Origin of the sequence: Micromonospora sp. AB353, assembly GCF_049538395.1 — a bacterium.
Lineage (GTDB): Bacteria > Actinomycetota > Actinomycetes > Mycobacteriales > Micromonosporaceae > Micromonospora > Micromonospora aurantiaca.
On sequence record NZ_JBMVFV010000007.1, the window covers coordinates 1 to 54,437 of the forward strand.

Genomic DNA, 54,437 nt, shown 5'->3' on the forward strand with positions numbered 1-54,437 from the left:
GGAGCCGTGCCGGTCGGCTCCCCGGGCGATCTCCCGGGCGCGATTCGCGGCCCGGTGGTACGGGGTGGCGAGCAGCGCCTCCCCGTCCACTGTCAGACGGTCGAGCGCGTCTGGCACGCCGACCGACGCGAGGTGGTCGGCCTCGGCGGCCAGCGCCAGCGGGTCCACCACCACGTGCCGCGCCAGGTGTGTCCGTACGCCCGGACGGAACGTCCCGGCACCGAACTGCGCGAACGTGTGGTGCCTCCCGTCGCGCAGGACGACGTTGTGCGCCGCCTGCGCGCCCCCGTTGAACCGGACCACCGTGTGGACCTGCCGGGTGGCGCAGAGCAGGTCCATCACGGTGCCTTTACCGGCGTCGCCGTAGCCGAGGTCGACCACCATCACGTGGTTCACAGCCGGGTGACCCCGCTTCCGCCGTCGGCCGGGCTGAACGGCAGCGTCGCCACCGCGCGCCGGTCGGAGCCGAGCCGGGCCAGCGCCTTCGAGACGGTCCGGGTGGCGGTGGAGCCGGCCCGGTCCAGGTCGCGCAGCCCGGCGTCCAGGTCGATGGCCTGCTCGCCGAGGCCGACGGTGAGCGCGATCGTCTCGCAGACCGCGTCCAGGTCGTCCAGCTCGACCGCGTTCTGCCCGAGCAGGCCGCGCCAGAAGTCCAGCACCTTGCGGTTGCCCGCGTAGTGGCTGCCGGCGGGCAGCAGGTAGTAGGTGTCCCAGCGCGCGGTCACCTCGTCCACGATCTGCCGGACCGGCATGTCCTCGCGCAGGCCGTCGCCGATCAGCCGGCTCACCTCAGCGGTCTTCACCGCCGGGTACGCCAGTTCGTCGCCGATGATGAACAGGTAGCCGCGCCGGCCGCGCTTGTCCCAGCTGTCGGTGGCCGTGTGCCGGGCCATGAAGTAGAGCGCCAGCTCGTACGACTCCATCATCTGGCCGCCACCGCCGCCCTCCAGCACGATCCGGCCGAGGTCGTCGTCCATCCGGTTGTCGGACTCGAACTGCCCGACCTGCAACGGCACCCGGTCGCAGGTGGCGTCGCCGATCGCGCCGAACATGACCTGCGGGTCCGTCGCGTATCCCTGGCGCAGCAGCAGGCCGAGCAGCTGCGGGAGCTTGCTCTGCAGCACCCGGGGCACGTGCCCCATCGAGCCGGTGACGTCGAAGAGCACGGCGATCGGCGTCGACTGCGGGTGCTCGGCGGAGTCGCGGCTCTCCCGCAGCGCGTCGCGCGGGTCGAGCGCCGGGTGCACCTTGCGGGCGCCGCTGTCGCTGTAGGAGAACGCGCTCTTGCCGGTGCGTCGCCGGTAACGGTCGGCGGCGTCGTACACGTCGGTGGACCAGATTCCACTGCCCATGGCAGCCTCCCTACGGGTTGAGGGTGAAGGGTCGGAAGGTGCGCGGTCCGTACAGCCGGTACAGCACCTCGTCCAGTTCGCGCAGCAGCCGCCAGGCGTCGTCGGGCCGGGTGGCGAGCGCGGTGCCCTGGCAGCCGTCGGCGAAGGCGCGCAGCTCGCGCGGCGCGCGGTCGCCCATCAGCCAGGTCATGCAGCGGGCGGCGAGCGCGATGTCGGTGCCCGGCCCGCACTGCCGCTTCGCGGCGACCTCCGGCGGGTACCAATCCTCGTGGCCGGGCACCAGCGCCGGCACGAGCCCGCCGGGCTCGGCCGAGAAGCACCAGTCGACGAGGACCAGGCCGTGCGCGTCCGGCTCGATCAGCACGTGCCGGGGCAGCACCGCGCCGTGCACGACGCCGGCCCGGTGGGCCAGGCCGAGCGCCACGAGCAGCCGCCGCCACATCCAGGCCGCGTCGCGCGGGTCCAGCCCGTCCGGGTACGCGCGGCGCACGTCGTCAAGGCTGCGCAGCCCGGGTACGGTCACCAGCTCGTTCACCTGCCGTTGTACGCCCGTCGACGGGTCGCGCGCCGGGTAGGAGTCGATGAGCCGGGGCACGTACGCGAGGTGCTTGGCGTCGCCGCGCTCGGCGATTCGGCGCAGCGCGCGCGCCTCGCGGGCCATCAGGTCGTTGTCGCCGGGGTGCCGGCACACCTTGGCCAGGTGATAAGAAGGGGCCCCTCCTCTACCGGAGGCGTTAACAGGGGGCCCTTCCTTGCGTTCGTGCAGGGTGGCGACGTCGCCGGTGTACGCGGGGGCGGGGGTGCGCCACCGGGTGGTGACGGTGACCAGCGCTTCGGCGGCGGCGGCGCGTACCCCGGGGTCGGCCGCGCCCAGCCGGTCGGGGTGCAGCGCGCCGACCAGTTCGCGGTAGCGGCGGGCCGGCTCCTGCGTGCCGAACAGGTCGGCGTCGGTACGCGCGGCGGTGACCAGCCGGATCGCCTCCTCGGTCCTCACCGCACCGTCTCCTCCCGGGCGGGGCGCAGCAGCGCCGGGTGCAGCAGCCGGGCGTCTCCGGCGCGGTAGAGCTTGGCCCGGGGGCCGCCGCGTGCGCCGCCGCGTTCGGTGCTGGCGCCGGTGCTCTCCACGAAGCCGGGCACCGAGAGCACCTTGCGGTGGAAGTTGCCGGCGTGCAGCGGGTGGCCCCAGACCGTCTCGTAGACCTCCCGCAGCTCGGTGATCGTGAACTCGGGGGCGAGGAACCGGGTGGCGAGCGGCGTGTACTCCAGCTTGGAGCGGGCGCGCTCCAAGCCGTCGTCGATGATCCGGCCGTGGTCGAAGGCGAGCTGCCGGCTGGTGAGCGCGGTGACCGGCAGCCAGATCGCCTCGTCGGCGTCGGTGTCGGCGACCGGGTCGGGCAGGTCGGGGGCGAACGCCAGGTGCGCGACCGAGACCACCCGCATGCGGGGGTCGCGGTCCGGGGCGCCGTAGCTGCCGAGCTGTTCCAGGTGCACCCGGCGCAGCCGCTCGCCGCCGAGGCCGGTCTCCTCGGCCAGCTCGCGCCGAGCGCCGGCGGTCAGGTCCTCGTCTGGGTGGACGAAGCCGCCGGGCAGCGCCCAGTGCCCCGCGTAGGGCGGCGCGCCGCGGCGGATCAGCAGCAGGTGCAGCGCGCCCTCGCGGATGGTCAGGGCGACCACGTCGACGGTGACCGCGACCGCCGGGTAGTCCCGGGGGTCGTACCCGGCGAGGAAGTCTTGCTCGTTCACGGTCACTCACTCTCTCAGGTTGAGAACAACTCAATCTGAGAACAACTTAGCGCCGAAAAGAGGGGACGGCAAGTCCCCTCTTTCGCTCAGCGCACCGAACCGACCAGATGCGGCCTTCCGTCCCGGGCGCTGTGCAGCGCGAAGTCCCAGCCCGCACCGGTCGCCGAGGCGCTGAACGCCACAGTCGACGGCAGCGGCACCGGCAGCTTGAACGACACGTCCACCGTGTACGCCTCGGGCAGCCGGGGCGCCAGCGCGGCCAGGCAGCGGGCCTTGCTCCACATGCCGTGCGCGATCGGGCGCGGGAAGCCGAACAGCCGCGCGCCCAGCTTCGAGGTGTGGATCGGGTTGTGGTCGCCGGAGACGCGCGCGTAGTCCGTACCGACCCGGGGCGTCACCCGCCACCGTGCCGAGGCGGCCGGCGGCGCCGGGCGGTCACCCCTGTCGCGCCGCGGACCGCCGCCCGCGCTGCGCTCCTTTCCGAGGTACGTGGACACGCCGCGCCACACCTCCTCGCCGCCGATCGACCCGACCAGCACCACGTCGAGCTGGCGGCCCCGCTCGTGCGGGCGCAGGTTCTCCGCGTACGTGTGGAAGTCGACGCTCTCGCCGACCTCGACCGGGCGGTGCACGGTGATCCGGTTGGCCACGTGCACCACGCCGGTGAGCGGGATCGGGAAGCCGGGACTCGTCATCAGCCGCAGCGACAGCGGGAACCCGAGCACGTGCAGGTACGTCGCCGGCAGCCGGTCGGTCAGCCGGAACCCGCACACCCGGTCGTAGTCCGCCAGATGCCGCTGATCCACAGCGACCCCCGAGACGCCCAGTTCGACCGAGGGCACGTCACTCCCGCGCCGCCCCCCGATCCCCGGCACCACTCCCAGCAGCGCCCGCCGATAGAGCGCCCCACTGGCAGGCAGCCCGTCCAGCACGACCCGATCCACCGTGTCACCCCGTCGATCATGAGGTTGGCTGCCTTGTGGATCTCCAGAAGTGCCGTCAACTTCATGATCGTCGGAGGAGGGGCGGGCCTGTGTGCGAGCCAGGGCGGCGGCTCGGGCCGCCGTGAGGTCGCGGGTGGGGCCCTCGATCAGGTCGTGCAGGGTCAGGTCGTCCTCGTCGTGGTCACGGGGTGCCATCACGCCCCCAGCAGGCTCTGGCCGCAGACCCGGACCACGTTGCCGCTCACCGCGCCGCTCGCCGGCCAGGAGAGCCACCCGATCGTCTCGGCCACGTCCACCGGCAGGCCGCCCTGGGCCATGCTGTTCATCCGCCGTCCCGCCTCCCGGATGGTCAGCGGGATGCGCGCGGTCAGCCGCGTCTCGATGAAGCCCGGCGCCACCGCGTTCAGGCTGATTCCGCGCTCGCGCAGCACCGGGGAGAGCGAGTCCACCAGACCGATCACGCCGGCCTTGCTCGTCGCGTAGTTGGTCTGCCCCCGGTTGCCGGCGATCCCGGCGATCGACGAGACCGACACGATCCGGCCACCGGCCGGGATCAGGTCGCGTTCCAGCAGCACGTCGTTGATGCGCTCCTGGCTGGACAGGTTCACGTCGATCACCGAGTCCCACCGGTCGGCGTCCATCCGGCCCAGCGTCTTGTCCCGGGTGATGCCCGCGTTGTGCACCACCACGTCGACCCGGCCGTGCCGGGACGCCAGGTGCTCCGCCAGCCGGGTCGGCGCGTCGGGCGCGGTCAGGTCGAGCTGCACCGCGCTGCCGCCGATCTCGTTCGCGACGGCGGCCAGCTCGTCCCCGGCCGCCGGGATGTCCAGCGCCACCACCTGGGCGCCGTCGCGGGCCAGCACCTTCGCCAGCGCCGCGCCGATGCCCCGCGCCGCGCCGGTCACCAGCACCACCTGCCCGTCGAGCGGCCGGTCCCAGTCGGCCGGGGCGACGGCGGTGCCGGTGCCGACCCGGATCACCTGGCCCGAGACGTACGCGGACCGGCCGGAGAGCAGGAACCGGAGCGTGGACTCCAGACTCACCGGGGTACCGGCGTCACCCTCGCGCGTGACATAGACCAGCTGGGCGGTCACGCCCCGGCCGAACTCCTTGCCGATGCTGCGGGTCAGGCCCTCCAGCGCACGCTGGGCGGTAGCCTCCCGGGGAGAGCCGCACTCGGCCGGCGGGGTGCCCAGCACGATCACCCGGCCGCTGGGCAGCAGCGTGCGGGCCTGCGGGTGGAAGAAGTCGTAGAGCTGGCGCAGCCCGGCGGAGTCGGTGATGCCGCTGGCGTCGTACACCAGGGCCGCGAAGCGGCGGTCGGCGTCGTGGGCGGCGACCGGGTCGGCCAGCTCGACCCCGGCGGCGGTCAGGATCTTGCCGGCCGGCTCGGCGATCCGGCCGCCGGCCGAGGAGCCGAGCAGGACCGGCCCGGGAACGAGCCGGTCACCCGGCGTGTGCCGGCGCAGTCGGGGCGGGTCGGGCAGCCCGAGGCGCTTGACCAGCGCGCGACCGGCCCCCGTCTGGACGAAGCTCGCGTACCTGTCGGTCATAGGCGTAGCCTACTGGCGAGTAGGGTTCGGGCAACAGTTTCGAGGGAGGCCGATCGTGCAGAGTGTCCGGCGGGTCGCGGTCATCGGGGGCAACCGCATCCCCTTCGCCCGGTCCAACTCGCGCTACGCGCACGCGTCGAACGCGGACATGCTCGGTGCGGCGCTCGACGGGCTGGTCGCCCGGTTCGGGCTGGCCGGCGAGCGGGTCGGCGAGGTCGTGGCCGGCGCGGTGCTCAAGCACTCCCGCGACTTCAACCTCACCCGTGAGGTGGTGCTCGGCTCCCGGCTCGACCCGCACACCCCCGCGTACGACATCCAGCAGGCCTGCGGCACCGGGCTGGAAGCGGCCATCCTGGTCGCCAACAAGATCGCTCTCGGGCAGATCGAGGTCGGTATCGCCGGTGGCGTCGACACCACCTCGGACGCGCCGCTCGCCGTCAACGAGGACATGCGGCGCACCCTGCTCCAGCTCAACTCGGCCCGTACGCTCGGCGAACGGCTCAAGATCGCGGCGAAGCTGCGCCCGCACCAGCCGTTCAAGCCGGAGATCCCGCGCAACGCCGAGCCGCGTACCGGACTGTCCATGGGGGAGCACGCGGCCCGCACCGCGCTGCGCTGGAACGTCGACCGGACCGCCCAGGACGAACTCGCGCTGCGCTCGCACCAGCGGCTCGCCGCCGCGTACGACAAGGGGTTCTTCGACGACCTGATGACCCCCTACCTGGGGCTGACCCGCGACCAGAACCTGCGGCCGGACACCAGCCTGGAGAAGCTCGGCTCGCTCAAGCCGGTCTTCGGCGCCTCCGGCGCGGACGCCGAGCGGGCCACCATGACCGCCGGCAACTCCTCGCCGCTCACCGACGGCGCGTCGACGGTGCTGCTCGCGTCCGAGGAGTGGGCCACGGCGCACAACCTGCCGGTGCTGGCCTGGTTCTCCTGGTCCGAGACCGCCGCCGTCGACTTCGTGCACGGTGACGAGGGCCTGCTGATGGCTCCCACGTACGCGGTGCCCCGGATGCTGGCCCGGGCCGGGCTGAGCCTCCAGGACTTCGACTTCTACGAGATCCACGAGGCGTTCGCCTCCCAGGTGCTGGCGACGCTGGCGGCCTGGGAGTCGCCGGAGTTCTGCAAGGAGCGCCTCGGCCTCGACGCCCCGCTCGGCTCGATCGACAGGGAGAAGCTGAACGTCAACGGCTCGTCGCTGGCGGCCGGGCACCCCTTCGCCGCCACCGGCGGCCGGATCGTCGCCACGCTCGCCAAGCTGCTGGATCAGAAGGGGAGCGGGCGCGGCCTGATCTCCATCTGCGCGGCAGGCGGGCAGGGCGTGACAGCGATCCTGGAGCGCTGAGCCGGGCGATCGCCCCTCGGGGTGATGAAAGGGATGAAACCTCACATTAGCCGTGAAGGCCTCTCACGATAGGGACACCTGCGTCCTTATCGGGAGGTCCAACGTGAAAACCCGCCGCTGGCTACTGGCCGCCCTCTCCGGCGCGGCCCTGACCCTGGTGCCCGGGCCGGCCTCGTCGGCCCTCGCCCCGGTCGCCGCCCATGCCCAGGGCGTGACGGTGACCGACGAACGGACGGCCGGCGCCGTGCCGGCCGTCCCGCAACCCGGGCCGGTCACTCGGAGCCTCTGCACGCCCGGAGTGCCCCCGACCGCGCCACAGACCACCCAGTTCTACGACGGCAACCGCCTGCTCGGCCCGCTCAGCCTGCCCACCGCATCGCCGGTCGGCCCGCTGCTCGCCGGCTACCAACGGCTCGGCGCGCAGACCGAGAGCGAATGGCTGAAGAACTACACCAGCGGCCCGAACACCCTGATCTTCCCGCCCGAGGACGGCTTCGTGCTGGACCCGCACGGCGCGCCCGTCAAGACCCGGCAGACCCTGCTGCCCGGCTACCGGCTCGACCGCTTCGGCAACCCCACCGGTGCGTTCCTCGCGCCGCTGGGCACCCCGTTCAGCTCGCGCTCGCTGGCGCCGCAGAGCCTGAACACGCCGCCGACGCCGCCGGCCACCACACCGCTCGCACCGCTGGCCAACTACCACACCTACTGCGTGCTGAAGCCGTTCGAGGTGGACTCCGGCCCGATCGCGCCGTGGTTCGCCCAGCCCGGCATGGGTACGCAGTTCGAGCTCAACCAGGGGTACTTCCCGCAGGCCCAGGATCCGATCACCGTGCAGTGGCTGATCGACCACGGCTTCCTCGTGGAGGAGTATCTGGACGGCACCTGCGCCGACCCGACGGGTTGGGCGCAGCCGTCCCAGTTCTGCTGAACCGATCGGAGGTCGGGCGTGGACCGGTACGAGTTGCGGGACGCGCTGCTCGCGGCGGGGGTGTCACCGGACGCCTTCCAGCTGGCGGACGCGCACGAGCAGCAACCGGTCCCGCCCGACTTCTGGTTCCTGCGCCCCGGCGACGAGGGCTGGGAGATCGGCCCCTACGAGCGGGGGCGGTACAAGCTGTGGCGGCGCTGTCCGACCGAGGCGGAGGCCGTCGACGCGCTCCACCGGATCCTCGTCGGACGTCCCGCGGGGGGAGCAGGCGCGGCCTGATCTCCATCCGCGTGAGGCGCCGGGCGCGGCTGTCCCGCCTGACATGTCGGTACGGCTCGACGCGATCGGGAGGGGGCGGAGTGCGGGTGGGAAAGTCGGCGGCCGTCGGCGGCAACCCGTCCGGTGCTCCGTTCCGTCCCCTGGGCATGAGGCGAACGAGGAGCGGCACCCCGTGACCGGGCGTGACGAGGAGTTCCGCGACTACGTGAGCGCCCGGCTGGAGCCGCTGCGCCGCACGGCGTACCTGCTCTGCCGGGACTGGCACACGGCGGACGACCTGGTGTCGATCACGCTGGGCAAGCTCTACCGCAACTGGCGGCGGGCGCTCGGCGCGAACAACATCGACGCGTACGTCCGGGGGATGCTGACCAACGCGTGGCTGGACGAGCGGCGCCGCCCGTGGCGGCGGGAGCACAGCACCGACGAGGTGCCGGAACGGGCGGACCTGGCGGCCGGGGAGCCGTCGGTCGGTGAGCGGGAGATGCTGCTGGACCTGCTGGGCGGGCTCGCGCCGCGGCGTCGGGCGGTGGTGGTGCTCCGGTTCTACTGCGACCTGTCCGTCGAGGAGACCGCGCAGGTCCTGGGCGTCAGCACCGGCACCGTGAAGAGCCAGTCCGCCCGCGCGCTGGAGACGTTGCGGCTGCTCGCCTCGCACCATTCGGCAGTGGAGAGCGGGAGGCGGCGATGACATACCGGCAGATCTTCGACGCGGCGATCGGCGACGCGCCGCCGACGACGGTGGACGTGGACGCCCTGGTGGCGCGGGAGGGCCGTCGCCGGCGGCGACGCCTGAGCGTGTACGCCTCGGCGACAGCGGTGCTGGCACTGGCGCTCGGCGTCGGCGTGGTCGTGCAGCCGGGGGCGTCCGGCGGCCCGGCGCCCGCTCCCCCGGCTGCGTCGGCCACCGCCACCCGGTCCGAGCCGGAGCGCCTGCGGGCGGCGATGCTCGCCGCGTTGCACCGGGAGGCACCGGATCTGCGGTGGGTGCAGGGCGGGTCGACCGCCGACCGCAAGACCTGGGACGGCCCGGTCACCGACGAGCCGCCGTGGACGGTGAAGCCGTTCCAGTGGGAGTCCATGACCGGCTGGTTCGCGCTGGGTGTCGCCGCTCGGGGCGAGGTGCGGTCGTACCTGAACATCAACGTGGGCAGGATGCGCCCCGGCCACACGAGCCCGGGTGACTGCACTCCCGGCCAGGTCACGTGCCGGTCCTTCACCGGCCCCGCGGGTGAGCTGGTGGTGGCCAACGACGCGGAGGGCAGGCGTCTGGTCGGGTCGGTGACCCAACGGACGGTCATGCGTAGCGTGACCGTCGAACGGGCCGACGGCACCAACGTGTCGGTGCAGACAATCTCGTCCACCGACCGGCATCTGATGACGGTCGAGGAGATGGCCGCGGTCGCGCTGGACCCGGAGATCCGGCTGGGCTGACGGTGTGTCCCGGTCCGGCCCGCCCACCGGCCGGACCGGGTACCGGCGTCGCCGGGCCCCGCCCGGGCCTCATGAAAGACTGAGGTACGTGACGACGATCCCGAACGTGCTCGCCAACCGGTACGCCTCGCCCGAACTGGTCGCCCTCTGGTCGCCGGAGGAGAAGGTCCGGATGGAGCGCCGGCTCTGGCTGGCGGTGCTCAAGGCCCAGCGTGATCTCGGCGTGCCGGTGCCCGACGGGGTGGTCGAGGCGTACGAGCGGGTGGTCGACCAGGTCGACCTGGCCTCGATCGCGGCGCGGGAGCGGGTCACCCGGCACGACGTGAAGGCCCGGATCGAGGAGTTCAGCGCGCTCGCCGGGCACGAGCACGTGCACAAGGGGATGACGTCCCGCGACCTCACCGAGAACGTCGAGCAGCTCCAGATCCGGGCCTCGCTGGAGCTGATCCGGGACCGGGTGGTCGCCACGCTGGCCCGGCTGGGATGGCACGCGGGCGAGTACTCGGCGCTGGTGATGACCGGCCGGTCACACAACGTCGCGGCGCAGGCCACCACGCTGGGCAAGCGCTTCGCGTCGGCGGCGGAGGAACTGCTGATCGCGTACGAGCGGCTGGAGGACCTGATCGGCCGTTACCCGCTGCGCGGGATCAAGGGGCCGGTGGGGACGGCAGCCGACCAGCTCGACCTGTTCGACGGCGACGCCGGCAAGGTGGCCGAGCTGGAGCAGCGGGTGGCCGGGCACCTGGGTTTCCGTCGGGTGCTGGACAGCGTGGGCCAGGTCTACCCGCGCTCGCTGGACTTCGACGTGCTCGCCGCGCTGGCCCAGGTGGCCGCCGCGCCGTCGTCGCTGGCCACCACGATCCGGCTCATGGTGGGCCAGGAGCTGGTCACCGAGGGCTTCAAGCCGGGCCAGGTCGGTTCCAGCGCGATGCCGCACAAGATGAACACGCGCTCGTCGGAGCGGGTGAACGGCTTCGCGGTGATCATCCGGGGTTACCTGTCGATGGTCGGCGAGCTGGCCGGTGACCAGTGGAACGAGGGTGACGTCTCCTGCTCGGTGGTGCGCCGGGTCGCGCTGCCCGACGCGTTCTTCGCCGCCGACGGGCTGTTCCAGACGTTCCTCACCGTGCTGGACGAGTTCGGCCCGTACCCGGCGGTGATCAACCGGGAGCTGGAGCGTTTCCTGCCGTTCCTCGCCACCACGAAGATCCTCGTGGCTGCCGTACGCCGAGGTGTCGGCCGGGAGGTCGCGCACGAGGTGATCAAGGAGCACGCGGTCGCCGTGGCGCTGGCGATGCGGGAGAAGGGCGCGGCCGAGAACGACCTGTTCGACCGCCTGGCCGCCGACGGCCGGCTGGGCCTGACCCGGGCCGAGATCGACACGCTGGTCGCCGACCGCAATGCGTTCGTGGGCGCCGCCACCGACCAGGTCACTCGGGTGACCGCCAGAATCACCAGGGTCGTCGAGTCCCACCCCGAGGCGGCGGCCTACTCCCCGCCCCCCATCCTCTGACCTCTTCTTCCGGTCGATCATGAAGTTGGCGGCACTCAAGGAGATCATCCCTGGCGTCAACTTCATGATCGACCCGGTGAACGGGCCGGTCAGGGGCCGGTGGGGGTTTCGGCCGCCGAACTCAGGTTGGGGGCGGACGCGGGTTCGGCGATGCCGCCGGGAGCGGAGGCGATCTCCGGGTCGTGGGCGGTCTCGGCCGCGATCGCCGGCTGGTCCGGCGGCATGACGTCAGGCATCTTCGGCGCGACGATCACCGCGGTGCCGTACGCGCAGATCTCCATCCACATCTCGCCGCAGTCCCGGCTGTCGAAGCGCATGCCGATCACCGCGTTCGCGCCCAGGCGGCGCGCCTCCTCGCCGAGGCGGGCCACCGAGTCGGTACGCCACCGGGTCAGGTTGTCCGGCGCCATCGGGTCGTAGGCGCCACCACGCAGGTTCTTGACCCCCTCGCGGTACGGGTTCCGGGTCCTCGCCATCGAGGAGACCACTTCGCCGAGGATCTGGCGGATCTCGTAGCCGGGCAGTTGATCCGTCGTCACGACCAGCACACTTCCGATGCTGTCAGCCCCCGGCCGGGTGGTTCGCGAGCCGTGTTCAGCTGATCGGATGCTGAAAAACGGCGCGGCGCGGACGGTCGGGCCGCACCCGACCGATCCGCGCCGCATCGGCATCAACCGTCAGACACCGGCCGTCGAGGTGATCCAGGCCCGGTTGTACGCAACACTGCCGTAGTTCTGGATGCTCTGGCCGTCGGCGGTGGAGGCGACGCCGACCTGCCGGCCGTTGTAGAACTGCGGGCCGCCCGAGTCGCCCCGCCACGCGTTGCCGTTGACCCGGGTGCTCCGGATCGCCTGGCCGCCGTACGCGTCGGTGACGCTGGTGCTGGTCACCCGTACGCTCGCGGTCTTGAGCTGGGGCGACGCGCCGCAACCGCTGTAGCAGGTCATGCCCCAGCCGTAGATCGTGTTCGTCGAGCCGACCGGCGGGTTGCTGCTGGCGAGCGAGACGGCGGAGGTGCTGACCGTGCTGGACAGGCGGAGCAGGGCCAGGTCGTAGCGGGTGTAGGAGGCGCTCACGGTGCGGGTGACGCCGCCCGAGGCGTAGTAGACGCTGCCGACCCGGACGGACATGGTGCCGCTGACGCAGTGCCGGGCGGTGAGCACCCACTGGGGCGCGATCACGCTGCCGGAGCAGGTGAACGAGCCGTTGCTGAAGACGGCGGCGGCCCACGGCGCGGACGAGACGGTGCCGCCGCCGATGATCGGCTGGGGGCCGGCCGGCGCGGCGGTGGCGCCGGAGGCGGTGGCCAGGACGCCGGCCAGCGCGGTGGTCAGCACGGCGAGCAGGGGACGGAGGCGCATGTCGGGGCTCCTTCTGCGCGGACGCCCGGGGTTGCCGGGCAGGGGGTGACACCCGCCGGGTGGGGTGGGCCGGCGAGGGACATCGATCTCACTCATCGACATCTGACGATGCATGCTACGGCCGCGACGCCCTCTGTCACAAGGTGCGGATCGAATCGCGCCGATGGCGTGACGCGCGCCGCGTGCCGCGCGGGGGTGCTGTCGGATACCGGTCCAAGGTGGGGTGTTTCGCGGCAGAATGCCTGCTGGGAGGCGTTGTCGAAGGGCTCCGGCGAGCACACAGCGCAACGAATTCGCATCGACGCCGCAACGAACGGGCAACGGTGCCCGTCCGGTGCCGCCGACGGGGCCGATCAGTGCCGGAACTGCCCCCGGCCGGTGCGGGCCGGGCGGTATCTGCCAGGTAGGCTGGCTGCGCTCGCCCGATTGTTGGGCCGGCACCCAACTGCGTACACAGTCAGGAGTGCCCAGTGCCTCGCGTCGTCGTCGACGTCATGCTCAAGCCCGAGATCCTCGATCCGCAGGGCCAGGCCGTCGCAAACGCGCTGCCCCGCCTCGGCGTCAGTGACGTCGCCTCGGTTCGGATCGGCAGGCGGATCGAGATCGAGTTCACCGGCGAACCGGACCTGGACCGGGCCCGGGAGATCGCCGACAAGCTGCTGGCCAACCCGGTCATCGAGGACTTCACCGTCCGCGTGGTCACCGCCGACGAGACCGCGGGCGCGCAGTCGTGACCGCCCGGGTCGGTGTGGTCACCTTCCCCGGCTCGCTCGACGACGGGGACGCGGCCCGGGCCGTACGGATCGCCGGCGCCGAGGCGGTCCGGCTCTGGCACGGCGACCCGGACCTGCACGGGGTGGACGCCGTCGTCCTGCCCGGCGGCTTCTCCTACGGCGACTACCTGCGCTGCGGCGCCATCGCCCGGTTCGCACCGGTGATGGAGACGATCGTCCAGGCCGCGCGCGGTGGCCTGCCGGTGCTCGGCATCTGCAACGGCTTCCAGATCCTCTGCGAGGCCCATCTGTTGCCCGGGGCGCTCACCCGCAACCAGCACCTGCACTTCCGCAACCGGGACCAGGTCCTGCGGATCGAGAGCACCGGCACCGCCTGGACGAACGCGTTCCAGCCGGGCCAGGAGGTGCTCATCCCGGTCAAGAACGGCGAGGGCTGCTACGTCGCCGACCCCGCGACGCTCGACCGGCTGGAGGGCGAGGGCCGCGTCGTCGCCCGCTACGTCGGCGGCAACCCCAACGGATCGCAGCGCGACATCGCCGCGATCACCAACGAGGCCGGCAACGTCGTCGGCATCATGCCGCACCCCGAACACGCGGTGGAGGCGCTCACCGGCCCCTCCCTGGACGGCCTCGGCTTCTTCACCTCGGTGCTCAAGCACCTGGTGGGAGCGCCGGCGTGATGGTGGCCGGGAACATCGGTCGGCTCACCTGCCGCACCGGCGGCGAGCGCAGCAAGGAGACGTCATGACCACCCATCCGGACCCGGCCCTGCGCGAGGCGCAGGGCGTGGTGCCGCAGGCCGGCCCGAACGACGACTGGGCGCTGGGCGTGGACACCGTTCCCCGGGCCGCCGACTCGCCGGAGGAGCTTCAGCCGTACGCCGAGCTGGGCCTCCGCGACGACGAGTACGACCGGATCCGGCACATCCTCGGCCGCCGGCCCACCCAGGCCGAGCTGGCCATGTACTCGATCATGTGGAGCGAGCACTGCTCCTACAAGTCGAGCAAGGTGCACCTGCGCCAGTTCGGCGAGAAGGCGCCGCCGAGTGATCGGCTGCTCGCCGGCATCGGCGAGAACGCCGGCGTGGTCCGGGTCTCCGACGAGCTGGCGGTGACCTTCAAGGTCGAGTCGCACAACCACCCGAGCTTCGTCGAGCCGTACCAGGGCGCGGCGACCGGCGTCGGCGGCATCGTCCGCGACATCCTCGCCATGGGCGCCCGCCCGGTCGCCGTGATGGACCCGCTGCGCTTCGGCGCGGCCGACCACCCGGACACCGCCCGGGTGCTGCCCGGCGTGGTCGCCGGCGTCGGCGGCTACGGCAACTGCCTGGGCCTGCCCAACATCGGCGGTGAGGTCGTCTTCGACCCCTGCTACCAGGGCAACCCGCTCGTCAACGCGCTCTGCCTGGGCGTTCTGCCGGTCGACCGGCTGCAGAAGAAGGACGCCACCGGCCCCGGCAACATCGTGGTGCTGATGGGCGCCAAGACCGGCCGCGACGGCATCGGCGGCGTGTCCGTGCTGGCGAGCGCCACCTTCGACGAGGGCAGCGAGCAGCGCCGCCCGTCCGTGCAGGTGGGCGACCCCTTCATGGAGAAGCTGCTCATCGAGGCGTGCCTGGAGCTGTACGACGCCGAACTGGTCGTCGGCATCCAGGACCTCGGCGGCGCCGGCCTGACCTGCGCCCTCACCGAGACCGCCGCCTCCGCCGGCACCGGCATGCGGGTCTGGCTGGAGCGCGTGCCGCTGCGCGAGCCGTCGATGGAGCCGCACGAGATCCTGGCCAGCGAGTCCCAGGAGCGGATGCTGCTCGTCGTCTCGCCGGACAAGCTCGACGCGGTGCTCAAGACCGCCGAGAAGTGGGGCGTCTGGGCCACCGCCATCGGCGAGGTCACCGCGCCGTCGGCGGACGGCCAGCCGGGCCGCCTGGTCATCACCTGGCGCGACCAGCTCGTGGTGGACGTGCCGCCGGGCTCGCTCGTCGACGACGGCCCGGTGTACGCCCGGCCGATGCGCGAGCCGGCCGACCTGATCCTGCTCCAGGCCGACCGCGCCGAGACGCTGCCCCGGCCGAGCACCCCGGAGGCGCTCCGGGAGACCGTGCTGCGCATGATCGCGTCGCCGAACCTGGCCGACAAGACCTGGGTGACCGAGCAGTACGACAGGTACGTGCTCGGCAACACCGTGCTCGCCCAGCCGGAGGACTCCGGCGTGATCCGGATCGACGAGCGCAGCGGCCTCGGTGTCGCGCTCTCGGTCGACGGCAACGGCCGGTACGCCCGCCTCGACCCGTACCACGGGACGAAGCTGGCGCTGGCCGAGGCGTACCGGAACGTGGCGGTGACCGGCGCGAAGCCGATCGCCGTGACCAACTGCCTGAACTTCGGCTCGCCGGAGGACCCGGGCGTGATGTGGCAGTTCGCCGAGGCCGTGCGCGGCCTGGCGGACGGCTGCCTGGAGCTGGGCATCCCGGTGACCGGCGGCAACGTCAGCTTCTACAACCAGACCGGTGCCGCGGCCATCCACCCGACCCCGGTGGTCGGCGTGCTGGGCGTGCTCGACGACGTCGCCGACCGCGTACCGATGGGCTTCGTGCCGCGTCCGGCCGGCGACCACGACCAGCTGTTCCTGCTAGGCGAGACGCACGTCGAGCTGTCCGGCTCGGAGTGGGCCTGGGTGACGCACGAGCACCTGGGCGGCATCCCGCCGCAGGTCGACCTGGCCCGTGAGCGGCAGCTCGCCGAGCTGATGGCCGAGGCGGCCCGGGTCGGGCACCTCAGCTCCGCGCACGACCTGTCCGACGGCGGCCTGGCGCAGAGCCTCGTCGAGTCGGCCCTGCGCCGTGGCGTGGGCGCCCGGGTCGTGGTGCCGGAGCACTTCGCCGGTGGCTCGATGCCGTTCGTCTTCCTGTTCAGCGAGTCCGCCGGCCGCGTGCTGGTGTCGGTGCCGCGCGGCCACGAGAAGGCGTTCACCGCCCTGTGCGCCGAGCGCGGCGTGCCGTGGGAGTTCATCGGCGTCACCGACCCGGCCTCCGGTGCGCTGGAGGTGCACGGCCAGTTCCGGATCGGCCTGGACGAGCTGCGCGAGGCGCACACCGGGACGCTCCCGCGCCTGTTCGGCGCCGCCGAGGCGGCCCGGGTGGAGGTGGAGGCGACCCGTACCGGGACCACCACTGTGCTTCCGGCCACCGCCGAGCAGCCGGTCGGCGTGGACCCGGCCGCTGTCGACGCCGAGCCGATCGCCAAGGCCGGCCGGGACACCCCGGCGGCCGACGCCGAGGCGTCCGCACCCGCCGCCGCGACGGAGCCCGAGGCGTCGGCTGCGGCGTCCGACGAGGCCGAGCCGACCGACGGTACGGCGACGCCGGCCGTCGACGGAACCCCGGACCAGGACGAGTCGGCGCCCGCCGCCGGGTCCGACGGTCCGGCTCCCGGTGAGCCGGCGCCGGGTCAGCGCTGAGGCGCTGGCCTTGGCCGTCTTCGCCCAACCCGGCTCCGGTGCCCGGTTCGACTGGGGACTGACCGGGGCGGCGGAACTCGGCCGGGTCTGCGCCGCCCTGGTGGTGGTGGACGTCTTGTCGTTCACCACCGCCGTGGAGGTGGCGGTCAGCCGCGGCATGCGGGTGCACCCGTTCCCGTGGGGTGAGCAGGCCGCCGACTACGCGCGCCGGGTGGGTGCAGTGGCCGCCGTGGGCCGCCGGAAGACGACGGCGGAGCACCAGTGGTCGCTGTCCCCGGCGGCGCTGCGGGCCGCGCCGGTCGTCGCCGACCTGGTGCTGCCGTCACCGAACGGCTCGGCGATCAGCGCCGCCGCCAGCGCCACCGGAGTGCCGGTGGTCGCGGCGTGCCTGCGTAACGCACCCGCCGTCGGGCGCTGGCTCCTGGCCGAGGGGTACGGCTCGAAGGACGCACCCGTGGGCGTGGTGGCGGCCGGGGAGCGCTGGCCCGACGGATCGCTGCGGCCGTGCGTGGAGGACCAGCTCGGTGCGGCCTGCGTACTCGACGCGCTCGCCGGGGTGCCCGGCGGGCTCTCGGTGGAGGCCGCGATGGCGCTCGCCGCGCTGGCGAGCACGCCGGACGTGCCGGCGGCGGTCCGGGGCTGCGTCTCCGGGCGGGAACTCGCCGAGGGCGGCTTCGCCGAGGACGTCACGGTCGCGACCGAGGTGGGCGTCTCCGACGTGGTGCCGGTGCTCCGCCAGGGCTACTTCGCCCCCGCCTGAGCACGCTTCCAACTCCCGTCCTGCGGGGCCCGCTGACGACTGTGGCCGCCCCCTGTTCGCGGGCGGCCACAGTTCTCACGTCCGGTGCCTGTCAGTCGTCCAGCCAGTCGAGGCGTCGTCCGCTCCGGTCCGCCTGACCGTCCGTCCGGGCACGGCCCGCCTGTGCCGGGTCGTTGGGGTAGCCGTTGTCGTAGCCGCCCCCGCGCTGCTGCGGCGGCTCCTGGCCGTAACCACCCTGCTGGCCGTAACCACCCTGCGGGGCCTGACCGTAGCCGTCGCCGTACCCGCCGCCCTGCTGGCCGTAGCCGCCGGACTGGTGACCACCGTCGTAACCGCCACCGGTGTTGCCGTAGCCACCGGCCGGCGCGTCGCCGTATCCGCCCTGCGGGCGGGTGCTGTCGTAGCCACCGGTCGCGCCGCTGTCGTAGCCGCCGGCGCCCTTGTCGTAGCCGCCCTGGGACCGGTTGTCGTAGCCACCGGGGTTGTCGTAGCCGCCCGCGGGCGCGTCGCCGTATCCGCCCTGCTGCCGGGTGCTGTCGTAGCCGCCGGCCGGGGCATCGCCGTAGCCGCCGGCGGGGGCGTTGTCGTACCCGCCGGTCGGCGCGTCGCCGTAGCCGCCGCCCGCCGCGCGACCGCCGCCGTAGCCCGGGGCGTCGCCGTACCCGCCGGTCGGGTTGTCGCCGTAGCCACCACCAGCGGCGTTGCCATAGGCACCAGTCGGCTCGCCGTATCCGCCCTGCGGCCGGGTGCTGTCGTAGCCGCCGGTCGCGCCGTTGTCGTAGCCGCCCGACGCGGCGCCGCCGTAGCCACCGGCCGCACCGTAACCGTCGCCCTGCTCCGCGCCACGGCCGTACGGGGCCGAGCCGGCCTGGTCGTAGCCGCCGCGGTCCTGCTCCGGCTGGTAGGTGCTGGTCGGGTACGGGTCGGCCGCCGGCGCGTACTGCGTGCTGTCACCGGTGTAGCGGCCGGTGGGCTCGTCGAAGCGCTCGTTGCCGTAGCCGCCGCCCTGGGCCGCGTATCCGGCCGCGCCAGCCGCCGCGCCTGCGGCGTAGTCCGGGCTGCTGTAGCCGGCACCGGAGGAGGGGCCGTTGCCGTAGCCGGCACCGGAGGACGGGCCGTTGCCGTAGCCGCCGCCCGAGGAGGGCGCGTTGCCGTATCCGCCCGCGCCGCCGTAACCGCCCTGGCCCGCTGCGTCGTCGCCGTAGCCGTAGCCGCCCTGGCCGCCGCCTGCGCCGTACGCCGGGCCGGGCGGTGCGCCGTACGGGTCCGGCGGGACGTCGTCCACGACCGGCCGCTGGAGCATGGTGGGGGCGTCGCTGATCGAGGGGCCGCCGACCATCGTCGCGGCCGGCCCGGCGCCCATGCCGTTCACCACGCGGGTCTGGTCGTCGGTGCCGTGGTAGGCGCCCCGGGCCGCCGGGATCGCACCGGCCGCGCCGGGCCCACCCGGACCGGACGGGCCACCCGGACCGTCGCCGTCACCGTCGTCGCCCTCGTTCTTGCGGCGCATGTAGAGCAGCACGATGGTGCCCACGCCGACGGCGACGAACAGGCCGCCGAGCAGGATGAGCAGCCAGGAGCCGAAGCCGCCGGAGTCCTCGTTCGCGGTCGGCTGCTGCGCGGCGGGCGCCTCCGCCGACGGGGTGTCGGTCGCCTCTTCGTCGAGCGGCTCCTCCGACGGCGGGGCGGACTCACTCGCCGACGGGGTGGCGCTCGGGCTCGCCGACGCCTTCAGCTGGATGCTGAGCCGGACACCGGTCACCGACTGGCCGGCGTTCGCGTTTATCGACCGGGCGACCGGCGAGGCGCCGTCGGTGGAGGCGCCGAGATCGATCCGGCCGGGCGCGATCGGGTTGGAGTCGGAGCCGCTGAAGCTGAAGTTGCCGTTGCCGCTGGTGTTGGTGCGGCGTTCCTTGCCCGCGCTGTCGCGGAGCATGACGAGGGCGCCCTCGATCGGATCGCCGTCGGCGTTTACCACCTTGCCGGACACCGTCTTGACGGTCTGCGGCTGCTGCGGCGTGGGCGGGGCGGCAGCCCTCACGGTTACCCGGAGCGGACGCTCGCTGCCGCCCACCTTGATCGTCGCCTGCCCGTTACCCGCAGGGGCATCAGGGGTCGCCGACAGAGTGAGCTGGACATCCTTTTCCTGCTCGCCATTGAAGGCGATTGGACCGCAGCCGCCGCAATTGACGCCGTCGGGAAGGTTGACCACGTCAATGTCGGCAGACGTCTCACCGTTACCCAAACGCACCTTGACCGTGACCGGACTGCCTTGACCGGCATTCACCGTCACGGAGTTGGTGGCGGTGACGATCTGTGCCGCGAAGGCGGGAGCTGCGGGGACGGTGAGCAGGGCGCCGAAGACCAGCGCTACGACCACACCGGCCCGCTGCTTCCAGGCACGTCGGTGTGTTGACACGTCCACCGCCTTCCGGGTCTGATCGCCCCGTCGGCCGTTCGGCCGAGGTTGATCACTCACGGTACGAATAACGCCGTCGGCAACTATGCCTTGTCTGACCGGATCATCTCTACCCAGGGCCGCCGTCGGCCGGCCTTCTGCCGGGTCGTATCGTCCCGTCGTGTCCTCTCCGCACGCTTATTCCGAAGCGGTACTCGCCGCCCTGGCGGCGCTGGACGAGGGGCGTACGCCCGAACGGCCGGTGCTCCGGGAGGCGGTCCGGACCCTCTTGGCTGCCCTCGCGGATCGCGCCCCCGGCCGATCGGTGGAGGTGCGCGTCCCACCCTACGGTGCGGTGCAGTGCGTGAGTGGTCCACGACACACCCGTGGTACGCCGTCGAACGTGGTGGAGATGGACCCGCCGACGTGGCTGGCGGTCGCCACCGGACGCCGGGGGTGGGCGGAAACGGTCACTGAGGGTCGCATCCGGGTCTCCGGAAACCGGGCTGACCTCTCCCCGTACCTCCCGATTTGAGCGCCGGCCAGCGGAAACCCTGCTCACTCTGAGCGGAGACTTCGTGACTGTCGGTGTCGACTGCTGGTCGCGTACACTGAGAGCCGACGACGGTCCCGGCCCATGCGTGCGGAGCTGCCCCCCTGACTCCGCCAGGCCAGTCCAGACCCCACTGCGAGGGAGCGGCAGGTGCCCCGAGGCGATGGCCGGCTGAGCCACGACCTTGACCCCCAGCGACCCGGCCCACAGGACGCGTGCGGCGTCTTCGGCGTCTGGGCGCCGGGTGAAGAGGTCGCCAACCTCACCTACTTCGGGCTCTACGCCCTCCAGCACCGCGGTCAGGAGGCCGCGGGCATCGCGGTGAGTGACGGCTCCGGCGTCGTGGTCTACAAGGATCTCGGCCTGGTCGCCCAGGTGTTCGACGAGCCGACGCTGGCGAGCCTGCGCGGGCACGTCGCGATCGGGCACGCGCGCTACTCCACCACCGGCGGCTCGACCTGGGAGAACGCCCAGCCGACCATCCGCGCCACGACCGCCGGCACCACCATCGCGCTGGCGCACAACGGCAACCTGGTCAACACCGCCGAGTTGCAGCGCGAGGCCGCCGTGCGGGGGCTCGACTCCGACGGCTCGACGAACGACACCTCGCTGGTCACCATGCTGCTGGCGAGCCGGCCCGACCTGTCGGTCGAGGCGGCCGCGCTGGAGGTGCTGCCGCAGCTGCGCGGCGCGTTCAGCTTCGTCTTCATGGACGAGTCGACGCTCTACGCGGCGCGCGACGCCCACGGCGTACGCCCGCTGGTGCTCGGCCGGCTCGAACGCGGCTGGGTGGTGGCGAGCGAGACCGCCGCGCTGGACATCGTCGGCGCGAGCGTGGTCCGCGAGGTCGAGCCGGGCGAGCTGATCGCCATCGACGAGAACGGGCTGCGGTCCAGCCGGTTCGCCTCGCCCGAGCCCAAGGGCTGTCTCTTCGAGTACGTGTACATCGCCCGGCCGGACGCCACCATCGCCGGTCGCAACGTGCACGCCGCGCGGGTGCAGATCGGCCGCCAGCTCGCCAAGGAGCACCCGGTCGAGGCCGACCTGGTGATCCCGGTGCCGGAGTCCGGCACGCCGGCCGCGATCGGCTACGCCGAGGAATCCGGCATCACCTACGGCCAGGGCCTGATGAAGAACCCGTACGTCGGGCGCACGTTCATCCAGCCCTCGCAGACGCTGCGCGCGCTCGGCGTCCGGCTGAAGCTGAACCCGCTGCGCCAGAACGTCCGCGGCAAGCGCCTGGTCGTGGTGGACGACTCGATCGTGCGCGGCACCACCCAGCGGGCGATCGTCCGGCTGCTGCGCGAGGCGGGCGCGCTGGAGGTCCACGTCCGGATCTCCTCGCCGCCGGTGAGCTGGCCCTGTTTCTACGGCATCGACTTCGCCACCCGCGCCGAGCTGCTCGCGAACGGGCTCGACAACGACGGCATCCGGCGGTCCATCGGCGCCGACTCGCTCGGTTACGTATCGCTGCCCGGTCTCATCGCCGCGACCGAGCAGCCGAAGAGCCGGCTCTGCCGGGCGTGCTTCGATGGGGAGTACCCGATCGAACTGCCGGCCGGGAACCTGATCGGCAAGCACGTGCTCGAAGGAGTGGGACGCCGGGTCGCCGTCGAGGCGGCCGGGCCGACCGGTCCGCTCGTCGCCACACCGACCCACCACCCGTAGCACCACCGACGCGGGTCCGGCCGCTCCGGGCTCGCGGGAACCACAAAGGGGAGAACCGTGACGCACGTGTCCGAGCGCAGCGGCGCAGGATCCAGCCCGACGGGCGCCGGCGGCGACCGCCAGCCCTGGTCGGCGGGGTCCAGCCGGACGCAGCGCAAACGCTCGGTCTCGTACGCCGACGCCGGGGTGTCGATCGAGGCGGGCGACCGCGCTGTCGAGCTGCTCAAGTCCAAGGTCAAGGAGACCCGGCGCCCCGAGGTCATGGGTGACCTGGGCGGCTTCGCCGGCCTGTTCCGGCTGGACACGAAGAAGTACAAGAACCCGATCCTGGCGTCCTCGACCGATGGCGTGGGCACCAAGCTGGTGATCGCCCAGCAGCTCGACATCCACGACACGGTCGGCATCGACCTGGTCGCGATGGTCGTCGACGACCTGGTGGCCTGCGGCGCCGAGCCGCTGTTCCTGCTCGACTACATCGCCACCGGCGAGGTCGTGCCGGACAAGGTCGCCGAGATCGGCGCCGGCATCGCGGACGGCTGCCGGTACGCCGGCTGCGCGCTGCTGGGCGGCGAGACCGCCGAGCACCCGGGCGTGCTGCGCCCCGACGAGTACGACATCTCGGCCACCGGCGTCGGCGTGGTGGAGGAGAGCGAGATCCTCAGCCCGGACCGGGTCGAGGTGGGCGACGTGGTGATCGCGATGCGCTCGTCCGGCCTGCACTCCAACGGCTACTCCCTGGTCCGGCACGTGCTGCTCGGCGCCGGTCGGATGCGGCTGGACGTGGTGATCGACGACTTCGGCCGCCAGCGGACGCTGGGCGAGGAGCTGCTCACCCCGACCAAGATCTACGCCCAGGACTGCCTCAAGCTGATCGCCGAGGCCGAGGTGCGGGCGCTGGCCCACGTCACCGGCGGCGGCATCCCCGGCAACCTGGTCCGAGTGCTGCCCGAGCACGTCGACGCGGTGGTGAACCGTTCCACCTGGAAGCCTCAGCCGATCTTCGACCTGATCCAGTCCAAGGGCCGGATCGAGGACCCGGAGATGGAGGCGACGTTCAACATGGGCGTCGGCATGTTCGCGATCGTCTCCGCCGAGGACGCCGACCGCGCGCTGGCCACCCTGACCGGCCGGGGCGTGGACGCCTGGCAGGCCGGCGAGATCATCGAGGGGTCCGGCAACGTGCAGATGGTCGGACAGCACACCCGAGGCTGATCACCCTGCGCCGATCGGCCGGGCACTTTATCGGGGGTTCACCCGAGCGGTCGCCGCGGCCTAGCCTGGAGGTTCGGTTTTCAGGCAGGCGGGGGAGGTGCTGATGGCTGCGCGCACGCCCGAAGGGATGCGGGGCATCGCCGCCGTCCCGTCGTACGTGGTGATGCAGCCGACGACGTTGTGCAACCTCGACTGCGCCTACTGCTACCTCCCCTTCCGGGCGGTCGACAGGCGGATGCCGGTGGCCGTCGCCGAGGCGGTGGCGGCGTCGGTGAACCCGTGGGCGGCGGGCGGTCGCTTCTCCGTGGTCTGGCACGGGGGCGAGCCGCTCGCGGCCGGCCGGGAGCACCTGGCCGCGCTGCTGGCGCCGTTCGGGCCGGACGTCGAGCACCACGTGCAGACCAACGCCACGCTGATCGACGACGCGTGGTGCGCGTTCTTCGCCGAGCACCGGGTGCGGGTCAGCGTCAGCGTGGACGGGCCGCGGGCGCGCAACGGTGAGCGGGTCACCCGGGGCGGGCGGCCCGCGTACGACCGGATCGTGGCGGGTGTGGCGGCGCTGCGCCGCCACGGCCTGCCGTTCTCGGCGCTCGCGGTGGTGTCGCGGCCGGAGCCGGGCCTGGCGACCGAGCTGTACGACTACTTCCTCGACCTGGGCTGCGACGTGCTCGGCGTCAACATCGAGGAGACCGAGGGCGTCAACACCCGGACGAACGCGCGCGACGAGGGCGCGGTCACCGGGTTCTGGGCCGAGCTGGTGGCGGCCTGGCGCCGGGATCCCCGGATCCACCTGCGCGAGGTGGAGTGGTCGCTGCGGTACGCGGGCGCGGTGCTGGCCGGTACCGCCGACGACCTGCTGCCGCGCAGCCTCGACCCGATCCCGACGGTCGGGCACGACGGCTCGGTGGTGGTGCTCTCGCCGGAGCTGGCCGGTTTCACCGACCCCCGGTACGGCGACTTCGCCAGCGGGAACGTGCTCACCACGCCGCTGGGGGACATCCTCGCCGGCGCGGCCGGTACGCCGTGGGTGGGCGAGTTCCTCACCGGTGTGGAGGCGTGCCGGGCGTCCTGCGCGTACTTCGGGTTCTGCGGCGGTGGGCACGCCGCCAACCGTTACTTCGAGCTGGGGCGTTTCGACGGTACGGAGACCGAGCACTGCCGCAACAGCAAGATCCGCCTACTGGAGGGAGTGTTGGAGCATGCCCGAGACCATCAGTGACACCGACCGGGAGGCGGTCGCCGACCGGGTGCGGGACGCCGCTGCGGGGCTTACCGCTCTGCTCCACGAGGCGGAGGCGGCGCGGCTGCTGCGGGCGGAGGTGTCGGGCGGTGACGGCGCCGACGCGGTCTGCGCGTGGAACCACTTCGAGAACATCCCGACGTTCTACAACTGGAACAACCGGCCGCGCTGAGGGGACGGTTCCGCGATCAAGGACCTGCCGGCGCGTCGGAGCGGGGCGCCCCGGAGCGCCGGCAGGTCCCTGATCGTCGGTCGTACGCCGGCTCAGCAGAGCACATGCGTGAGCACGCGGGGGTTACCGCGTGCTCAGATGTGACCGGAGGTCAGCGGGTCGGACGAGCCCAGGTGTCCGGGTCGTCGTCCGCGTGGTCCTCGTCATCGTCGTCGACATACTCTTTGTAGTCGTCGTCGAAGTTGTGCTCAGACTTTCCACTACCCGCCAGTTCGCGCTGCAAGGCGGTTAGGTCGGTGTTCGGGGAGTGGTACTTCAACTCCCGGGCCACCTTCGTCTGCTTGGCCTTAGCACGGCCGCGCCCCATGGCTCGACCCCCTCGCACAGAATGCGGGGCAGCCCGAAGGCGGGCCCCGATGACGTCAGGCATCTCTCGTGGCTCTTACGGTACATGGGGATGCCATCGTTCGGCACCTCGGGTCACCGTCGACCGGACCTGCGCGTCGCGGTGGTCCAGCTGTCACAAAGTGTACCGGGTAAGGGGTAACCCCCGGGGCTGGCCGTGACACCGGACATACCGGTACGAACAAGCCCGAGGATCAGCTTAACGCGCACCGCCTCCGGGGGCGGAGCGTCGCCCCGCCCCCGGAGGTGAGCTTCACCGCAGATGGATCGTCCGCAGCCGGCCGACCTCGGCCATCCGCCGCTCGGCGAGCCGGTCCGCGGCGACCGCCGGCGGTACGCCCTCGTCGTCGGCGAGCTGGAGGATCTGCCGGGTCGTGTCGAAGATCCGGGTGGCGCGCAGCTTGGCGCGGTCGAAGTTGAAGCCCTCGATCTCGTCGGCCACCTGGATCACGCCACCGGCGTTCACCACGTAGTCGGGCGTGTAGAGGATGCCCCGGTCGGCGAGCACCTTCTCGATGCCCGGGTGGGCGAGCTGGTTGTTCGCCGCCCCGGTGACCACCTTCGCCCGCAGCACCGGCACGGTGTCGTCGTTCAGCGCGCCGCCGAGCGCGCACGGGGCGTACACGTCGATGTCGGAGGCGACGAGCGCCGCGGTGTCATCCACCAGGGTGACCTGCGGGTGGGTGGTGCGCGCCCACTCCAGGGCGCGCGGGCTGACGTCGGTCGCCACGACCTCGGCGCCGTCGTCGAGCAGGTGGGCGGTCAGGTACTTGCCGACCTTGCCCAGCCCGGCCACGCCGACCCGGCGGCCGGCCAGCGTCGGGCTGCCCCAGACGTGCTCGGCGGCGGCCCGCATGCCCTGGAACACGCCCCAGGCGGTGAGGATCGAGGAGTCGCCCGCGCCGCCGTGCTCCACGCTGCGGCCGGTCACGTAGCGGGTCTCTCGGGCGATCACGTCCATGTCCGCCACGTAGGTGCCCACGTCGCAGGCGGTGTAGTAGCGGCCGTTGAGCGACTCGACGAAGCGGCCGTACGCGCGCAGCAGCGCCTCGCTCTTGATCTGGTCGGGGTCACCCCAGATGACCGCCTTGCCGCCACCGAGGTCGAGGTTCGCCAGGGCGTTCTTGTAGGCCATGCCGCGCGAGAGGTCGAGCACGTCGGCGAGGGCCTCGGCCTCGCTGGCGTACGGGTAGAACCGGGTGCCGCCGAGCGCGGGGCCCAGCGCGGTCGAGTAGATCCCGATGATCGCCTTCAGGCCGGACTGCTTGTCCTGGCAGAACACGACCTGCTCATGCCCCGTGGAGACGGGGTCGTCGGTACTGGCGAATACGCCCATGGCTGACTCCTGTGTCGGTGTGCGCCCTTGTGGGGCGCGGAACCCGGGTGGCACGCCGGCGGGATGCTGCCGGTGTCGTAGAGCCTAATATCGGCCCGAACCGTACTGTCGCGCATGTCACGCCACGGGCCCGAGGGCGGCGACGGGCGGTCCCGTCTCGTGGGAGGATCGCGCCGTGCCGTCGCTCTTCGCTTCATACCTGCGCGTGTACGAGCCGCTGACCGCCTTCGACCGGGACCGGCAGTCGTACTGGCGCCGGTACGTCAGCGAGGGTCGTGCGATCGCTCCGCTGGAGGGGCCGGTGCGGCAGCGGACCACGGTGATCGAGGCGCTCGGCGCCGGCTGGACCCGGTTACCCGACCTGCCTGACGAGGCGTACGTCCTGGAGTCCGACGACGCGCTGCTGGTCTGCCCGTGGAACCTGCGTATCCGGGTCGCCGAGGCGGCGCTGAGCGCCCGCGACGGCGTGCCCTCGGTGCTTGCCGACGCGTTCGTGCCACCGGTGCTCGCCGGGCAGGCCAAGGCCGTGGTGGAGGACTGGCGCAGCGGCGCCCGGGTGCTGGAGCACGGGGTGCCGCGGGTGCACGAGCAGATCGCCACCTGGGGCGTGCCGCTGCGCTGGTTCGTGCTGTTCGAGGCCGGCGAGCGGCACCTGGTCACCGATCCGGGGCGGCGGGCGCTGCGCTACCGCACCGAGATCTCCAAGGCGCGCCGCCGCGCGTCCCGGGCGCTGTCGGTGCTGCGCAAGTCGATCGGCGAGGCGCCGATCACCGAGGCGGTCGAGGAGGCGGCCCGGTGGCTGGAGGAGTTCCACCCGCGTTCGGTGGTCGAACTGGACTACGGCGGCCTGGTGCAGCTGCTGCCGGACGAGACGCTCGAAGCCGACGACTCGACCGATCTGGTGGCCGCCGGACTGTCCGGACTGGGCCGGGGCGAGGCCGAGGAGGCGTCCGCCGCGTACGACAAGCTGGTCGCCCGCTGGCGTGCGGTGCAGCTGCTCGAACGGTGCAACTGACGTCCGGTTTGCCCTGCTAAGTGGCCTTGGACACGAGAGTGTCTCGTAGCTGATGCGTCACGAACCGTGATCATGAGTCCGAATAAGGTACTTTCTGCGGCATAAAAGTCGTAAAAATCGGGCATGGTTCATCCGTCCGTCTAGCGACCTTCAGCCGTTCGGCCCATGTCGGACATCGGGGACTAGCCGGACCATGGGAGACGCGTCGGCCGGCGGGACCCCGGCCGATGTCTATACATGTGGAGGAGTGACCCCGATGGCATCGCGAACGCACGAACCTGAGCCGCTACTCACACCGGCCGAGGTGGCGTCGATGTTCCGTGTCGACCCGAAGACGGTGACCCGGTGGGCCAAGGCTGGCAAGCTCAGCGCCATCCGGACCCTCGGCGGTCACCGCCGCTACCGCGAGTCGGAGGTTCGGGCCCTGCTGCAGGGGCAGATCCCCCAGCAGCGCCAGGGAGACTGACGAACCGGCGTTCTCCGGCGTTCCGATCAAGGGCGGTGCCGTCACGGCGCCGCCCTTAATCGCGTCCGGGCTTGATCGTGTCGGGGGGCCGGCTCAGTCCAGCACGATCCGCAGCCCGACCGTGCCGCGCTCGCCCCGGCGCAGCCGGCTACCGAGCAGGCTCAGCCGCCCGATCAGCCGGTACTTCCGCTTGAGCAGCGTCCGTACCCGGTTCGTGCTCTCCGGGTCGGCGATCGTCGCGTGGCCCGGCACCGCCTCACCGTGCGGCCGGCCGCGCACGTCGCACGGCGCCACGGTGACCCGGCCGTCGCGCCGGATGCGCTTCACCTTGCCGGAGTCGGCCACCGTCCACACCGCGAGCCCGTCGCCGTCGCGTACCGCCCACACCGGAGTCGGCACCGCCCGGCCGTCCTTGCGGAACGTGGTGAGCAGGACGTACTTCTCCGCAGCCAGGCGGTCCAGGTCGGTCACGCCGCCAAGGATACGGCGGTCAGGGTGCCGCCGACCGCCGGATAGCGTGCTCTCATGACCGGGGAACCCGAGATCGGCGACGTGTTCGGCGAGATGATCCGCGACGCGTACGCGGTCGCCACCGGGATCGGCCCGCGCCCGATGGCCGGCGGCCGCCTGCCCCGCCCGGTCATCGAGATCATCGAGCGCGACGACGGGCTGATCAACGGCGCGCCCGCCGGGCACTACCTGGACCCGCCGCAGCGGTGGCAGCCGCACGACCACCGGGCCGTGGACCGGGTACGCGGACACGTGCTCGACGTCGGCGTCGGCGCCGGCCGGATCGCGCTGCACCTCCAGGAGCGCGGCGTGCCGGTCACCGGGCTGGACACGTCGCTCGGCGCGCTGCGGGTCAGCCGGCACCGGGGCGTACGCGACCTGGTGCACGGCACCGTCGACGAGCACGCCGCCGACGGCCACCGGTACGACACGTTCCTGCTGCTCGGCAACAACCTGGGACTGTTCGAGGGGCGGGAACGCGCCCCGGCGATGCTCGCGGCGCTCGCCGCGCTGGCCCGTCCCGGCGCCCGGGTGATCGCCCACGGCACCGACCCGTACGGGACCACCGACCCGGTGCACACCGCCTACCACGAGCGCAACCGGCAGCGGGGCCGGATCGGCGGGCAACTGCGGCTGCGGCTGCGCTACCGGCTGCTCGGCACCGACTGGTTCGACTACCTGGTCTGCTCGCCGGAGGAGTTCGCCGAGCTGGTCCACGGTTCACCGTGGCGACTGGCCGACGTGGACGACACCGACCACCCCTACTACCTCGCCACGCTGGAACTGCGGCGTTAGGAAGGGCCCCTTTCAAGCGCCTAGGCGTTAATAAGGGGCCCTTCCTTACATGCTCAGACCTGGACGGTGGGGGTGGTCTGCTCCGGGGGCAGCCCGCCGTCGCCGTCGACCACCTCGTCCGGCGTGCCGTCCTCGTCGATGTCCACCATGGTGATGTCCACCTTGCCGTCACCGTCGGTGTCGAACTGGAACAGGTCGGCCTTGCCGTCGCCGTCGGTGTCCACCACCCACACGTCGGTCTTGCCGTCGTTGTTGGTGTCCGCGCGGAGCAGGTCCACCCGCTCGTCGCCGCGGGTCTCGACCGTCTCGGTGTTCTCCGCGCTCTCCGGTGCCTGGCTCATCTCGTTCCTTCCTTCGGCGTTGACGGCCGTCCTTACCCCGTCCGCTCCGCCCCCACGCATCCCGGCGGCCCGGCCCTGCATAGGGTCGCATGCAGGAACGAGCGAGCGGACGGGCCCGGCGGCGGAGACCCCGCGCGCCCCCGCCGCGGCGAGGGGACACCGATGAGTGGTCGTTTTGTGGTCGTCGGGGCCGGCACCATGGGCCTCGGCATCGCGTACGTGGCGGCCGGCGCCGGGTACGCGGTCGAACTGGTCGAGGTCGACCCCGCCCGGGGCGCCGAGGCCGTGCGCCGGCTCGGCGAGCTGTGGGACCGGGGCGTGCAGCGCGGCAAGCTGACCGAGGACGCCGCCACCGCCAACCGTGAGCGCGTCACGCTCCGGGCCGGGCTCGCCGAGGTGACCGAGGGCGCCGACGTGATCGTGGAGGCGGTGCCCGAGCGGCTCGACCTCAAGCGTGCCGTCCTGCGCGAGGCGGAGAGCCGCCGGCCCGTGTTGCTGGGCAGCAACACGTCCAGCATCCCGATCGCCGAACTGGCCGCCGGGCTGGACCGGCCCGCCGACTTCGTCGGGTTGCACTTCTTCAATCCGGTGTGGGCGATGGCGCTGCTCGAGGTCGTGGTCGGCCCGGCCACCGCGCCGGCCACGACCGAGGCGGCCGTCGCGCTCGCCGCCCGGCTGGGCAAGGACCCCGTCGTCGTACGCGACATGCCCGGCTTCGCCACCTCCCGACTCGGCGTCACGCTCGGCCTGGAGGCGATCCGGATGGTGGCCGACGAGGTGGCCAGCCCGGCCGACATCGACAAGGCGATGGTGCTCGGTTACCGGCACCCGATCGGCCCGCTGGAGCTGACCGACCTGGTCGGGCTGGACGTACGGCTCGACATCGCGCGCACGCTCCAGGCCGCGTACGGCGACCGCTTCGCGCCACCGCCGCTGCTCGTCGAGATGGTGGCCGCCGGGAAGCTGGGCAAGAAGTCGGGGCAGGGCTTCTACACGTGGAAGGACGGCGTGAAGCAATGAGCGGGCTGCGGATCGAGGAACTGGCGGACCGGCTCGTGGTCACCCTGGACCGGCCGGAGAAGCGCAACGCCATCGACGCCGACCTCGTGGGCGAGCTGCACGCGGTCTGCGCCGACCTGGAGGCGCGTCCCCGGCTGCTGCTGCTCACCGGCGGGACGGCGGGCATCTTCGCCGGGGGCGCCGACATCGCCCAGCTCCGCGAGCGCGGCCGGCTGGACGCGCTGGCCGCCATCAACCAGGGCGTCTTCGCCCGCATCCGGGCACTGCCGATGCCCACCGTGGCGGCAGTCGACGGGCCGGCGCTGGGCGGCGGCGCCGAGCTGGCGTACGCCTGCGATCTCCGGGTGTGCACGGACCGCGCGGTGTTCGGCCAGCCCGAGGTGCGGCTGGGCATCCTGGCCGGCGCCGGCGCGACATACCGGCTGCCGGCGCTGATCGGTGAGGCCCGGGCCAAGGAGCTGCTGTTCACCGGCCGGCGGGTGGACGCCGAGGAGGCGCTGCGGATCGGGCTGGTGAACCGGGTGGTGGCCGATCCGGAGGAACTGCTGCCCACCGCGCACGGCCTGCTCGACGAGATGGCGAAGGGTTCCGCGCTGGCGCTGCGGCTGACCAAGATGGCGGTGGACGCCCCGGCGGCCGCGCACCCGCAGCTCGACCTGCTGAGCCAGGCGGTGCTCTTCGAGGACGAGGAGAAGCACCGGCGGATGACCGAGTTCCTGGACCGGCGCCGGGCCCGCTGAGCCCGGGAGAGACGACGAGGGCCGCACCGGGTGAATCCGGTGCGGCCCGTCGCGTCGGTACGCGTCAGTTCTTGATGTCGACTCCCGCGTCGTCCAGCGCGGTGATCGCCGGCGCGGACTCGGCGAAGCCGATGAGCAGCAGCGCCTCCGGTCCGAACGCCTTGATCTCCTTGGCGGTGCCGCTGAAGTCGACGGGCGTCTTCGGATCGGCCGGCGGCTCGTAGGTCAGCAGCTTGATCCGGTCCGCGCCGATGCCGGCCTTCTCCAGCTCCGAGCGGACGTTCTCCTGGAGGCCCTCGCCGTAGGAGTCCTTACGGGCCAGGATCGCGATCTTGCGCGGCCCGTCCCGGAGCATCACGTCGGCCAGGGCGCGGCCCTGGAGGCTGTCCGGCGGCGCGGTACGGAAGTAGAGGCCCTTGTCGTCCACGGCGCTCAGCCCCGCGTCGGTGTTCGACGGGGAGAACAGGATCCGCCCGGCGGCCACCACGTCCGGCAGTACGGCCCGGGAGATGCCGGAGCCGCCCGCGCCGATGATGACCTGCACGCCCTTGCTGACGTGCGAGGCGACGGTGGCCTTGGCGACCTCCGGGTTGGTGCCGTCGTCACCCTCGATCCACTTCACCGGCTCGCCGAGCACACCACCGGCGGCGTTGACCTCACGGACCGCGAGCGCCGCGCCGGCCGCCAGCGGCGGGTTCGCCAGCGCCAGGTCACCGGTCTTCGGCAGCAGCCCGCCGAGGACCAGCGGGGCGTCCTTCGCCTTCCCGTCGCGCAGCTTGCGGCCACGCGGCGGGGCCTTCGTGCTCGCCCCCGACTCCTCACCGGCACCGACGAACTCGGTCTTGCTGTCGTCGATCTTCTGGTTGTCGAAGTGCATGGTGCCGTAGCTCGCGGTGGCCGGCTCGCCGGTGTCGGTGAACCCGGCGCGGGTCAGCGACACGCCCCGGTACTCGATGTCCCGGCCCGCACGGGCGAGTTCCAGGCAGGCCGCCACGTCGTCGCAGCGTTCACCGCCGGTGGTCACCCCGACGATCTGCTTGGCGATCTCGGCCGGAGCCGTGGTGCCGGCGAGCTGGGCGGCCAGCGCGCTGATCACCACCGCGTCGTACGACTCGGCGGAGTAGAGGAAGTCACCCAGCTTCGGGTCTACGGCGAGTAGTCGTTCCTTGAAGCTCTCGGGCAGTGGGGTGAGAGGCGTGGTGCCCTTCATCCCGTTCACCAGGTCTCCCCGGTCCTTGAGCTCAGCGGGGTACGAATTGAGCATGTTGCCGTCGGTGCCGTAGAGGCGTACCTGGGTGGCAGGCGTTTCCTCCGGCTCGTCGCTCCCGCAGGCGCTCGTGGCGAGCAGAAGCGCCGCGCAGGCCATGGACAGGGCCGCGCGCGACGTGCGTGTTCTCAGCATGGTCGTCCTTCCTCCGGCGAAGGTCCGCTGCGCACCTTAGCGTGCTCACGCGGCACGCGGGACTGTGGAGTCGGCTGCGTCGGCACCCCGACTGCGGGTATCACTCTGCGTGGTCGGCGAGCTGTTTCCGGGTCACCGCTTGACCCCCGGCGATACTGTTCCGCGGGTGAACGACGAAGCACAGCAGACGCTCGACGACGCGACCGCCGTGCTCCGTTCCGCCCTCGCCGGTGACGGCGCCGGCGTGGTGGGCACGTTCGACGCGGTGGTGGACCGCTCCGGCCTCGCCGGGGCGTACGGAGTGGCATGGTGCCTCGCCGCCACCATGCTCGGCGACGACGCCCCGGCTGGCGGCGCCGCCCTCGACTTCCCCGGCATCGACCAGGCCGACTACGACACCCGCTGGGTGGCCCGTTTCGTCAGCGCGTGCGCGAACGACGACGCGGACACCGGCGAGGCGCTGTTCGGGGCGGCCGCAGCCGACGGCCTGCTGCCCGACTGCCTGCTCACGCTCGCCGGGTCGACAATCGCCACGCTGCGCAGCCGCTCGGACTGAGCCCGGCGCGCGGCTAGGCGCCCTGACTGTGGTAGCTCTGGGTGCATGTCCGAGGCGATGCTCAGCAAGGTGCGCAAGCTCCTCGCCCAGGCGGAGGACCCGGCCTGCACACCCGCCGAGTCGGCCGCCTTCATGGCGAAGGCCACCGAGCTGATCGCCCGCTACGGCGTCGACAGGGCGCTGCTCGCCGCCCGCGACCCGGCCGCCGACCCGGTCGGTGACCGCACCGTCGAGGTGATCGCGCCGTACGCGCGGGACAAGGCCGGCCTGCTCGCGGCGGTCGCCGAACCGTTGCGGTGCCGATGCGTACGCCGCCGGCACGGCAACGGTTTCGTCATGCACCTGTTCGGCTTCGCCAGCGACCTGGAACGGGTCGAGCTGCTGTTCACGTCGCTGCTCGTGCAGGCCGCGCACGGGCTCGCCGGTGCCGTCGTACCGGCCGGGGAGCATCCGGCGGCGTTCCGGCGTACCTGGCTGGCCGGTTTCGCGTACGTCGTCGCGGAACGACTGCGCGCGGCCGAGAGCAAGGCGGTGGCGGAGTCGGGTGGACCCTCCACGGCTCTGGTGCTCGCCGACCGCTCCGATCGGGTCCAGCGCCGGGTCGCCGAGGCGTACCCCCGGTTGCGCACCGCCCCGCGACGGCGGCTGGCGGGCGGTGGTTTCGGTTCCGGCGCGGACGCCGGCCGCCGGGCCGACCTCGGTGGCACCGGCGTGGCCGGCACCGGCGCGGCGCCCGGTATCGCCGGCTGACCGATCTCAGGCGGTACGGGCGACCGTCGCCAGGTAGCGGCAGAGCAGCTCGTGCCAGCCCGCGGTGAGCGCCTCACGGTAGCCCTCGGCCGCCGTGCCGTGCCTGTCGAAGTAGCGGTGCTCCACGTCCACCCGGGTCTGCTCCGGCCCGTCGGCGTGGAACAGGACCTCCACCTCGCTGGCCCGCGCCGGATCCGGCACCGGCACCCGGTCCGGGCCGATCTGCCAGGTGAACACCAGGCGCCGCGGCGGATCCCAGGTCAGCACGCGGCCCCAGTCGTTGCGGAAGCCGTACGGGCCGATCTCGTAGAGCATCCCGCCGGCCCGGGGCTCGATGCCGAGCGCGGCGAGCGCCTCCGGGCCGGACCAGGTGTATTCACGCACCCACCAGTCGGCGAGTGCGCCGGTGAAGACGGCGTACGCCCGCTCGGCGGACGCCGGGACGAGCAGGCTGCTGCGGAGGGAGAAGCGATCGGATTCCTGCTGGACCTCATCCGGATCGGCCATCTCCTGTCCCATAGGTCCGGACCATACCGGCTCATGTCTCGGTGTGCAGCTTCCGTTCCGCCCGCTTCCGGACACCGGGAACACCGGTTCCCGACAGCGCTGAGTGGTGGGACAGGCGCTCTGCGCAGATCCTGGACCGGGCGCTGACCACCATCGACCGCAACCCGCAGCTGATCGACGCGCTGGCGCGCTCGGCCGGCGTCACCCTGGACGACGTGCACCGGCTCGCCGCGCCGGTGGTCGACCAGACCGGGCGTACGGTGGCCGCGGCCGGCGAGGTGGTCGAGCGCACCGGGCCGGCGGTGGTCGACCGGGCCGCCCCGGCGGTGGCCGATCGGACGGGGCCGGCCGTGTCCGGCCCGGTCGAGGCCCCCGAACCGCCCCGGCCCCCGGCGCGAACGCAGCCGCCACCACCAAGCCGTCCGGATTCGTCGTCGGCACCAGGTACTGCTGGTGGTAGTCCTCGGCGAAGTAGTACCGGGCGGACCGAGCCGCCGCCCGGTTCCGGGCGGGAGGTCCGAGCGTGCCGCCGGATCGGGGCAGGGCGCCGGGGCGGGCCCGCCGCCCGCCCACCCCATGCCGGTGATCAAGGAGTTTGTGTCCGGATCATTGGCCCTGGATGACCCAAACCCCTTGATCACCGGGCGAGGGAGGGGCGGTCGAGCAGGGAGAGGGCGTTACGGGGGTGGGGAGTCGTCCGGCGCGGCCTGCCGGTGGCGGCGGAGCAGCTCCTGGAGGGCGGTGATCTCGGAGTGCAGGGCCTGACGGCCCTCCCGGGTGATCCGGATCCACGTCCGCGGACGACGGCCGTGGTAGCCCTTCTCCACCTCGATCAGGCGTGCCTCCTCCAGCACGGTGAGGTGCCGGGACAGGTTGCCCGCGGTGAGTTCGAGGGCCTGGCGGAGATAGGCCACCTCCACCCGCTCGCCTTCAGCGGCGATGGTCAGGATGCCGAGCCGGTGCCGCTGGTGGACCGTGTCGTCGAGGCCGTTCGTCGGGAATGGCCCGCTCGCGCGAGGGTCGTCCACGGTGCTCACGACTACCGATTGTGCTGCTTCTTGGCGGCGGCGAGCGCCACACCCCCGCCGATCAGCAGGACCGGTGCCGGGAGCACGGCCGCCAGCATGAAGCTGAACCGGGTCAGATCACCCGGTTGCAGGTCGGAGAGCTGGAACCAGGCGTTCACGGCTACCAGCACGCCGGTGTAGAGACCGACCACGACCCACAGGCTCCGGCTGCGTTCCAGGCGGGCGAGGACCGCCAGGCCGACGGCGATCACGAGGTGCGGCAGCATGCCCCGGTTGGCGAGGCCGAGCAGCGGACCGGTCAGCCGACTGGTGCCGCCCCACACCGGCCCGCTGGTGTTGAACAGCAGGAACTCCAGGACGACCGGAAGGGCGAGGCCGACGAGAGTGCCCGCGAGGCCGGCGATGACGTACGCCCGGGTCGGGGTCTGGACGCCGGCTCGCCGGCCGTGCCAGCGGTACCACGTCAGGCCGGCCAGGTAGCCGCCGACGAGCGCGGCCAGCCAGTACCAGCCGAGCGCGGTCGACTTCTCCAGGAAGCCGCCGCCGAGACCGCTCAGGGCAGGGCCGTCGGTCCCGGCGCGCAGCGGGGCTGGTTCCGCCGACTCGACGTACAGCGGCGCGGCCGCCGCGATGAGCACCCCGAAGAGCAGGAGCGGAAGCCAGTACGCCTGACGAGCCGCCCGGGCCTGCCGACGGAGTGTGGTCATCGAGGCGAGCAGTTCCTGGGCACTGTCGTCGCGGGGTGACTCGGACGGCATGGTTCCTCCCGGCAGGCCGATCTGCTGTGACTCAAATAGGTTTGCATTGCAAACCTACTGGCGCAAGGGGTCGACGGCTCCGAGTATCGGCGCGCTTGGTTAGATGCCTCTCTAGGTTGACAGCCTTCTAAATAGAAGGCAGGGTGGAGGCTGCTTCGATAAACATCGAGACAGGGAGTCAGTCATGTCCCGCGTTCAGCTCGCCCTGCGCGTCTCCGACCTCGAAGGCTCCGTGGCCTTCTACAGCAAGCTGTTCGGCGTCGAGCCGGCCAAGCGCCGCCCCGGCTACGCCAACTTCGCGGTGGAGAACCCGCCGCTGAAGCTCGTACTCCTCGAAGGTGAGCCCGGCCTGCCGACGGTGATGGACCACCTCGGGGTCGAGGTGGCCACCACCGACGAGGTGAACGCCGCGACCAACCGGCTTACCGAGTCCGGCCTGATCACGCTGGAGGAGAACGACACCGAGTGCTGCTACGCGCTCCAGGACAAGGTCTGGGTGCGCGGCCCCGGCGACGAGCCGTGGGAGGTCTACACGGTCAAGGCCGACTCACCGCAGTTGGAGAAGGTGACCGAGAGCGCCTGCTGCGCCTCGGACTCCGCCGAGCAGCAGCCCGCCGCGGTCTGACCCGAATGCGGGAGGGATCCCCACCGCCGGGGATCCCTCCCGCCGGTTCAGCCGCCGGTGCGGGGAAGAACCGGGAGTAGCGCAACCGTCCGGCATGAGGCCACACGAGTTCGGTGCCGCGAGTGTCGAGCCCTAGCGGGACCGGACCACTGCCGTGACCTCGACCTCGAGCACGGCACCGGGCAGGAAGAGCTTGCTGACCTCGACAGTCGTGCTCGCCGGCGGCGGTGTGCCCGGGAATAGCCGGCGCCGGACGGCCGCGTACGCCGGCAGATCGGCCAGGTCAGTCATGAATGTGCGGATGTGCAGCACGTCGTCGAAGCTCGCGCCGTGCGCCGCGAGCACGCCGCCCACGATCTCGAAGATCCGTTCGGCCTGGGTGCCGGGGTCTCCGGGGGCCACCACCTCGCCGTCGTCGTCGACGGCGACCTGTCCGGCGAGCATCAGCAGCGCCCCGCCGCCGACATCGATCCGGGCGACGTGCGCGAAGCGGTCGCCGAACGGGGCCGCGACGGATGCGGGGTTGTCCAGGGTGAGGCGCATCAGCATCCCTTCAGGAAGTCGGCTGAGACGAGGGAGGAGAGATCCGCGTCCTGGTCCGGCGCGGCCTGCATCAGGTCGAGGGCGGCCTCCAGCACGGGGGCCGGCACCGGACGGCGCAGCGCCAGCCGCGCATCCTTCGCCGCCAACGCGACTGCGAACGAGGCACCCGGCGCGGTGGCCCGTCCGACCGCGCCGACGAGGGCCCCACGGCTGAGCACGTCGAGGGCGGTCTGCCTGTCGACACCGAGCGCCGCGGCGACAGCCAACGCGTCGTGCAGCGCGGCGACCGCCGTCACCAGGCCCGTGTTCGCGACGAGCTTGACGGCGGCGGCTGCGCCGATCGGACCGCAGTGACGGACCGAACCGAGCTGTTCCAGCACCGGAGCCGCCCTCTCCACGACATCGGCGGGACCGCCGGCGAGGATCGCCAGCGTGCCGGCCCGGGCGGCGTCGACGCTGCCGCCGACGGGGGCGTCGAGGAGGGAGACGCCCGCGGGTAGCCGGCCGGTCACTGCTCGGACGTCGTCCGGTCCGATCGTCGACATCTGCACCACGACCGTCCCGGGCCGGAGCGCGGTGGCGGCGCCGTCCGGCCCGAACAGCACCGTCTCGACCGCGCCGGCGTCGGCGAGCATGACGACGACGACGTCGGCTCCGTCGACCGCGGCGGACGGGCTCGCGGCCACCGTCGCGCCAGCCACGGCGAGCGGCTCCGAACGCTCCGGGCTGCGGTTCCACACTCTGACCCGGTTGCCGCCGGCCAGGAGGCGGCGCGCGATCGGCGTACCCATGCGTCCGGTCCCGAGCACCGCGATGATCTTCACGCGGTAACGCTAGGCCGGTGGGGGCAATGCGACAAACGAATGTCTCGCATGCCTGCCATGCGTGACTAACATGCCTGAGGTGGAGACTCAGCTGCTGGAGGTGTTCCGCACCGTCGCGCGGCACGGCTCGATCACGACCGCCGCCCGCGCCCTCAGCTTCACCCAGTCGGCTGTCTCCCGGCAGATCGCCGCGCTGGAGGCCGACATCGGCGCTCGGCTCTTCGACCGGCTGCCCCGCGGCGTCGCCCTCACCGAGGAGGGACGAGAGCTGCTCCCGCACGCCGAGGCGGTCCTCGACCGGCTCGCCGCGGCCCGGCGTGACCTCGACGACCTGCGCGGGCTCGGCCGAGGGCGGCTGCGTGTGGGCGCCTTCCCGACCGCTGTCGCGGCTCTCGTACCCCGGGCGATGGCGTCGTTCCGCTCGGACCACCCCGAGATCTCGCTGTCGCTGGTCGAGGGGGTGACGCCGCAACTGCTGGAGCGCCTGCTCGCGGAGGAGGCGGATGTGGCAGTGGTCAGCACCTCGCCCACGGGCGAACTGGACCGCGAACGATTCGACCTGCGACATCTGCTCGACGAGCGGCTCCTGGTCGCGGTCGCACGTGACCACCGGCTCGCGCACCGCCGCTCGGTGCGCCTGGCGGACCTCGCCGAGGACGCGTTCGTCGTGGGCTCGGCCACCGCGGAGAACAGCCTGCTCCGGGCAAGCCTGCCCAGTGGTTTCTCGCCGCGCGTCGACATCGTCGCGGCCGAGTGGACCGGCAAGCTGGGATGCGTCGCCGCCGGGTTGGGGGTGGCTCTGGTTCCGGCCCTGGCGGTACGCGGAACCCCGCCGGACATCGCACTGCTACGCCTGCATCCGGACGACGAGTCGGTACGGCAGATATTCGCGGCGACCGTGCGGGGCAGGACACTGTCGCCGGCCGTCACGCACTTCCTCGAGCATCTGCGGGCGGAGGCGGCCCATCTGGGCTGAAAAGCAGAACGCCGACCTGCGTTCCCGCTGGTCGGCGTTCCTGTAGCCCGGCGAAAGGCTATGTGGCCAGGGGCGGGGTCGAACCGCCGACCTTCCGATTTTCAGTCGGACGCTCGTACCAACTGAGCTACCTGGCCGTGGTGCTCGGCACATGCTACCGCACGGGCCGATACGCAGAACGCCGCGCATCGAGCTGCGCGGCGTCAGCGCTTGCGGTCCTGACGGGACTTGAACCCGCGACCTCCGCCTTGACAGGGCGGCGAGCACTCCAACTGCTCCACAGGACCTGGCTGGTGTTGCATCCGGCGCGAGCCGGACCGTGCCCCCAACGGGATTCGAACCCGTGCTACCGCCTTGAAAGGGCGGCGTCCTGGGCCGCTAGACGATGAGGGCGGCCCCGCCATCATTGCACACTCGCAACTTCAAGCGGACTTGCTCCCATCCGGCCCCGCCGGAGGCAGGAGAAGCATATGTCATGCCTGCGCGGACGACAAAACCGGTATGGGGATGGCCGTGGTGCCGGGTGAAACCGCAGGTCAGCGGGGTAGGGCGATGCCGTACCGCCGCTTGAGGTCCGGGATCAGGTGCCGGCACGCGGCCATCGTCTGGGCCCGGTCGCCGCCCGCGTCGTGCATCAGCACGACCGAACCGTGCCGGGTGGCGCCCGTCACCCGCTTGATGATCGTCTTCGCCGGCGGGTGATCCCAGTCCTGCGGGTCCACGCTCCAGTGCAGCGGGCGCAGGCCCATCTGCTTGGCGATCGTGACCTCCTCGGCCGTCCAGCGGCCACCGGGCTGCCGGAACCAGGTGATCGGCGCCTTGGGCGCGGCGGCGTGGATCGCCTCGTTCGTCCGTTCCAGGTCGGATCGGATCTCGGCGGCGGAGCGCCGGCCCAGGTTCACGTCGTGGTGCCAGCTGTGATTGCAGAGCTGGTGACCCTCCCGGACGATCCGGGCCACCAGTTCCGGGTAGCGCTTGGCCTGCTTGCCGACGACGCAGAAGGTGGCCTTCACGCGGGCCGCCCGGAGCTGGGCCAGGATCTGCGGGGTGTACCGGGGATCCGGCCCGTCGTCGAAGGTGAGCGCCACGCCGCTGCTCCCGCTGGCCCGGTGCAGCCCGGCCGGCAGCTTCTTCGGCACCGGGCGCAGCTTGGGCTTCGCGGGGGTGGTGTGTGTCGGTGAGGGCTTCGTCACCGGCGTCGGGGACGGCGACGCCGAGGCCGACGGCGGTGCGGCGGCCTTCTCGGGTGACTTGCCGGCCTCGCCGCAGCCGGTGACGAGGAGCACCAGGCCCAGGGCGAGCGCCGACAGGACGCGTGGACGCATTCGTCGCTCCCGGAGGGGTCGGGGTCAGACGGACTTTCCGACCGTAGTGGACGCCGACCCGGAACGGGAGAGGGGCTCAGCTCGTCGTCGACTGGTCCAGCGAGTCCCGCACCGCCACGGCCAGCGACAACGCCTCGGCCAGGTCCACCGGCCGGACCACCCCGGCCGGCAGCGAGTCGGCCCGCCAGCCGGGCCCGGCGGCGAGCACCAGCAGCGGCCGGCGCGGCACCGCCAGCAGCGCGGTGAGCTGGCACGGGTCAGCCGTCGCCCGGATGTGCGACCAGAGCACCACCGCCGCCGGACCGGTCCGGTTGACGGCCTCGACCAGGGCCGGCACCGGTACGCGGGCACCGAGCATGCGATAACTCACACCGACCTCGGCCAGCGCGGCGGCGAGCGCCTCCAGCGGCAGCGAGTGCTGTTCCTCGTCGGCGCAGGAGAGCAGGATCCGGGGCGGCCCGACGGTCGGATGCGCCCGCGCCACTGTGGCGAACGCCTCGGAGACGCACCGGGACATGAGGTGTTCCACCTCGATCAGCGCGGAGGTGGCGGCGTGCCGCTCCCCGATGCCGGCGAGCACCGGCCGCAGCAGCCCCTCCCAGGTCGCCACCACCCCGTCGGCGGCCAGCGCGTCGGCGATGGTGCGGCCGATGGTCACCGAGTCCAGCCGCATGGCGGCACGAGCCAGCCCGCGCGCGGCCGGCCCGGCCCGGCCGACCGGGATGGTGGTGCCGCCGCCATCGCGTACCGTCGAGGCCCTCGCCTTGGGGCCGAGCCGCTCCGGGGGCGGCACGGCCGGCGCCTGCCGGGCCCAGCGGGCGGCCTCGGCGGGCGCTACCCCCTCGGTGGTCAGCCGGCGCATGATCTCCAGGCGGGCGAGGTCGGCGGGCGTGTACCGCCGGTGGTGACCCGGCACGTGCTCGCTGGGGCCGAGACCGTAGCGCTGGTGCCAGGTACGCAGCGTGGTGACCGCCACACCCAGTCGGCGTGCGACGGCCCCCGCGCTCAGCGCCTCATCGGCCACCCGACCGCTCCGGTGCCTCGGTGGCCGGTACGCCCGGCCGGGACGCGTCGGTGGGGTGCAGCAGCCGGTTGACCACGCCGCCGAGCCACGGGGCGTACTCACGGGGGTGGGCGTCCAGGTCGCCGACCACCGCGCCGGGGTCGACCCAGCGCAGGTCGGCCACCTCGTCCGGATCGGGCCGCGTGACCAGGTCGGCGGGTACGTCGGCGCGCAGCACGTGGTCGTACTCGAACTCGACCCGTCCGGTCGCCGGGTCCTCGGCGTAGTAGAGGTAGACGCCCACCTCGGTCAGGTCGACCGGATCGACGCCGAGTTCCTCGGCGAGCCGCCGGTTGGCGGCCTCGGCCAGCGACTGGCCGGGCAGCGGGTGCCCGCAGCAGGAGTTCGCCCAGCGCAGCGGGAACCGCGTCTTGACCGCCGCCCGCTGCTGCAACAGCACCCGCCCGTCGGGGTCGACGAGGAGCACCGAGAAGGCGCGGTGCAGCCGCCCGGGTGGCTGGTGGGCGGCCGCCACGGTGGTCTCGCCGAGCACCCGGCCGTCGTCGTCGACCAGCTCGACCAGATGGGTCTCCCGCTCGCTCACGACATCGCCCCGGTGACCCGGGCCGCGGCGATCTTGCCGCTGATCAGCACCATCGGTACGCCGACACCGGGCTGCGTGCCGGAGCCGACGAACACCACGTTCTCCAGCGTCCGGTGCAGGTTGGAGGGGCGGAACGGGCCGGTCTGGAGGAGGCTGTGCGAGGCGGCGAACGGGGTGCCGGCGGCCATGCCCTGCGCCGCCCAGTCGGCCGGGGTGACCGCCCGCATCACCTCGATGCCGTCGCCGAAGCCGACGTAGCCGCGTTCCTCCAGCGTGCTCACGAGCTGGTCGGCGTATCGCTGGGTGAGGTCGCCGGTCCAGTCGAACGGCGCCCGTTCCAGGTTCGGCACCGGGGCCAGCACGTAGTAGGTGTGCCTGCCGGCCGGCGCCACCGACGGGTCGGTGCGGCTCGGGTTCGTCACCAGCAGCGACGGGTCGGTCATCAGCTCGCCTCGCCGGATCACCTCGTCGAACGTCCCCTTCCAGGAGCGCCCGAAGTGGATGTTGTGGTGGGCGATCTTGCCATAGCCCTGCGTCGAACCGATGTGCAGCACCACGCACGACGGCGAGTAGGTCAGCTTGCGCTGCCGGCTGGGCGGCAGGAGATCCTGGTAGGCGACCGGCAGGTCCGGGTTGAGCACCACCGTGTCGGCGGGGATGAAGTCGCCGTCCGCGGTGACGACGCCGGTGGCGCGGCCGTTGGCGGTCTCCACCCGGGTCACGGTGGTGCCGTACCGGATCTGCACGCCGTGCTTCTCGGCCGCGCCGGCCATCCCGCGGGAGACCGCGTGGATGCCGCCGCGCGGGAAGCACACACCGGCCACCGAGTCGAGGTACGCGATGACCGCGTAGATCGCCAGCGCGTCGTGCGGCGACAGGCCCGCGTACATGGCCTGGAAGGAGAAGATCCGCTGGGTACGCGGGTCGCGGAAGAACTGGTTGATCTTCGTCTGGAGCCGCCGGAAGGCGCCGCTGGCGAACAGCTTCAGCAGGTTGCCGGTGAGCAGGTCGGTCGGCGCGTCGAGGTTGCGCTCGATGAAGTCGGCCCGTTCCCACTGCCACAGGTTGCGGGCGTAGTCGACGAAACGCAGGTAGCCGTCCGCCTCCCGGGGGCCGCAGACGCGGGCGATCTCGGCGGCCATCCGGGTGGTGTCGGTGATGACGTCGAGCGTCGACCCGTCCGGGTAGTAGGCGCGGTACGCCGGGTCGAGCGGGGTCAGGTCGAGCCAGTCGGTCAGCTCCTCACCCACCGCGCCGAGCGCCTCGGCGATCAGGTCGGGCATGGTGAGGACGGTCGGGCCGGTGTCGAACTCGTACCCGTCGACGCTGAGCCGCCCGGCGCGCCCGCCCGGCACCGGCTCGCGTTCCAGCACTGTCACCTGCCGGCCGCTGCCGGCCAGGTGCAGCGCGCAGGCCAGCCCACCCAGCCCGGCGCCGACCACTACCACCCGGTCGGTCCGTCCCTTGACGGTACGCATTCCGGCCCCCTTGCTCACGAAGTTGCTCATCATGCCCGCCGCGCCGTGGCGGCGGTGGCGAGGCCGGTCAGCGCGGTGCGCGCGGTCTCGTCGATCGGTGCGGTGCCGAGCGCGGCGAGCGCCTCGGTCACCCGGTCGGAGATCATCCGCTCCACCCGGGCGGTGGCGCCGGTGTCCCGGACCACGTCGGCCAGCCGGTCCACCTCGTGTGCCGCGGTGACCGAGCCGGCCCGCTCCAACGCGCGACGCTGCGCCGGGTCGGCGAGCTGCCGGGCCAGCATCAGCAGCGCTGTCGGCTTGCCGGTACGCAGGTCGTCGCCGGCCGGCTTGCCGGTGGTCTCCGGGTCGCCGTAGACGCCCAGCAGGTCGTCGCGGAGCTGGAACGCCTCGCCGACGGCCAGCCCGTACCGGGTGTACGCGGCGATGAGCGGGTCGTCCGCGTCGGTGCCGGCCAGGCAGGCGCCGAACAGCAGCGGACGCTGGACGGTGTAGCTGGCGGTCTTGTACCGGGCCACCCGCAGCGCCCGGTCGACGGTCCAGCTCGCCGAGTCGTTCTCGCCGAGCACGTCGAGGAACTGCCCGGCGACCGTCTCGACCCGCATCTGGTCGTAGCAGCGGCGTACGTCGAGCAGCCGGTCCGCCGGGACCGCCGCGTGTGCCATGAGCCGGTCGGCCCACACCATGCACAGGTCGCCGATGAGGACGGCGACGGCTTCGCCGTACCGGTCGGGGTCGCCCGTGTGTCCGGCGGCCCGGTGCCGGGCGGCGGCGGCCCGGTGCGCGGTGGGTAGCCCGCGCCGGGTGTCGGAGGCGTCCATCACGTCGTCGTGGACCAGCGCGAACGTGTGCAGGAGTTCGAGCGCGGACAGCGCGGGGAGCACCGAGCTCAGTGGTTCCTCGCCGCCGACCACACCCCGCCATCCCCAGTACGCGAACGTGGGGCGGACCCGTTTGCCGCCGGCCAGCACGCAGTCACGTGCCGTCGCGGCGAAACCACCCATCGCTGCGTCGATCTCGGTGAGCGATTCGACTTCCGCGGCCAGGAACGCCGCCAGCGTCTCGTCGACCCCTTTGATCAGGTCTTTCGTGAACGCGGCCAGTACGCCGCGGACCGGATCGTCCGTCGCTCCGGCCTGAGCCGGCGCGACGCGGAGCGCATTACCCGCAACTGCGTCGTTGGCCATGTGGGGGAGCGTACCCTAGGGTTACGAGTTGCGTCGATTGCTGCGTCGAAACTGAGGAGGGCCGATGGACACGGATCTGACCGCTGCCTATGACCGTTGCCGCGAGCTGCACCGGCGTCACGGCCGTACCTACTATCTCGCCACCCGGCTGCTTCCCGCCTGGAAACGGCGGCATGTGCACGCCTTGTACGGCTTCACCCGCTACGCGGACGAGATCGTCGACCGCACCGAGGACCTGCCGCCGGCCGAGCGGGCCGCCCGGCTGCGCGAGTGGTCGGATCGATTCGTCGCCGGGCTGCACGGTGCGTCGGTCGACGACCCGCTGCTCCCCGCGGTGCTGCACACCATCGCCGTGTTCGACCTGGACCGCGACGACTTCGCGTCGTTCCTGCGCAGCATGGCGATGGACCTGACGGTCATGTCGTACCCGACCTACGACGACCTGCTCGACTACATGGAGGGCTCGGCCGCTGTCATCGGCACCATGATGCTGCCGATCCTCGGCAGCTCCGACCCGGCCGCCGCCCGCGAGCCGGCCCGCCAGCTCGGCTTCGCGTTCCAGCTCACCAACTTCATCCGGGACGTCTCCGAGGACCTCGACCGGGGCCGGACGTACCTGCCCGACGAGGACATGGCCAAGTTCGACCTCACCCGCGACGACCTGCTCGCCGCCAAGGCCGCCGGCCGTACCACGCCGCGCATCCGCGAGCTGATCGAGTACGAGGTGACCCGCGCCCAGGCCCACTACGTCGCCGCCGCACCGGGCATCCCGCTGCTGGAGCCGGCCTCGCAGGCGTGCATGCGCACCGCGTACGCGCTCTACGGCGGCATCCTCGACGAGGTGGCCGCCCAGGACTACGACGTCTTCGTGCGGCGTGCCCTGGTACCGCAGCGGCGACGGATGGCGGTGGCCGCGCGGGCGCTGCTCACGCCGCCCGGCACGCCGGTGCGGGTGCCCGGCCCGGCGCTGGAACCGGCCCTGGCCGGATGACCGACCGTACGGCGGTGGTGCTGTTCACCCGTGACCTGCGGGTGCACGACCACCCGGCGCTCGCCGCCGCCTGCTCCGCGTTCGACCGGGTGGTGCCGCTCTACGTGCTCGACCCGGCGTTGCAGAAGCTCTCGCCGAACCGCACCCGCTTCCTGCACCAGAGCCTGGCCGACCTGCGCGAGACGCTGCGCAAGCGCGGCGGTGACCTGGTGATCAGGCGTGGCGACCCGGTGGCCGAGACGGTGAAGCTGGCCCGGAAGGTGGGCGCCGAGGGCATCGGGCTCTCCGCCGACGTGACCCGCTACGCCCACCGCCGGGAGCGCCGGCTGCGCGCCGAGTGCGAGCGGCACCGGATGTTCCTGCGCCTGTTCCCCGGCCTGACCATCGTCGAGCCGGGCGCGCTACGCCCCGGCGGCGGGGACCACTACCGCGTCTTCAGTCCCTACTTCCGGGCCTGGCAGGGCGTGCGGTGGCGGGACGAGCTGGCCGCGCCGAAGCGGGTCCGGCTGCCCGACGGCGTCGACCCCGGGCGGCTGCCGGACCCTCCGAAGGGCGACAGCCCGGACGCCACCGTCGGCGGCGAGGCCGTCGCCAGGCGCCGGCTCACCGCCTGGCTGCCCACCCTCGATCGGTACGACGACATCCACGACGACATGGCCGGCGACGAGACCTCGCGGCTCAGCCCGTACCTGCGCTTCGGATGTTTGTCGCCGCTGGCCGTGGCGAACCGCGCCGGCGAGCGGGACGGCCCGTTCGTCAGGCAGCTCTGCTGGCGCGACTTCTACCACCAGGTGGTGGCCGGTTTCCCGGACCTGTCCACGGTCGCGTACCGGCGCGGTGCGCGAGAGGACTGGCGCGACGACGCGCACGCGTTCGACGCCTGGGCCGAGGGGCGTACCGGCATGCCGATCGTGGACGCGGGCATGCGCCAGTTGCGTGCCGAGGGCTGGATGCACAACCGGGCTCGGCTGATCACCGCCGGGTACCTGACCAAGCACCTCGGGCTGGACTGGCGGCCCGGCCTGGAAATCTTCTTCCGGTGGCTGCTCGACGGCGACCGGGTCAACAACTCGGGCAACTGGCAGTGGGTGGCCGGCACCGGCAACGACACCCGGCCGTACCGGGGCTTCAACCCGGTACGGCAGGCCGAGCGCTACGACCCCGACGGCGCGTACGTGCGGCGCTGGGTGCCCGAGCTGGCGTCGGTGGCGGGCAAGGCGGTGCACCAGCCGTGGCGGCTGCCCGACGAGGTGCGCCGCACGCTCGACTACCCGCCGCCGCTGGAGGTGCCGGGCACCGACCCGGTCTGGCTCCGCTGACGTCGCCCGCGGGCGTCAGCGCCGCGTGTGTCGCCCGCGCACGGTCACGGCCGCCGCCGGCGCGGACCTCCGCGACTCACGACTCACGGGCCGGCTTCCTCGGTGACCGTCGGTGATCGCGTGCCTGGCTGGCACCCTTCACCTCCGTCCCCTTTGCTCTGCAGCCATATCCGCACCGGTTGCGGAACGTGACCAATATGGCTTCGCGCGGCTTTCGGACCTGCGACGAAATGCCTGCTCAGCGCGGTGCTGCGCCGATGGCTGCAGAGCAAAGTCGGAAAAGGGAAGACAGGGCTGCCCGGCCGGCCGAATGCGCTGCGTGACGACGTCCTGGCGTTACCGAGCGTGACGACCGGTTAGAGACAGGAGTGCAACGCCTCGACCAGCTCCTCCACGCGGTCGTGGTCGGCCAGCCGGGCGGTCGCGTACGCGAACGTGTAGCCGCGTTCCGGGTCGGCCCAGGCGCTGCTGCCGCCGATCCCGCCCATGCCCCAGCTGCCGTCCGGCTCCCACTGCATGCCGAGTGTCCAGTCCACCGGCCGGTCCAGCAGCAGATCCGGTCCGCTGTACTGCACCCGCGTCGCCTCGGTGACCAGTTCCGGGCTGAACAGGCGTACCCCGTCCAGGGTGCCGCCGGCGAGCAGGCCCGCGTACAGCCGGGCGAGCCCGGCGGCGGTGGCGTGCAGGTTCACCGCCGGGATCTCGGCGGCCCGCCACAGGTCGCTGTTCACCATCGCGACGTCGCGCCCGCCCGGCGGGTTGTCCAGCGCCCGCGCCCGCAACGAGCCCGGCTCGCCGCGCATCGTGTCCGGCCAGGCCGGATCCGCGTACGACAGATCGGCGCACCGCCGCCGGTCGGCCTCACCCAGCCCGAAGGCCAGGTCCAGGCGCCACGGTCCGGCGATCTCCTCGGCCAGGAACCGGCCCACCGAGCGTCCGTCCACCCGGCGGACCAGTTCGCCCACCAGGTGCCCGTACGTCCAGGCGTGCTCGGCCGCGACGGTGCCCGGCGTCCACTCGGGCTCGGCCGCGGCCAGGTCGGCGCAGAGCAGGTCCCAGTCGGCGACGGCGGCGGCGGGCCGGGGCACCGGGAAGGCGGGCAGCCCGGCGGTGTGGGTGAGCACCTGCCGGACGGTGGCCGGGCTGCGGAACCCCGGCCAGCACGCCGAGACCGGCGCGTCCAGATCGACCCGGCCCCGGTCGACGAGCAGCAGCAGGCAGAGCGCGACCACCGGCTTGCCGGTCGAGTAGACGTCGACGAGCGTGTCCGGTCGCCACGGCCGGTCCGCCTCGGAAGCCGGTACGACAGCGCCGGGCGGTACCGCAGCGGTGGTGCCGCCCACCAGCTCGATCACCGGTACGCCGTCGTGCCACACCGCCAGCGACGCGCCGGTCTCCCGGCCGGTGGCGAACAGATCGTGGAAGCAGTCCCGGACCGGGGTGAAGCGCGTGTGCATGCGGCCACGGTAGGCGGTCGCGTTCGTGACGAGCGCGGGAATTCGGGCCCGGTGCGGTGGCCGGTGTCCCGAAGGTACGGAATGCTTGCGGAATGGCGGAGCCGGAACTGGTGGACGTAGTGGTGGTCGGGCTCGGCGTCGGCGGCGAGGAGGTGGCCGGGCGGCTCGCCGAGGCCGGCCTCACCGTGGTCGGCATCGAACGGGACCTGGTCGGCGGCGAGTGCCCCTACTGGGGATGCGTGCCGAGCAAGATGATGATCCGGGCGGCGAACGCGCTGGCCGAGGCGCACCGGGTCAACGAGCTGGCCGGGTCCGCCCAGGTGCGGCCCGACTGGGCGCCGGTGGCGAAGCGGATCCGCGCCGAGGCCACCGACACCTGGGACGACAAGGTGGCGGTGGACCGCTTCACCGGCAAGGGCGGCCGGTTCGTCAGGGGCAGCGGGCGGCTCGACGGCCCGAACCGGGTGCGCGTCGGCGACCAGGTGTTCCAGGCGCGCTACGGGGTGGTCCTCGGCACCGGCACCCGGCCCTCGGTCCCGCCGATCGACGGGCTGGCCGACACGCCGTACTGGACGAACCACCAGGCCATCGAGGTCGAGGAACTACCCGCGTCACTGCTGGTGCTCGGCGGTGGCGCGATCGGGCTGGAACTCGCCCAGGTCTTCGCCCGGTTCGGCGTACGGGTGACTGTCATCGAGGCGGCCGACCGGGTGCTCGCCGTCGAGGAGCCGGAGGCGTCGGCGCTCGCCGCCGACGCGCTGCGCGCCGACGGCGTGGAGATCCACACCGGGGTCAAGGCCGGCCGGGTCGGCCACGACGGCGGCGCGTTCACCGTGTACGCCGACGGCGCGGAGTTCACCGGCGAGAAGCTGCTCGTGGTGACCGGCCGCAAGGCGCACCTGGAGGAGCTGGGCCTGGACACGGTAGGGGTGGACGCCGGGCAGCGCTACCTGCCGGTCAACGACCGGATGCACGTCACCGACGGGATCTGGGCGGTCGGCGACCTCACCGGCGAGGGCGCGTTCACCCACATCGCCATGTACCAGGCCGGCATCGTGGTGGCCGATGTGCTCGACCACATGCGGCGTACCAAGGGCGGCCCTGATGCCAGCGGCACCGCGAGTGTGGTCGGCGGCGCGGCCGGGGTGGTCAGCGCGGTCGGCGGCGCGATGAGCGCGGGCGGGTCGACAGCGGCGCCGGGCAGCGTCCCGGTCGCCGACTACCGGGCGCTGCCCCGGGTCACGTTCACCGACCCCGAGGTCGGCGCGGTCGGCCTCACCGAGCAGCAGGCCCGCGAGCGGGGCGTCAACGTCCAGGTCGGGTACGCCGACCTCACCTCGTCGGCCCGGGGCTGGATCCACAAGACCGGCAACGCCGGGTTCATCAAGCTGATCGCCGACGCCGACCAGGGCGTCCTCGTCGGCGCCACCTCGGCCGGACCGGCCGGCGGCGAGGTGCTCTCCGCGCTCGTCGTGGCGGTGCACGCGGCGGTGCCGATCAGCCAGCTCCGGCACATGATCTACGCGTACCCGACGTTCCACAGGGCCATCGAGGACGCGCTGCGCGCGCTGAAGTGACGCCTCAGCCGGCCGGCGCACCGTGCCGGCCGGCCCCGTCGGCGAACCGGCCGGCGCCGCGTACCCCGTCCACCGCCAGCGACTCCAGGCCGTAGGCCAGCTCGGTCGCCATCGCCTCCGGCTCGGGCCGCCCCGCGCCGTCCAGCACCGCCGCCCGGTCGTTGCGCAGGCACGTCTGCGGAGACCGGGCGACAGCGGCGCCCAGCTCCTCGGCCGCCGTGCGGGCCGCACCCGGCGCGACCAGCCGGTTGACCAGACCCATCGCGTACGCCTCGTCGGCGCCCACCGCGCGGCCGGTGAGGATCAGGTCCATCGCGCGGCTCTCCCCGATCAGCCGGGGCAGCCGGACCGTCCCGCCGTCGATCAGCGGTACGCCCCACCGGCGGCAGAACACGCCGAGCGTGGCGTCCGACTCGGCGACCCGCAGGTCGCACCAGAGCGCCAGTTCCAGGCCGCCGGCCACCGCGTACCCGGAGATCGCGGCGATCACCGGCTTGGACAGCCGCAACCGGGTGGGCCCCATCGGCCCGTCGCCGTCGGGCTCGACGCGGTTGCCGCGCGGCGTGCCGACGGCCTTGAGGTCGGCGCCGGAGCAGAACGTGCCACCGGCGCCCCAGAGCACCGCCACCGCCGCGTCCGGGTCGGCGTCGAACGCGCGGAACGCGTCGGCCAGCGCTCGTGCGGTCGGCCCGTCCACGGCGTTACGTGCCTCGGGCCGGTCCAGGATCACAGTGGTCACGGCACCGGCGTGCTCGACGCGTACCCCCATGGGCTCAGCATGCCCGCGACGGCGCCGTCGTGGCTACGGTCTATTTGATCGTGCCGGGCCGGGTCAGCCAGCGCATCGGCTGGCCGGTGACGGCGCCGACCTGGTCGAAGTCCCGGTCGTAGTGCAGCAGCGAGAGACCGTGGTATTCGGCGGTGGCGGCGATGAGCAGGTCGACGGCGCCCGCCGAGCGGTGCGTGCCCCGCGCGGTCAGCTCGCCCTGGATCTCGGCGGCGCGCTCGTAGATCCGGTCCGGCATCACCACCCAGCCGAAGGCGGCCCGGAGCTGCTCCGCCAGGCGCGTCCGGTCGGCGACGGACCGGGCGGTGTAGAGGAACTCCAGCTCGACCAGGGGGCACACGGCGAGCAGGCCCGCTGTCACCTGCTGGTCCCACCGCGCCAGCACGTCGGGATCACGCAGGAGCCGGACCAGGGCACTGGTGTCGATCAGGTAGTCGGCCAGCTTCACGAGCGGTAGGCGCCCTTGTCGAGCAGTTCGTCGAAGTCACCGGTCTGCCCGCGCTCGGCCAGTTCCGCCAGCGCGCGGGCGCGGCGCAGTCTTGCCGCGCCCTCGCGGAGCGCGACGTTCACCGTGTCCTTCTTGGTCTTCGTGCCGTACGCCTCGGCGGCATCCGCCAGCGCCTCGTCGTCGACGTCCACCAGGATCTTGGTCATCGCAGCTCCCTATATACAGTCGGCCGCCCGAGTATATCCAGCGGTGGTTCCTCGCGAGGGAATTCCGGGGCGTCCGGTTTGGGGGTTCTCCTGCCGGGAAGTCGGAACAGGTGCGCGAACTACTGACGAAGCTCGAACAGGCCACCGGTCTCGACCGGGTGGGTGACCGGTTGCAGCGCGCCGTCCAGGGCACGCTGCGCTCGCAGCGGGTACGCGACGCGCTGCACGGCGTGTGGCTCGGCCATCCGCTGCACCCCGCGATGGTGCAGGTGCCGGTCGGCGCCTGGATCTCCGCCGCCGTGGTGGACCTGCTGCCCGGCCAGCGCCGCGCCGCCACCGCCCTGGTGGGTCTCGGTACGGTCAGCGCGCTGCCCGCGGCGGTCGCCGGGCTCAACGACTGGGCCACGCTCTCCCGGGACCAGCGCCGGGTCGGGCTGGTGCACGCCGCCGCCAACACGGTCGGCCTGGCGTTGTTCGCCGGCTCCCTGGCGGCCCGGCTCAACGGGCGGCACGGCCTCGGCCGGACGCTGTCCTACCTGGGGCTGTCCGCCGCGAGCGGTGGGGCGTACCTGGGTGGGCACCTCGCGTACAAGCAGGGTGCCCAGGCCAGCCAGAGCGTCTCCGAGCTGCACCTGATCAGCGACGGCTGGCACCGGGTCGGCGACCTGAGCAGCCTGCCCCGGCACGAACTGGTCACCAAGAAGATCGACGACGTCTCGGTGATCCTCTACCGGGACGGCGACGACGTCACAGTCATGCTGGAGCGCTGCCCGCACCAGAGCGGCCCGCTCGGCGAGGGCACGATCGAGCAGGTCGACGGCCACGCCTGTGTGGTCTGCCCCTGGCACGGCAGCGCGTTCCGGCTCGACGGCGGCGAGGTGGTGCACGGCCCGGCCGCCAACGACCAGGTCGTGCTGCCCACCCGTGTGGTGTCCGGCCGGGTCGAGGCCCGGCTGCCCTGAGTCAGTCCCGCCGGTGCCGCCCGCTGGACAGCGCCCGGGCCGGCACCGGCCGCTTACGCAACCCGAGCAGCGCGCCGATCTGCGCGCCGACGATGCTCGCCACGGCCAGCACCGCCGAGATGGCGAGCGGACGGTTGATGCCCTCCTCGGCGGTGGCCCGGGACGCGCCCGCCGACATGGCCGGCGGCTGACCGACGGGCGCCTCCACGGTGGGCGTCGCGTCGCGCGGCGTGGGCTTGGGCTTCGCCTTCGGGGTGGTCGACGAGGCGCCGCCGCCACCCGGCTTCACCGGTGCCGTCTCGGCCGGCTTGGTGACCACGATCCGTCCGGCGGCGTGCCGCCGGGCGCCCGCATCCGTCGCGCCGTCCGGCAGCGTGATGAGCTGACCCGGGCGGATCCGGTCCGGGTCGGCGAGCCGGTTCAGCCGGGCCAGCTCCTTGTACCTGTCGAAGTCGTCCAGGTAGCGATCCGCCACCTCGCCCAGGTAGTCGCCCTTCGCCACCCGGTACACGGCCGGGTCGTCCGCCTTCGACGCGACCGGGGCCGGCGGCGCGACCCGGCTCGGCGCGGTGACGGCAGAAGCGGCGACCGCCGGTTGCGGGGCGGTCAGCGCGGCGGCACTCGCCGCGGCCGGGCTCGCGACCAGGATCAGCGCGACCGAACCGACGAGCGCGGCTGCCGCCTTCTGCTGACGGTGCATGCCGGGCAGTTTCGGCGCCGGCCGGCGTACCGCCGCCGCGAGCAGCTCCACCACGACGGAGAACGCGAACGTGGCCCAGCCGAACCAGCCCACCACCGCCAGCGCCCGCAGGAACAGTTGACCGTCGTCGCGGCTGGTCAACGCCGTACCGACCTCGGCGAGCGTGGGCAGGTGATCCGGCAGCGGGTTGCCGGCGAACGCCAGCAGCGCGACCGGCCCGCCGGCCAGCACGCCGACGAGCACGACGAGAGCGCCGAGGCCGGTGAGAACCTGGCCGGCGCGGCGGACGGGGGAGCGTCGGGGTGCGCCCATGGCGGCCTTCCCTTCCTACGGTGGTCCGGTGAGCGCCCGAGCGGTCGCCTCACCGGTGACGGTGGCGGTCTCTTGCACGCCGAACAGACTCAGCAGGTTCCGGCTGTAGGTGATCTGCACGCTCACCCGGATCTGGGTCTCGGTGCCGACCACAGGGAACTCGACCTCGTGGTCCTGGACGCCGCCCGCGGCGTTCAGGTAGGCGGCGACCGCGGCGCGGGCGGCGACCTGGTCGATCTGCTTCGGGCCGCCCTCGATGGCCCGCGCCCGGTCGATCATCTGGCCGCCGGCGCGGGCCGCCTCGGCGGCCAGGTTGTCCGCGCGCTGGAGTGTGCGCAGCTGACCCGCGCCGTCGTAGGCGAGACCGATGATCGCCAGTACGCCCGTCATCGCCACGGCCAGGAACAGGCTCACCCGGCCGCTCTCCGCCTCGCGCCGCCCGGTCATCCGCGACTCCGGTACGTGTCCAGCGGCGAGGTGAACCTCGCCGAGACGGTCTTGCCGCCAGGCACGCCGGGCAGGCCGGGCGCGCTCAGGTCGTCGAAGGAGACGGTGCAGGTCACAGTGACCGTCACGGTCGCCGGCACGCCTGCGGCGCTTGCGTACGCGGCGGCGAAACTAGTCGTCGTCCCGGCCACCGAGCCCGCGAGATCGATCTGGGGTGGGCCGGTGCAGTTCAGTCCCGCCCAGCCGAGCTGGTCCTGGGCGGCCGTCTCGGCGGCCTCCGCACCGTCGTCGGCGTTACGGGCGAGCGAGGCGGCCCGGGCGGCGTCGTGCGCGGCCGACTCCACCGCCTCGTCCGCGACAGCGGTCCGCCCGGCGACCCCGGCCAGCACCATCAG

At 72.8% G+C, this 54,437-nt stretch carries 59 protein-coding genes and 3 tRNA genes (1 of these 62 running past the window's edge); 28 read left to right on the forward strand and 34 right to left on the reverse strand.

Annotation, left to right across the window (positions count from 1 at the left end; all coding sequences use genetic code 11):
- From ACPCK6_RS05480 to ACPCK6_RS05505, 6 genes are all read right to left on the reverse strand, one after another.
- A partial coding sequence (locus ACPCK6_RS05480; RefSeq protein ID WP_423480494.1) for an adenylosuccinate synthetase occupies positions 1–396 on the reverse strand: 396 nt, incomplete at its 3' end.
- Complete coding sequence (locus tag ACPCK6_RS05485; RefSeq protein WP_423480495.1) at positions 393–1,352, reverse strand: hypothetical protein; 960 nt, start codon at positions 1,350–1,352, stop codon at positions 393–395. The genes ACPCK6_RS05480 and ACPCK6_RS05485, both read right to left, overlap by 4 nt.
- A 10-nt stretch (positions 1,353–1,362) precedes the next feature.
- On the reverse strand, positions 1,363–2,346 hold the full coding sequence (locus tag ACPCK6_RS05490) for a BUD32 family EKC/KEOPS complex subunit (protein WP_423480496.1): 984 nt from the start codon (positions 2,344–2,346) through the stop codon (positions 1,363–1,365).
- Positions 2,343–3,101, reverse strand: coding sequence for an NUDIX hydrolase (locus tag ACPCK6_RS05495; RefSeq protein ID WP_396883791.1), 759 nt, complete (start codon positions 3,099–3,101; stop codon positions 2,343–2,345). Before ACPCK6_RS05495 ends, ACPCK6_RS05490 begins: the two co-directional genes overlap by 4 nt.
- An 80-nt stretch (positions 3,102–3,181) precedes the next feature.
- Positions 3,182–4,234 carry a MaoC/PaaZ C-terminal domain-containing protein gene (locus tag ACPCK6_RS05500; protein WP_423480560.1) on the reverse strand — a complete coding sequence of 351 codons (1,053 nt, stop codon included), beginning with the start codon at positions 4,232–4,234 and terminating at the stop codon, positions 3,182–3,184.
- A complete protein-coding gene (locus tag ACPCK6_RS05505) occupies positions 4,234–5,592 on the reverse strand; it encodes a 3-oxoacyl-ACP reductase (RefSeq protein ID WP_423480497.1) in 1,359 nt (452 codons plus the stop codon). Before ACPCK6_RS05505 ends, ACPCK6_RS05500 begins: the two co-directional genes overlap by 1 nt.
- Positions 5,593–5,647: 55 nt before the next feature.
- On the opposite strand from ACPCK6_RS05505, the gene ACPCK6_RS05510 reads away from it, so the two are divergent.
- The 6 genes from ACPCK6_RS05510 to purB all read left to right on the forward strand — a co-directional run bounded on the left by ACPCK6_RS05510 (position 5,648) and on the right by purB (position 11,091).
- Positions 5,648–6,940, forward strand: a complete 1,293-nt coding sequence (locus tag ACPCK6_RS05510; RefSeq protein ID WP_423480498.1) for an acetyl-CoA C-acetyltransferase — start codon at positions 5,648–5,650, stop codon at positions 6,938–6,940.
- 103 nt (positions 6,941–7,043) lie between these two features.
- A complete protein-coding gene (locus tag ACPCK6_RS05515) occupies positions 7,044–7,868 on the forward strand; it encodes a TNT domain-containing protein (RefSeq protein ID WP_396883794.1) in 825 nt (274 codons plus the stop codon).
- Between the two features lie 18 nt (positions 7,869–7,886).
- A complete protein-coding gene (locus tag ACPCK6_RS05520; RefSeq protein ID WP_396883853.1) occupies positions 7,887–8,147 on the forward strand; it encodes a hypothetical protein in 261 nt (86 codons plus the stop codon).
- Positions 8,148–8,319: 172 nt separating this feature from the next.
- The gene (locus ACPCK6_RS05525; RefSeq protein ID WP_396883795.1) at positions 8,320–8,835 is read left to right on the forward strand and encodes a SigE family RNA polymerase sigma factor; all 516 of its coding nucleotides are present in this window, start codon (positions 8,320–8,322) and stop codon (positions 8,833–8,835) included.
- Positions 8,832–9,578 carry a hypothetical protein gene (locus ACPCK6_RS05530; protein ID WP_423480499.1) on the forward strand — a complete coding sequence of 249 codons (747 nt, stop codon included), beginning with the start codon at positions 8,832–8,834 and terminating at the stop codon, positions 9,576–9,578. Before ACPCK6_RS05525 ends, ACPCK6_RS05530 begins: the two co-directional genes overlap by 4 nt.
- Before the next feature lie 88 nt (positions 9,579–9,666).
- Positions 9,667–11,091 (forward strand): adenylosuccinate lyase, encoded by a 1,425-nt coding sequence (gene purB / locus ACPCK6_RS05535; protein ID WP_423480500.1) that lies wholly within the window; start codon positions 9,667–9,669, stop codon positions 11,089–11,091.
- An 89-nt stretch (positions 11,092–11,180) separates the two neighbouring features.
- On the opposite strand, the gene ACPCK6_RS05540 is transcribed toward purB, so the two are convergent.
- Complete coding sequence (locus ACPCK6_RS05540; RefSeq protein WP_396883798.1) at positions 11,181–11,756, reverse strand: YbjQ family protein; 576 nt, start codon at positions 11,754–11,756, stop codon at positions 11,181–11,183.
- A gap of 12 nt (positions 11,757–11,768) precedes the next feature.
- Complete coding sequence (locus ACPCK6_RS05545) at positions 11,769–12,452, reverse strand: S1 family peptidase (RefSeq protein WP_013473438.1); 684 nt, start codon at positions 12,450–12,452, stop codon at positions 11,769–11,771.
- A 470-nt stretch (positions 12,453–12,922) separates the two neighbouring features.
- Between ACPCK6_RS05545 and purS the strand changes: the two genes are divergently transcribed.
- The 4 genes from purS to ACPCK6_RS05565 all read left to right on the forward strand — a co-directional run bounded on the left by purS (position 12,923) and on the right by ACPCK6_RS05565 (position 17,402).
- Positions 12,923–13,186 carry a phosphoribosylformylglycinamidine synthase subunit PurS gene (gene purS / locus ACPCK6_RS05550; protein ID WP_013473439.1) on the forward strand — a complete coding sequence of 88 codons (264 nt, stop codon included), beginning with the start codon at positions 12,923–12,925 and terminating at the stop codon, positions 13,184–13,186.
- Positions 13,183–13,866, forward strand: a complete 684-nt coding sequence (gene purQ / locus ACPCK6_RS05555; protein ID WP_018785472.1) for a phosphoribosylformylglycinamidine synthase subunit PurQ — start codon at positions 13,183–13,185, stop codon at positions 13,864–13,866. Before purS ends, purQ begins: the two co-directional genes overlap by 4 nt.
- A 64-nt stretch (positions 13,867–13,930) precedes the next feature.
- Positions 13,931–16,642, forward strand: coding sequence for a phosphoribosylformylglycinamidine synthase subunit PurL (gene purL / locus ACPCK6_RS05560; RefSeq protein ID WP_423480501.1), 2,712 nt, complete (start codon positions 13,931–13,933; stop codon positions 16,640–16,642).
- A gap of 10 nt (positions 16,643–16,652) precedes the next feature.
- Complete coding sequence (locus tag ACPCK6_RS05565; RefSeq protein ID WP_194802214.1) at positions 16,653–17,402, forward strand: 2-phosphosulfolactate phosphatase; 750 nt, start codon at positions 16,653–16,655, stop codon at positions 17,400–17,402.
- Positions 17,403–17,493: 91 nt separating this feature from the next.
- Here ACPCK6_RS05565 and ACPCK6_RS05570 read toward each other — a convergent pair whose 3' ends face one another.
- Positions 17,494–19,821 carry a carboxypeptidase-like regulatory domain-containing protein gene (locus ACPCK6_RS05570; protein WP_423480502.1) on the reverse strand — a complete coding sequence of 776 codons (2,328 nt, stop codon included), beginning with the start codon at positions 19,819–19,821 and terminating at the stop codon, positions 17,494–17,496.
- Positions 19,822–19,981: 160 nt separating this feature from the next.
- Between ACPCK6_RS05570 and ACPCK6_RS05575 the strand changes: the two genes are divergently transcribed.
- From ACPCK6_RS05575 to amcA, 5 genes are all read left to right on the forward strand, one after another.
- A complete protein-coding gene (locus ACPCK6_RS05575; protein WP_423480503.1) occupies positions 19,982–20,335 on the forward strand; it encodes a sterol carrier family protein in 354 nt (117 codons plus the stop codon).
- Between the two features lie 168 nt (positions 20,336–20,503).
- Positions 20,504–22,021 carry an amidophosphoribosyltransferase gene (purF, locus tag ACPCK6_RS05580; RefSeq protein WP_334466481.1) on the forward strand — a complete coding sequence of 506 codons (1,518 nt, stop codon included), beginning with the start codon at positions 20,504–20,506 and terminating at the stop codon, positions 22,019–22,021.
- A 57-nt stretch (positions 22,022–22,078) separates the two neighbouring features.
- On the forward strand, positions 22,079–23,233 hold the full coding sequence (purM, locus tag ACPCK6_RS05585) for a phosphoribosylformylglycinamidine cyclo-ligase (protein WP_135242749.1): 1,155 nt from the start codon (positions 22,079–22,081) through the stop codon (positions 23,231–23,233).
- Positions 23,234–23,360: 127 nt separating this feature from the next.
- The gene (gene amcB, locus ACPCK6_RS05590) at positions 23,361–24,452 is read left to right on the forward strand and encodes a cyclophane-forming radical SAM peptide maturase AmcB (RefSeq protein WP_423480561.1); all 1,092 of its coding nucleotides are present in this window, start codon (positions 23,361–23,363) and stop codon (positions 24,450–24,452) included.
- Positions 24,433–24,645: a multiple cyclophane-containing RiPP AmcA gene (gene amcA / locus ACPCK6_RS05595; RefSeq protein WP_135242751.1), complete on the forward strand. Its 213-nt coding sequence runs from the start codon at positions 24,433–24,435 to the stop codon at positions 24,643–24,645. The genes amcB and amcA overlap by 20 nt, the downstream gene beginning before the upstream one ends.
- A 151-nt stretch (positions 24,646–24,796) precedes the next feature.
- On the opposite strand, the gene ACPCK6_RS05600 is transcribed toward amcA, so the two are convergent.
- Positions 24,797–25,012, reverse strand: a complete 216-nt coding sequence (locus ACPCK6_RS05600) for a DUF3073 domain-containing protein (RefSeq protein ID WP_013283429.1) — start codon at positions 25,010–25,012, stop codon at positions 24,797–24,799.
- A gap of 291 nt (positions 25,013–25,303) precedes the next feature.
- Entirely contained in the window at positions 25,304–26,386 is a 1,083-nt protein-coding gene (locus tag ACPCK6_RS05605; protein WP_135242752.1) for a Glu/Leu/Phe/Val family dehydrogenase, read from the reverse strand.
- Between the two features lie 175 nt (positions 26,387–26,561).
- Between ACPCK6_RS05605 and ACPCK6_RS05610 the strand changes: the two genes are divergently transcribed.
- Both ACPCK6_RS05610 and ACPCK6_RS05615 read left to right on the forward strand, forming a co-directional pair.
- Positions 26,562–27,401, forward strand: coding sequence for a DUF8083 family protein (locus tag ACPCK6_RS05610; protein WP_318331837.1), 840 nt, complete (start codon positions 26,562–26,564; stop codon positions 27,399–27,401).
- Between the two features lie 256 nt (positions 27,402–27,657).
- A complete protein-coding gene (locus tag ACPCK6_RS05615) occupies positions 27,658–27,867 on the forward strand; it encodes a BldC family transcriptional regulator (protein WP_007073996.1) in 210 nt (69 codons plus the stop codon).
- Positions 27,868–27,960: 93 nt separating this feature from the next.
- On the opposite strand, the gene ACPCK6_RS05620 is transcribed toward ACPCK6_RS05615, so the two are convergent.
- Positions 27,961–28,338, reverse strand: a complete 378-nt coding sequence (locus ACPCK6_RS05620; protein WP_135242754.1) for a PPOX class F420-dependent oxidoreductase — start codon at positions 28,336–28,338, stop codon at positions 27,961–27,963.
- Positions 28,339–28,392: 54 nt separating this feature from the next.
- Between ACPCK6_RS05620 and ACPCK6_RS05625 the strand changes: the two genes are divergently transcribed.
- Positions 28,393–29,172 (forward strand): class I SAM-dependent methyltransferase, encoded by a 780-nt coding sequence (locus tag ACPCK6_RS05625; protein ID WP_135242755.1) that lies wholly within the window; start codon positions 28,393–28,395, stop codon positions 29,170–29,172.
- 53 nt (positions 29,173–29,225) lie between these two features.
- Here ACPCK6_RS05625 and ACPCK6_RS05630 read toward each other — a convergent pair whose 3' ends face one another.
- Positions 29,226–29,513 (reverse strand): hypothetical protein, encoded by a 288-nt coding sequence (locus tag ACPCK6_RS05630; RefSeq protein ID WP_043327533.1) that lies wholly within the window; start codon positions 29,511–29,513, stop codon positions 29,226–29,228.
- A 162-nt stretch (positions 29,514–29,675) separates the two neighbouring features.
- Here ACPCK6_RS05630 and ACPCK6_RS05635 point away from each other — a divergent pair, with 162 nt between their 5' ends.
- On the forward strand, positions 29,676–30,533 hold the full coding sequence (locus ACPCK6_RS05635; RefSeq protein WP_423480504.1) for a 3-hydroxyacyl-CoA dehydrogenase family protein: 858 nt from the start codon (positions 29,676–29,678) through the stop codon (positions 30,531–30,533).
- Positions 30,530–31,273, forward strand: coding sequence for an enoyl-CoA hydratase/isomerase family protein (locus ACPCK6_RS05640; protein WP_423480505.1), 744 nt, complete (start codon positions 30,530–30,532; stop codon positions 31,271–31,273). The genes ACPCK6_RS05635 and ACPCK6_RS05640 overlap by 4 nt, the downstream gene beginning before the upstream one ends.
- Before the next feature lie 64 nt (positions 31,274–31,337).
- Here the strand turns inward: ACPCK6_RS05640 and ACPCK6_RS05645 are convergent, their stop codons facing one another.
- On the reverse strand, positions 31,338–32,675 hold the full coding sequence (locus ACPCK6_RS05645; RefSeq protein WP_423480506.1) for an ABC transporter substrate-binding protein: 1,338 nt from the start codon (positions 32,673–32,675) through the stop codon (positions 31,338–31,340).
- 166 nt (positions 32,676–32,841) lie between these two features.
- Here ACPCK6_RS05645 and ACPCK6_RS05650 point away from each other — a divergent pair, with 166 nt between their 5' ends.
- Both ACPCK6_RS05650 and ACPCK6_RS05655 read left to right on the forward strand, forming a co-directional pair.
- Positions 32,842–33,231 (forward strand): hypothetical protein, encoded by a 390-nt coding sequence (locus ACPCK6_RS05650; RefSeq protein ID WP_043327529.1) that lies wholly within the window; start codon positions 32,842–32,844, stop codon positions 33,229–33,231.
- A gap of 45 nt (positions 33,232–33,276) precedes the next feature.
- Positions 33,277–33,981, forward strand: coding sequence for a DUF2786 domain-containing protein (locus ACPCK6_RS05655; RefSeq protein ID WP_396883806.1), 705 nt, complete (start codon positions 33,277–33,279; stop codon positions 33,979–33,981).
- Between the two features lie 6 nt (positions 33,982–33,987).
- On the opposite strand, the gene ACPCK6_RS05660 is transcribed toward ACPCK6_RS05655, so the two are convergent.
- The 3 genes from ACPCK6_RS05660 to ACPCK6_RS05670 form a co-directional block, all read right to left on the reverse strand.
- On the reverse strand, positions 33,988–34,500 hold the full coding sequence (locus ACPCK6_RS05660; protein ID WP_396883807.1) for an SRPBCC family protein: 513 nt from the start codon (positions 34,498–34,500) through the stop codon (positions 33,988–33,990).
- A 665-nt stretch (positions 34,501–35,165) separates the two neighbouring features.
- Entirely contained in the window at positions 35,166–35,525 is a 360-nt protein-coding gene (locus ACPCK6_RS05665) for a winged helix-turn-helix domain-containing protein (RefSeq protein WP_396883808.1), read from the reverse strand.
- Positions 35,526–35,527: 2 nt separating this feature from the next.
- Positions 35,528–36,274 carry a hypothetical protein gene (locus ACPCK6_RS05670; protein WP_423480507.1) on the reverse strand — a complete coding sequence of 249 codons (747 nt, stop codon included), beginning with the start codon at positions 36,272–36,274 and terminating at the stop codon, positions 35,528–35,530.
- A gap of 184 nt (positions 36,275–36,458) precedes the next feature.
- Between ACPCK6_RS05670 and ACPCK6_RS05675 the strand changes: the two genes are divergently transcribed.
- Positions 36,459–36,899 carry an ArsI/CadI family heavy metal resistance metalloenzyme gene (locus ACPCK6_RS05675; protein ID WP_423480508.1) on the forward strand — a complete coding sequence of 147 codons (441 nt, stop codon included), beginning with the start codon at positions 36,459–36,461 and terminating at the stop codon, positions 36,897–36,899.
- Between the two features lie 132 nt (positions 36,900–37,031).
- On the opposite strand, the gene ACPCK6_RS05680 is transcribed toward ACPCK6_RS05675, so the two are convergent.
- Together ACPCK6_RS05680 and ACPCK6_RS05685 are read right to left on the reverse strand one after the other, a co-directional pair.
- The gene (locus ACPCK6_RS05680; protein ID WP_262015972.1) at positions 37,032–37,442 is read right to left on the reverse strand and encodes a RidA family protein; all 411 of its coding nucleotides are present in this window, start codon (positions 37,440–37,442) and stop codon (positions 37,032–37,034) included.
- Entirely contained in the window at positions 37,442–38,266 is an 825-nt protein-coding gene (locus ACPCK6_RS05685; protein ID WP_423480509.1) for an NAD(P)-dependent oxidoreductase, read from the reverse strand. The genes ACPCK6_RS05680 and ACPCK6_RS05685 overlap by 1 nt, the downstream gene beginning before the upstream one ends.
- 79 nt (positions 38,267–38,345) lie before the next feature.
- Between ACPCK6_RS05685 and ACPCK6_RS05690 the strand changes: the two genes are divergently transcribed.
- On the forward strand, positions 38,346–39,242 hold the full coding sequence (locus tag ACPCK6_RS05690; protein ID WP_423480510.1) for a LysR family transcriptional regulator: 897 nt from the start codon (positions 38,346–38,348) through the stop codon (positions 39,240–39,242).
- 63 nt (positions 39,243–39,305) lie between these two features.
- On the opposite strand, the gene ACPCK6_RS05695 is transcribed toward ACPCK6_RS05690, so the two are convergent.
- The 8 genes from ACPCK6_RS05695 to ACPCK6_RS05730 all read right to left on the reverse strand — a co-directional run bounded on the left by ACPCK6_RS05695 (position 39,306) and on the right by ACPCK6_RS05730 (position 44,836).
- Positions 39,306–39,379 (reverse strand) — tRNA-Phe (locus ACPCK6_RS05695).
- Between the two features lie 76 nt (positions 39,380–39,455).
- A tRNA-Asp gene (locus ACPCK6_RS05700) sits at positions 39,456–39,529 on the reverse strand.
- Positions 39,530–39,562: 33 nt separating this feature from the next.
- Positions 39,563–39,635: transfer RNA gene (locus tag ACPCK6_RS05705), tRNA-Glu, on the reverse strand.
- A gap of 143 nt (positions 39,636–39,778) precedes the next feature.
- Entirely contained in the window at positions 39,779–40,567 is a 789-nt protein-coding gene (locus tag ACPCK6_RS05710) for a polysaccharide deacetylase family protein (RefSeq protein WP_423480511.1), read from the reverse strand.
- A gap of 76 nt (positions 40,568–40,643) precedes the next feature.
- Entirely contained in the window at positions 40,644–41,591 is a 948-nt protein-coding gene (locus ACPCK6_RS05715) for a MerR family transcriptional regulator (RefSeq protein WP_423480512.1), read from the reverse strand.
- A complete protein-coding gene (gene idi / locus ACPCK6_RS05720; RefSeq protein WP_396883816.1) occupies positions 41,581–42,174 on the reverse strand; it encodes an isopentenyl-diphosphate Delta-isomerase in 594 nt (197 codons plus the stop codon). Before idi ends, ACPCK6_RS05715 begins: the two co-directional genes overlap by 11 nt.
- A complete protein-coding gene (crtI, locus tag ACPCK6_RS05725; RefSeq protein WP_423480562.1) occupies positions 42,171–43,652 on the reverse strand; it encodes a phytoene desaturase family protein in 1,482 nt (493 codons plus the stop codon). Before crtI ends, idi begins: the two co-directional genes overlap by 4 nt.
- Positions 43,653–43,681: 29 nt before the next feature.
- On the reverse strand, positions 43,682–44,836 hold the full coding sequence (locus ACPCK6_RS05730) for a polyprenyl synthetase family protein (protein ID WP_194802178.1): 1,155 nt from the start codon (positions 44,834–44,836) through the stop codon (positions 43,682–43,684).
- 64 nt (positions 44,837–44,900) lie between these two features.
- Here ACPCK6_RS05730 and ACPCK6_RS05735 point away from each other — a divergent pair, with 64 nt between their 5' ends.
- Together ACPCK6_RS05735 and ACPCK6_RS05740 are read left to right on the forward strand one after the other, a co-directional pair.
- Positions 44,901–45,827: a phytoene/squalene synthase family protein gene (locus ACPCK6_RS05735; protein WP_262015965.1), complete on the forward strand. Its 927-nt coding sequence runs from the start codon at positions 44,901–44,903 to the stop codon at positions 45,825–45,827.
- Positions 45,824–47,146 (forward strand): cryptochrome/photolyase family protein, encoded by a 1,323-nt coding sequence (locus tag ACPCK6_RS05740; protein WP_396883817.1) that lies wholly within the window; start codon positions 45,824–45,826, stop codon positions 47,144–47,146. Before ACPCK6_RS05735 ends, ACPCK6_RS05740 begins: the two co-directional genes overlap by 4 nt.
- 356 nt (positions 47,147–47,502) lie before the next feature.
- Here the strand turns inward: ACPCK6_RS05740 and ACPCK6_RS05745 are convergent, their stop codons facing one another.
- Positions 47,503–48,603 (reverse strand): serine hydrolase domain-containing protein, encoded by a 1,101-nt coding sequence (locus ACPCK6_RS05745; protein ID WP_423480513.1) that lies wholly within the window; start codon positions 48,601–48,603, stop codon positions 47,503–47,505.
- 92 nt (positions 48,604–48,695) lie between these two features.
- On the opposite strand from ACPCK6_RS05745, the gene ACPCK6_RS05750 reads away from it, so the two are divergent.
- Complete coding sequence (locus tag ACPCK6_RS05750) at positions 48,696–50,180, forward strand: dihydrolipoyl dehydrogenase family protein (RefSeq protein ID WP_423480514.1); 1,485 nt, start codon at positions 48,696–48,698, stop codon at positions 50,178–50,180.
- Positions 50,181–50,184: 4 nt separating this feature from the next.
- On the opposite strand, the gene ACPCK6_RS05755 is transcribed toward ACPCK6_RS05750, so the two are convergent.
- Genes ACPCK6_RS05755 through ACPCK6_RS05765 form a run of 3 tightly spaced genes read right to left on the reverse strand, consistent with a single transcriptional unit; the run spans position 50,185 to position 51,621 of the window.
- The gene (locus tag ACPCK6_RS05755; protein ID WP_396883820.1) at positions 50,185–50,949 is read right to left on the reverse strand and encodes a crotonase/enoyl-CoA hydratase family protein; all 765 of its coding nucleotides are present in this window, start codon (positions 50,947–50,949) and stop codon (positions 50,185–50,187) included.
- A 40-nt stretch (positions 50,950–50,989) separates the two neighbouring features.
- Positions 50,990–51,415, reverse strand: a complete 426-nt coding sequence (locus tag ACPCK6_RS05760) for a PIN domain nuclease (protein ID WP_194802172.1) — start codon at positions 51,413–51,415, stop codon at positions 50,990–50,992.
- Entirely contained in the window at positions 51,412–51,621 is a 210-nt protein-coding gene (locus tag ACPCK6_RS05765; RefSeq protein ID WP_194802171.1) for a type II toxin-antitoxin system VapB family antitoxin, read from the reverse strand. The genes ACPCK6_RS05760 and ACPCK6_RS05765 overlap by 4 nt, the downstream gene beginning before the upstream one ends.
- Positions 51,622–51,731: 110 nt before the next feature.
- Here ACPCK6_RS05765 and ACPCK6_RS05770 point away from each other — a divergent pair, with 110 nt between their 5' ends.
- Positions 51,732–52,583, forward strand: a complete 852-nt coding sequence (locus tag ACPCK6_RS05770) for a Rieske (2Fe-2S) protein (RefSeq protein WP_135242775.1) — start codon at positions 51,732–51,734, stop codon at positions 52,581–52,583.
- A 1-nt stretch (position 52,584) separates the two neighbouring features.
- Here ACPCK6_RS05770 and ACPCK6_RS05775 read toward each other — a convergent pair whose 3' ends face one another.
- The 3 genes in view from ACPCK6_RS05775 to ACPCK6_RS05785 are tightly spaced (at most 15 nt apart) and all read right to left on the reverse strand, a layout consistent with a single transcriptional unit that may run on beyond the window.
- Complete coding sequence (locus ACPCK6_RS05775; protein WP_396883821.1) at positions 52,585–53,595, reverse strand: LysM peptidoglycan-binding domain-containing protein; 1,011 nt, start codon at positions 53,593–53,595, stop codon at positions 52,585–52,587.
- Between the two features lie 15 nt (positions 53,596–53,610).
- Complete coding sequence (locus tag ACPCK6_RS05780) at positions 53,611–54,042, reverse strand: pilus assembly protein TadG-related protein (protein WP_423480515.1); 432 nt, start codon at positions 54,040–54,042, stop codon at positions 53,611–53,613.
- Positions 54,039–54,437, reverse strand: partial view of a TadE/TadG family type IV pilus assembly protein gene (locus tag ACPCK6_RS05785; RefSeq protein WP_396883822.1) — the 3' portion only. 75 nt of this gene lie beyond the right edge of the window; the window shows 399 of its 474 coding nt (coding positions 76–474); its start codon lies beyond the right edge, outside the window; the stop codon is at positions 54,039–54,041. Before ACPCK6_RS05785 ends, ACPCK6_RS05780 begins: the two co-directional genes overlap by 4 nt.

Bases quoted from the DNA above. Each gene is read 5' to 3' on its own strand.
- ACPCK6_RS05485 (WP_423480495.1), bottom strand. From the start codon at position 1,352: ATGGGCAGTGGAATCTGGTCCACCGACGTGTACGACGCCGCCGACCGT.
- ACPCK6_RS05500 (WP_423480560.1), bottom strand. From the start codon at position 4,234: ATGGCACCCCGTGACCACGACGAGGACGACCTGACCCTGCACGACCTG.
- ACPCK6_RS05505 (WP_423480497.1), bottom strand. From the start codon at position 5,592: ATGACCGACAGGTACGCGAGCTTCGTCCAGACGGGGGCCGGTCGCGCG.
- ACPCK6_RS05530 (WP_423480499.1), top strand. From the start codon at position 8,832: ATGACATACCGGCAGATCTTCGACGCGGCGATCGGCGACGCGCCGCCG.
- ACPCK6_RS05540 (WP_396883798.1), bottom strand. From the start codon at position 11,756: ATGCGGCGCGGATCGGTCGGGTGCGGCCCGACCGTCCGCGCCGCGCCG.
- ACPCK6_RS05545 (WP_013473438.1), bottom strand. From the start codon at position 12,452: ATGCGCCTCCGTCCCCTGCTCGCCGTGCTGACCACCGCGCTGGCCGGC.
- purL (WP_423480501.1), top strand. From the start codon at position 13,931: ATGACCACCCATCCGGACCCGGCCCTGCGCGAGGCGCAGGGCGTGGTG.
- amcB (WP_423480561.1), top strand. From the start codon at position 23,361: ATGCGGGGCATCGCCGCCGTCCCGTCGTACGTGGTGATGCAGCCGACG.
- amcA (WP_135242751.1), top strand. From the start codon at position 24,433: ATGCCCGAGACCATCAGTGACACCGACCGGGAGGCGGTCGCCGACCGG.
- ACPCK6_RS05600 (WP_013283429.1), bottom strand. From the start codon at position 25,012: ATGGGGCGCGGCCGTGCTAAGGCCAAGCAGACGAAGGTGGCCCGGGAG.
- ACPCK6_RS05605 (WP_135242752.1), bottom strand. From the start codon at position 26,386: ATGGGCGTATTCGCCAGTACCGACGACCCCGTCTCCACGGGGCATGAG.
- ACPCK6_RS05615 (WP_007073996.1), top strand. From the start codon at position 27,658: ATGGCATCGCGAACGCACGAACCTGAGCCGCTACTCACACCGGCCGAG.
- ACPCK6_RS05625 (WP_135242755.1), top strand. From the start codon at position 28,393: ATGACCGGGGAACCCGAGATCGGCGACGTGTTCGGCGAGATGATCCGC.
- ACPCK6_RS05630 (WP_043327533.1), bottom strand. From the start codon at position 29,513: ATGAGCCAGGCACCGGAGAGCGCGGAGAACACCGAGACGGTCGAGACC.
- ACPCK6_RS05635 (WP_423480504.1), top strand. From the start codon at position 29,676: ATGAGTGGTCGTTTTGTGGTCGTCGGGGCCGGCACCATGGGCCTCGGC.
- ACPCK6_RS05640 (WP_423480505.1), top strand. From the start codon at position 30,530: ATGAGCGGGCTGCGGATCGAGGAACTGGCGGACCGGCTCGTGGTCACC.
- ACPCK6_RS05645 (WP_423480506.1), bottom strand. From the start codon at position 32,675: ATGCTGAGAACACGCACGTCGCGCGCGGCCCTGTCCATGGCCTGCGCG.
- ACPCK6_RS05655 (WP_396883806.1), top strand. From the start codon at position 33,277: ATGTCCGAGGCGATGCTCAGCAAGGTGCGCAAGCTCCTCGCCCAGGCG.
- ACPCK6_RS05660 (WP_396883807.1), bottom strand. From the start codon at position 34,500: ATGGGACAGGAGATGGCCGATCCGGATGAGGTCCAGCAGGAATCCGAT.
- ACPCK6_RS05670 (WP_423480507.1), bottom strand. From the start codon at position 36,274: ATGCCGTCCGAGTCACCCCGCGACGACAGTGCCCAGGAACTGCTCGCC.
- ACPCK6_RS05675 (WP_423480508.1), top strand. From the start codon at position 36,459: ATGTCCCGCGTTCAGCTCGCCCTGCGCGTCTCCGACCTCGAAGGCTCC.
- ACPCK6_RS05680 (WP_262015972.1), bottom strand. From the start codon at position 37,442: ATGCGCCTCACCCTGGACAACCCCGCATCCGTCGCGGCCCCGTTCGGC.
- ACPCK6_RS05710 (WP_423480511.1), bottom strand. From the start codon at position 40,567: ATGCGTCCACGCGTCCTGTCGGCGCTCGCCCTGGGCCTGGTGCTCCTC.
- crtI (WP_423480562.1), bottom strand. From the start codon at position 43,652: ATGCGTACCGTCAAGGGACGGACCGACCGGGTGGTAGTGGTCGGCGCC.
- ACPCK6_RS05730 (WP_194802178.1), bottom strand. From the start codon at position 44,836: ATGGCCAACGACGCAGTTGCGGGTAATGCGCTCCGCGTCGCGCCGGCT.
- ACPCK6_RS05735 (WP_262015965.1), top strand. From the start codon at position 44,901: ATGGACACGGATCTGACCGCTGCCTATGACCGTTGCCGCGAGCTGCAC.
- ACPCK6_RS05740 (WP_396883817.1), top strand. From the start codon at position 45,824: ATGACCGACCGTACGGCGGTGGTGCTGTTCACCCGTGACCTGCGGGTG.
- ACPCK6_RS05745 (WP_423480513.1), bottom strand. From the start codon at position 48,603: ATGCACACGCGCTTCACCCCGGTCCGGGACTGCTTCCACGATCTGTTC.
- ACPCK6_RS05750 (WP_423480514.1), top strand. From the start codon at position 48,696: ATGGCGGAGCCGGAACTGGTGGACGTAGTGGTGGTCGGGCTCGGCGTC.
- ACPCK6_RS05755 (WP_396883820.1), bottom strand. From the start codon at position 50,949: ATGGGGGTACGCGTCGAGCACGCCGGTGCCGTGACCACTGTGATCCTG.
- ACPCK6_RS05765 (WP_194802171.1), bottom strand. From the start codon at position 51,621: ATGACCAAGATCCTGGTGGACGTCGACGACGAGGCGCTGGCGGATGCC.
- ACPCK6_RS05775 (WP_396883821.1), bottom strand. From the start codon at position 53,595: ATGGGCGCACCCCGACGCTCCCCCGTCCGCCGCGCCGGCCAGGTTCTC.
- ACPCK6_RS05780 (WP_423480515.1), bottom strand. From the start codon at position 54,042: ATGACCGGGCGGCGCGAGGCGGAGAGCGGCCGGGTGAGCCTGTTCCTG.